This window comes from Desulfogranum marinum, assembly GCF_963675105.2.
Taxonomy (GTDB): Bacteria; Desulfobacterota; Desulfobulbia; order Desulfobulbales; family Desulfobulbaceae; genus Desulfogranum; species Desulfogranum marinum.
Genome location: NZ_CAXXRO010000002.1, coordinates 987,910 through 1,045,048, shown reverse-complemented (window position 1 = coordinate 1,045,048; position 57,139 = coordinate 987,910). Strand labels below are relative to the sequence as shown.

The window sequence follows — 57,139 nt, the reverse complement described above, 5'->3', positions numbered from 1 at the left end:
GAAACCATTGACGAAATAGTCGGTGCTGTCAAGGTTATGCGCGATAAGGCAACTTTTGTTGATACCGGCGTGGATACCAGCTCCGGCAATCTGTTGATGGATATTGTGGGAACCGGCGGAGACGGTTCAGGGAGTTTTAATGTTTCCACCACCACCAGCTTTGTGGTTGCTGCGGCAGGCATACCTGTTGCCAAGCATGGAAACAGAGCGGTGTCGTCAAGCTGTGGCAGTGCCGATGTGCTTGAGGCCCTTGGCGTCGATCTGTCCATGAGCCCGGAAGCGGTTGGCCGATGTGTGAGTTCTGTTGGCATCGGGTTTCTTTTTGCTCCCATGCTCCATCGCGCAATGAAGTATGCCATTAACCCTCGCCGGGAGATAGGTATCCGGACCATTTTTAATATTTTAGGACCACTTACCAATCCTGCCGGGGCAAATGTGCAGCTCACCGGTGTTTTTGCCAAAGAACTGACCTCGATACTTGCCGAAGTACTTGTTCGACTGGGGATGCAGCGTACCTTGGTAGTGTGGGGCGAAGGCAATATAGACGAATTGACCATCAGCGGGACTTCATATATTGCCGACGGGCATGGTGGGGGTGTTGCAACAATGGCTGTAACCCCTGAACAATTCGGTCTCAAAAGGGCCGAAATGGATGCCGTGCGAGGCGGCAGCACTGCAGAAGAATCTGCAGAGCAGGTTCGTTCTGTCCTCAAAGGCACTGCCGGGCCAAAGCTCGATATGGTTTTGCTCAACGCTGGAGCAGCGCTTATGGCTGCAGGCCAAGTGGACAATATGCAGCAGGGCGTTGACAGAGCTAGAGATATCATTTTGTCAGGCGCTGCCCTTGAAAAACTCGATCAACTGGTTGCCTTTCGCGACCATTAATACTATTCGTTAATCATGATACTTGACACAATTGTTGCTAGAAAAAAGGAAGAAGTAGCAGAGTTGTACCGAAAAGGAGTGATGTCACCTCCTGAAGATCTTGATCCACCACGTGGTTTTATCGATGCTCTTCAAAATGCCTCCGGTGTGGCAATTATTGCCGAGGCCAAAAAGGCCTCCCCTTCCAAGGGGGTTATCCAGCCTGATTTCGACCCCATGGCCATTGCTACCCACTATCAAGCCAATGGCGCGCACGCAATATCAGTATTAACCGACGTGGACTTTTTTCAGGGCGCACTGGCCTATATTCCTTTGGTGCGCAATGTGGTTGATCTGCCTGTGCTGCGTAAGGATTTTATCATAGATCCCATGCAGATTAGCGAGGCACGCATGGTCGGAGCCGATGCAATCCTTTTGATTGCAGCGATCCTGGAAACAGAACAGCTGCGCGAGTACCGGTTGATTGCGGAAGGTTTCAATATGGATGTACTGGTCGAAGTGCATGATGAAAAAGAACTGGAATCTGCGCTTGCTGCAGAGAGTAAATTGATCGGCATTAATAATCGCAACCTTAATGATTTTTCCGTAAATCTTGATACCACCTTTCGGCTGCTGGAGTTGATTCCGGATTCTATCCCGGTGGTCAGTGAATCCGGAATTACCACTGTTGAAGATATGCGGCGTTTAAAAGAACATGGCGTGACAGCAGCGCTCATCGGCGAGAGTCTTATGCGTAGTGGAACAGATGGGAGCCTGCTCAAGGAGCTTGCATCACTATGATACATCAGCAAAGATTCAGGATTAAAATATGTGGTACCACCAGGTATGACGATGCTGTTACCGCCGTGCAGGCAGGCGTTGATGCTTTGGGCTTTATCTTTTTTGAGTCCAGCCCGCGGCATATAGATCCGGAAGAGGCAAAATTAATCATAGAACAGCTTCCCCCTTTTGTTGATATAGTAGGGGTTTTTGTTGATAAAAAAAGAAAGGAAGTCGAGGAGATTATCGATTACTGCCGTCTTGATTACGTGCAACTCCATGGAACTGAGTCCCCAAAATATTGCGAACGGTTGACCAGGATAGCTGCCCCGTGTGAGGTGATCAAGGCTTTTCGAGTAGGCCCGCAATTAACGGCAGAAAGAATTGAACCCTATAAGCCCCATGTAAAAGGTTTTCTGCTGGATACCTATAACAAAAATGCTGTGGGGGGAACTGGCGAAGTTTTTGACTGGTCGATGATTGACAAGCTGTACCTGCAAAAGCCCTATCTCCTGGCAGGCGGTCTTGATGTTGATAATATTACCCAGGCCCTGGAGAGTGTCTGCCCTTACGGGATAGATGCTAATTCGGGCCTTGAAAAAGAGCCCGGCAGAAAAGATCATAATCTTGTCAGAGCCTTTGTGAGAAAGGTTCGAAATTATGAATACTCGCTTTTCGCCAACACGGTATAAGGTGTTTTCATTAACGGGCAAGCACTAACGCATCCGGAAATCCGTTTTGTTCCAAATGTTTTTCATACACCTTAACCTTTGCAAGTGAAGTTCCGGCAAAGACCATAACTCGGTAGAGTTGCATTCCCGCTGCCGGGTATTGCTGTATGGTCACATTGCGCCCTTTAAGGGCAAACTTCTTGGCCAGCTTTCTTGCGTTTTCCAGCTCTATAAAAGCGCCCACCTGTACGTAAAAATTACCCTGGTCGAACTTGTTGGCAACAAGAGGCTGCAGCTCTCTTTTGCTTTGCTCATCCTGATGCTGCGGCTGCGCTGGTTGTGGCTGCTCATCACTAAGAGCGACTATTCTTACCCTTGCCGTTCCGTTTTTTATCATCCCTAGTGACTCGGCACCTGTATAGGTAAGGTCGATAATTCTGTTTTTGACAAAAGGGCCTCTGTCGTTTACCCGAGCGACAATTTGCTTATTGTTTTCAAGGTTGGTTACCAGGAGCATGGTTCCCATGGGCAGGGTCTTGTGGGCGGCGGTCTCGGCATACATGTCGTAGGTCTCACCGTTGGCTGTCTTCCGGCCATGGAACTTCTTTCCATACCAGGAGGCTTTTCCCTGTTCACTATATCCTTCAGCAGAAGGAATGGGGTAATACCTGATGCCGTTTATGACGTAGGGTCGCTGGGTAGGCTTGCTATACGTTTTTTTGTTTTCCTGTTTATGCCCTTGCTTTTGCGGGGAATAGGTTGGTGTCTTAGAGCTGCAGCCAAAGGTGAGCACACCAAGAAAAAGACAGACTGCAAAAGAAAAGGTATATGAAAATTCGGTACGTTTCATTGTGTTTAGCTGTCAGGAGGTATGTCGGGAAGAAGATGCCGAAAGCGATCTTTGTAGTATAAACCAGCCTTGCCTGTGGTATGGGGTGTATAGGGCAACAATCCTTTGCCAGGTCCTTTTTCATTGTCAAAGACGAGCTCATCATCTTCTGTGACCATGGAAAGGCGAAGATCGAGTACAGGACGAAATACCCTGATTCTGCCGTCAATATCTATATCAATAATCATCTGTTCCCACCTGCGTTGGGTAAAGCCTTTGTACCATATTCCGGAACGTAGTTCGCCGGTAATACCATCACGCATGGCAAGGGGGTATTCCTCGTCATCACTGTAAAGATTATGCTCAAGCAGGGTTTCTACCTCTTCGCTGCCTTGGACTGTTAAACGTTCCCATATGTCATAGTCTTCTGATTCGGAACGGAACAGGTGGGTGGTCTGGTCATTAAAGCTCCACTGTGCATGGCAGACCTGGCAATCCACTTTGTCTGCGTATTGTGCATGGACAGGATTGCGGAGCGTTGGCACAGAGTGCTGTTTGTTAGAAGTTGTTCCCGTTAATATCAGGGCCTCACCTTGTTGCTCAAGATGGAGAGAGGGAGGCACCGGTAAGCCGGGCTGCCACCCGTGGCAGGTGGTGCAGCGAACGCGTTCCTGTCTGCCATGGCCGCTCATTGGGTGGCAATCTATGCAGACCAGTCCTTTCTGCTGGTGGATGTCAGGAGCCAGGTTAAGTTGCTCCACGCCATAAGGCCGTAAAAAAGGATTACGGGTGGCATAGGGTGTTCTGTATTCCCAGTTATAATCGTTTTCAAATTTTCCATAGTAATCACTGCCCACATAGTTCCCATAATGGCAACTCAAGCAATTGTGATCCGCAGGTTTGGTAAATGTGTGAGAAGTGAGTGTGGTGTTATTAAAAGAGAGGTGGCAGGCAGCGCAGCCCGTGCCGTGCGAAACATAAGGATACGGATCACCGGAAGAATATACATGGCAGCGAAGACAGCGTCTGCGAAGCATGTCATCACCGAGTTCCACCACGGTGGAAATATTCTCCGGAACAGGAACGGCGGTAAGCGTTGCAAGCTCGTCCTGTGCTCCTAGGTGAGTCCGGATTGTATTTATCTTGTTGCGCAGCGTAAAATGAATGCTTGCTTGAGCTTGCTGCACCTCTTGTGCATGGCAATTACCGCAGGTTTGCGCCATGGTAGAAGGATGAGCAGGGTGCGCGATCAGCCCTTGATGGGCCTGGCTTTCGTCTGCGACCGTATTGTCACCCTTATGGCACTGGGTACAGGGAAAAGAGTGGTTGCTATCAAGTGCAACCTCTGGATGGCAACTTTTGCACCCTGGCTGAAGTACAGGCTGTATACGATCAGTAGTAGAGGAAGACGCAGGCATTTCAGCTTGCTCTTCGGTGCGGCATCCAGCGACCACGAAAAAAATGATGAGGAGAATGGTAAAATAACTTTTCATAAACTTGACACCTTACCATAAAATTGCTACATCAATAAACCTCAAAATTCCTATGGTAATTTTCATATTCTACATGGGAGCCGATATAGCTCAGCTTGGTAGAGCGGCTGATTCGTAATCAGTAGGTCTCCGGTTCAAGTCCGGATATCGGCTCCATTATATCAAGGGTTTAGCTTCTCTGTTCAAGATTAGTTAAACCCTTTTTTGCCTACTTTAGGCAAAAAACCTCATTTCGGCGGCTTAAATTTCTCTACAATTACCTTGTAACGATTCCGCATTGCTTCCGATTTATGACCTGCTATTCGGTCGTCTTCTGCATCAGACAACCCCTTTCTCTTTAGGTCGTGCAGATCCCAGTATACATCTTGAAGACCTGCTGCAAACATTTTTTGTTTCAACCTGGTCATGGCTGATCTTAAAGCTGATTCAGTAAGTTTTTTACCGCTGGTTCCTGGTATTAAATGAATCGAGTCGATTGGTCTTGTGTTATGTAATTCTAACGCCTCTGCGTGTGCTGTTTCAAGAGCTTTTGACCAGAGAATCAGAGTTGTTTTTGAGCCTTTTCTTCTTTTGACTGTGTATCCTTCCTCGCTAATTGATGTTAGTTTGAGGTCGGCAATTTCAATAGATCTTCCAGCGAGAAGGTAGGCGTGTAGAAAGAATACAGGCAAGTAATCGGCTCCATGCTGTCTGGCAAACTCTATTTGCAGATAAAATTCATCGTCTGTGACATAACGTTCTCTTGTATTCTCGCGGTGTAGTTCAATCCCAATGCATGGGTTAAAGTCAACTCCAAGATCAGCTACGTATTGAATACCATAGGTTATCATTGCAGAGAGAATTCTGAACTGTCCATTAACGTATGATTTGCCAGAGATCCCGCGCTTCAGGCAATCTTCAAGCATTTTATCAAGCAGGTTTCTCAACAATGGTTTTGTGAGCTGCACAACCTGTATATCACCAACTTTTGCCTGTTGTCTGTTAATTCTAACCGGGAAGTCGAGAATTTTGAGTAATTTGTTCCTGTAGTCTTTTTGGCTTTTGCTTTTGAGTCGTGCAAAGCGTGAAGATTGTAAATAATGGTCAGCTAACCATCGAAGAGTACCTTTGCTCTGGTCAGCTTGAAATTCAAGAGACTCTTTTGCAGCAATGTAGGCACGAAGAAGTTTTTCTTCGGTGTCTGTTGGCACTCCTAATTTGATTGGTGGTTTCAGCCGACCTTGCTTGTCTGTTGCAATCAGATCCCTTTTGCCCTTAGGGATGTAGGGACGATAGACAACTCTGCCATTGACCATGAAAACGTATTTAGGTAACCAAGTATTGATAGTACGTTTTTTGGGCATGTTTAGAACTCAATTTCTTGATTTGCAGTAGTTACCTGTCGATGCAATTCAGTTGCTCCCATCGCGTGGTTTAGTGCCTCAATAGTGGTAAAGATCCTTCCACGTTTACCTTGCAAATACCTGATTCCCTGACGTGTTAAGCAAGCGGCAATTTCCGGTGTTCGAGAGTATCCGGTGATATCTGCCAAAGTTTCCTGGCTAATAATCATAATATTCTGTAATTGGTCGGATTAATGAATATTCATTTCAAAACTAGAAAGAAGGATGTCAGTACTAGGCAGCCTTAAGTAATGCTTCTTCAGCCGAACCCTCAGTAATAAGAGCCTCAGCTCTTCTAACCTTCATCCGTTTTATAAACTTAGATTCATTTTCAAAGAACTGATGGAGGTCTTCTTCAAGGAGATCCTGAGAGAGGGAAACTATCTTGTCGATGTTATCGGGTTCTTCTACAAAAAAGGCCATGATCGACATAAAAATACCGCGTGCTTGTTTTCGAAGGGCATCAATGTTTTTATGCTTGGTTGGTGTTTGACGATTGATTTCATGAACACCGGTCCATACAACAGCGCGAACTATCTTCCAGAACTCGGAGTAATCAGCGCGACTCTGATGTTTATTTTTTCGATCTACAACGGTACTCATGAACTTGGACCAGTCGGTAGTGCAGTATTTCCACAGGCCGCTTAAGGACAGCATAAGGTCTTTTACTGTCACGATTCTGAAGCCATCTTTCTTGGTAGCAAACTCTCTCATGACCGGACGCCGGATTTGGTATTCGACCCTGGTGACGGGGGCCTGGTCAAACTTGTTTTGACTCCATAGCTCAGCAAATACTTCCTGTTTATGATCTGAGCGTTTGAGTTCCAGGACCTTGTCATAAATCCGGAGCATGAAGTTGCCATGGCCGATGGTGACAGAATTGAGCTTTCGATAATAATTGCGTTGAAGGAAGTTTGTAGAACGGTGAATCCATTTATCTTCATCCTGGATGCCTAGGGTTCTGATATCAACCCCGATGAAGTCTGCAGCCAGATGAACTTCAGAGACTTTTTCCGTCACCACCGTTCCTTCATAATATTCAAGCCACTTGAGGACATCTTCATATATGGAGTAAAAATTAGTCTGTGAAGAAAGTGACCCTATTTCTAATCTGGCAGTAGGAATAACTCCATCGGCTTTCCGCTTGTTCAGCATCAAGGTTACGTCCCCCATGCTCAGCCGAAACTTGAACATTTTGGTGCCGGTTCGATGGAGGTTCCACTTCAACCCGTATTCCGCGAAACAAGCCGCTTGATCAAACTCGGAATCTTGGAGCTGCCGTTTCATGAATTCGAGGATTTCAAACAGTCGGCTGGAACTGAAATCGATCCAAAAAGAAACTTTCAAAAAGTCCAAGCCACGGTGAACCTTGGTCGGTAGGCTGGCTACTAGGGGGTCGCATGCTATTCGGGCTTGCGACCCTTCCAAACCCGCTTCCGTGGGGAGTTCGGTGGTAGCCTGTTGAATTTGCTTGTGTGTAGATTGTGGAGTCTGTATTGTGTGCATAACACTGTCCTTAGTGTTGTGATAAAGCCTCTCTGCTGCTGTCGCCAAACATACAAGCAGAGGGGCTTTTCTTTATTGATTTGATTGAAGCTGCTGTTTCAGTGCAACAGCTTTTGTCAAAGCGATGAAGGTAAAGCCGATTTCAACCGCCTGCTTCAATTCAGTAAGCGGAATCAGCTCTCCTGGACCTTTGGGGCAACATTTCAGCATGTTCTTGGGTAATTCTCCTATATGACCGCATGACCTGCAGTATCTGACCAAGATCGTTTTCATAATGAACCTTTCGTTGTAATACCTACCGCGCTATCGCTTGCTGCCTTGCAAAAGCCGAATGAGCATACACTTGCTGCGCTTGTGTATTGGCTCACTCAACTTTTCCAAGGGGGGAGGATAAACGGTAGGTGCGAGTTTTTTGTTTTTTTGCAAAATGTATTAACCGTACTCTCCGGTAATGCTGGCTCGGGGAGTTGAAAACAATCAAAACAAGATCTCCACTATTCGTTGATCTGCTTCAATATGCCATGCCTTGCAGGATTCCGTTGCAGTCAACCTCAACCAGAGGTAATACGCTCCGTAAGCGGTGTTAAAATGGAAGTTTTTTTTCAACTGATCTTTTTCTAAATTAGCTTCAGCAACGATTTCTTCAATTTTCTGGATTGTATGTTTTGTGATTTCTTGCCCAGTCATTTTTAACCTCCAATTTTAGAATACAAATGTATCAGCCTGACTTGCCGATCACATTGACCCGCAGTGAAACAACCAAGTGCCTCGTTTCCTGTTTTTCCACATGATAGGAGAACAGAGGACCGATCAAGGGCAGCTCACCCAGGAAAGGAATATGGTCGGTAGCGTTTCCACTCTCTTCTGACCGGAGGCCACCGAGGAAGATCGTATCCCCGTTACCGACCAAGACGGTTGAGGAGATTTCTTTTTTGTCCAGTATGATATCAATGGCATCCTGGCTGAGTTCTGAATCACTGGTGACATTGGAAACAATCTGATCAACTGTCAGATGGATAAAATCGCCATCAGGTTCAATGGAAGGGGTAACCCGGAAGGTAATACCTACATCTTCACGCTTGATGGAGGTACCAACGTCCTGACCGTTGTTCTTGTCTACGTTGGCCTCAGAGAGATACGGCACATTCTGCCCTACATGAATTCGTGCTTCCTGACCATTGAGAACCGTGAGCACCGGAGAGGAAAGAATCTGTCCATGGGCCTTACCTTTTTCTGCAGCAAAGGTGAGGCCAAGGATATCATCAAAGTAATCGATCAGGAGTCCGGTGTTTCTGGTGATCAGGCTATCGATAATAGTATCGTTGATCGCGCCAAAGAAAGAGGCGTTGTCATAGGAGAGCCTGATTCCGAGTTCTTTAAATTCACGGTCGGTCAGGTAAGCAATAACCGCCTCTACCTTGACCTGAAGGCCGGTGCCGTCAATCTTGGTGAGAGTAACAGAGGCCTGATCAACCAGTTGATCTTCTCCAGAAATAAGAATCCTGTTGGTTGCCACTTCACGTATCTCAAGCCCAGGGTAAAGCCCCTGGAGGATAACCACCGCCTGATCCGCTGCAATGGTATGGACAAAGCCGACCTGATCCACCCAACCTTCTTGTGGTTGGTCGATTGCCATAAGGGTAGCACGGGCAACATTCTGCTTATACGCATCACCATGCACCAGGATTGAGCGGTTCCAATAATCAGGGAAAGCCGCATCTTCAAATATAGAGAGATCGGTTAAGGCTTTCATCGCTGCACGCACAGAAATATGCTGAAGCCGAATGGTGGCAATATCGGTTGCCCTTGGCTGATCGATCCGTTCAAGCAAACTCGCAAAATCTTCAACCAGCCCAGGAGAACCAGAGAAAACCAAGGCTTGATTTTCTTCCTGAAAGGATATGGTCAGTCGGGTACCATAAAGAGCCGCTGCCGAATCAGTAATAGACTCAGCACTGACATTCTTGAGGTGATACACTCCGATAGCGTCACCTGAACCATCGGTAACCAGGGCATCCGGTTTGATGGTATAGAAATTCGTTTTGCCTTTGATCAGCTGGCAGGAATAACCAAGGGTGGAAACAACCTTGGCAAAGGTACTCATCAAGTCAGCCCTAGAGATATTCTTCTGTGACCAGGTGACCGGCTTAGGTGTTTCCAGGTCAGTGTAGACAAAACCGGCACCGGTCAGTTCAGAGACAAGGAAAATCACTTCAGAGAGGGTAGCATTTTCAAAATCAACACTCACCCCACTGGAGGTTGTTTGTTGAGCATGTACAGGGTGACAGGAATAGAGCAGAAAGAAACAGGCCAATAGAACGTTACTTGCTTTGATCATGGTTCTGTACCGTTTGGGTTCGATTGGTAAAAACAATCTGACCGTCTTTGTTGATCAGTTGTGCAATGTGCGGGGTATGTTCGGAAAAAGGTTGAGCAGCTGGAGCAACAGCTTTCTTCTTGTTTTCCTTCTTTTTGGATTCCTCATACTGGGTCATGGCCTTCCTGGAGCCAAAGAAATCACCTGTACCGATGCTTGACTTGGAAAAGACCATATACAGGGTGAGCAGCAGCACCACCGGGATAGCAAAGAACACAGGATGCTTGAGCACGTTGACATGCTTCATGATGTTCAATTCCTTGACGTCTTTGGAGACATAGGACTTGTAACAGGCAAAAACACGTGCATCATAGGTTCTGGTACTCTTTGCCAGGGGCGAACCGCTGGTATCTTCGCCGCCATAGCTGTAACAGAGGTATTTTTTTTGCACCGCACCGCCAAAGAAATTGACCTTGCGGAAAACATAGGTCCACTCCAGGAGCGCACGAACGGCGGAATCAATCCGTTCCATTTTCTGCGTGATCAGCACCACATCAAAACCGTGGTGACGGTGGGTAGAGGCCCAGGAGCCAAAGAACTTGTTTTTATCCGATGACCAATCACGGGAAGAAAAGACATTCTGCACTTCATCCAGTACCACTAGACAGGCCGGTTCAATGTGCATCCAGAAATCTTGCAGTTCGTCCGCTGCCAAAGGTTTCAACTGACGCTGCAGGGCAAAATCAGAAAGACCACACACGGTCTTGATCATTTCCTTACATTCAGGGTCCAGGATGCCGTCAATGTTGGTGTAGACAATCCGACCAGTCTTCAGATTATCGAGAATCTTTTTAACCGCTTCGTATGTCTTTCCAGAGCCGGGAGTACCGGCAAATCCAATAATCATGATTACACCCGAGTAAGGACAGAAGGGATAAGGTTGAGCACGAGCCGCAATGCATACGCACCGCCAAGCATGGTCAGGCACTGGGGCAAACCAACACCACTGATCAGCCATACCACCTGATCCGGTAGGCTTGACCATTGAGCAGCATAGTTGAAAGCAACGGCAGAGAGATCCAGAGTGGCGAAGAATGTTTCAACAACCGTGAAAAATCCATCAACGATCGAAAAGAAAACAAACTCCAGAGCAAGCAGCAGGCCATCCATTATCCAGCTAAAGCCGGTATAGATTGCCTCCCAAAAGCCAGAGAGCCACGTGTGAAGGGTGTCCAGGAATTTCATAGGTCTACCTTTTCATGACAACTGCGCGAATGGAGAGAAAACCGAAGATAATGACAAAGATGGAGCGCAGAACAAGCAGACCAGGGCCAAGCGTATCATTGAGGTCAACACTGTGGTCACCGTATTGACCGGCATCTATATGGATAACGGAGGAACCACCAGAAGGGAGAGAGCCAAAAAACTGGTCAGGGACGGAAAAAAGGCCGGTGGTTTTGATGGTGTCTACAAAGGTGCCAAAGCGATCAGATACGTCAAACTCTTCGTCCAGGCTATAGGCTTCATCAAAATCACTGGTAGTGATTTCATCGAAATCGTCACCCGGTGTGAGTTCCTCAATTTTCTCTCCAATCCCATCAAGGCGAGATTCAATACCAGAGTTATCAAGGTTTACTTCAGTGCCACTATTACCGGAGTTGGCAACAGTGCTATCAAGCTTTTTGACAGCAGAGGCTATGCCATCCAGGCCTTTTGCAAGAATCGACTGGTTGTCAGTCATGCGCTTTGCGTTTTCAGCTATATTGGCAAGGAACTCTTGCTCTTCATTGCCTTGCTGAATCCTGGTATCCAGATCGCCCTTGATAGCTTCCAGCCATTTGTTTCTATTCTCATCCAGGGCAGGATTGTTGGGATCATCTGCCGGGGCGTCAGGCTTTGGTTCTTTCTCGGGCTTTTTCTCTGGTGGGGTTTCTGCCTTCTCTGGCTCCGGTGTTGGCTCATCAGGCAGCTCTGTTGCGCAGGTCCAATCAATCTTGCCGGATATTTTCCCTTCTGTATCTCTGCACCATCCGTCAACGACACCACCACGAGTGGAACAATCTTCTGCAGCATCGTTCCAGTAATCACTACAATTACGGCAACGACCACCACATCCGCCAGGGCCGACACCTGTTACACCAGCAGCACCGCATTCTGCTTCCAGGTCTGCTTTTTCTTGGGTGCATTCCTCACACGTAACAGTGCATTTGTTGTAGTCAACGTCAGGGGTGCCGCCTTCCTCGCAGGTATCAAGCTTGGCCTGCATGGTATCAGGGTCACAGAGGCAGGAATATGAACAGGTCTCCAGGTTAATGGTATAGTTGGCAGAACCGCAGAGATCTGTGGCTGCGTCGATCTCATCAACACATGGTTCCTGGGGTACATAGTCTGGATGGTAGAGATAATATGCGTAGGTCTGATTGCTAATATAGTTGCGGATATACTTCCAATCACCACACCACCCGCCGACTAAACATATATTCTTCCCTGTTGTATACTGGAATGCTGTACTGCACTGATAGGCACTCACAGCATGACAGGCACTAAACGCATCACCTTGTTGCCCCTCACCATAAACACCTTTGACCTCACCACCTGTAAAACTCATACTTCCTTGAGGAGGAACCACAGCTATAGCGATAGAAATGCCAAGATCATCATTACAAAAGCAGAATGAACAAAAGAATATAAAGGGGAAAAAAAATAGTGTTCGACCGGCGAGAATTACTTTCATAAACGACCACCAAATAATTGGAGCATAGCCCCAACAACAAAGCAAACCACCACAAACCCAATCACCAGGGCAACCAGCCGAATCTTAGCAAAGGAAGGAATAGGCAAACTCATGAGACAGATTTCCCGGCATTGCGCAGGATATTCACAATCAAAAATCCGCACGCGATAATAAAGCCGATAGCAACAAAGGGGGCAGCTATGCCAAACACCTCAGTAGCTAATGCAGCAGCGTCAAAACCTTCTGGTAACGTGATCATGGCAATCAGAATGGCACAGAGTACGAGAAATCGTCTTTCTCAGTCGTATCAGATACCCTGTTTTCATCTTCCCACCGTTCCACGTCTGCACGTGTCGGCAGGTCGTAATTGTCCGAATATTCCCAATCAAAACTATCATTCATCAGAACCACCGTGTATGGGCAGAGATTACAAAGGCAATCGCGAATAAGGCACCAGCACCAAAAGACATAATATCGCTCAACTGCAGAGTGATGTTTTCCAGAATCAGCGTAAGTTCCTGCGGGGTCATGAGCCAAGCCTCCCTATGCCGCGGTTAATAGAAAAGGCATAGCTGACCACCAAGCCGATTATCCAGCCGAGAAGAACAAGGCCGGCACCTGCACCAAAAAGGGTAAAGTTTATTTCCATAATCAGGACCTCAACCGGTCAAACATTGCTTCCACTTCATACGAACTCATCTTTTTCCCTCTCACAGATCTAGCCTTGGTTTCTTCAAGCGCATCGTCTAAAGCATTCCATCGATCTTCATCAAGATAGATTCCTGAATCCAGGCCTATGCCGTTGTCGTTATAACGAAAGGACTCATCATCGCCTGATTCACGGCGAAGTCTGGCAAGATGACGCGAAGACCGCCATTGCCCAAAAGAATCAACCACTGCAGAGCTGTTGAGCAACGCTTCTTTGATCACGTCAAGGCCGAGCAGGATAAACCCCAAAACGAGTAATCCTAAAAATGCTGATTGAAGATCAGTCACAAGCCCGCCCGTGAGTTGACCGGCAGCGTCAAAGAGATACGAAAAAGGATCAATAGGTTCCATAAGTAGAAGGGGAGGTCTCCCTCCCCTGTACAATGTCCGTGTATTATGTACGGACTTTCATGGTTTTTTCGACGTAACGACGGCCAAGGAACAACAGTCCGACACCAATGAAACCAATCATCAGTGTGGAAACGTTGGTCGAAAGACCGGTGATGTCTACAGCAGTAAATAATGCATCCATGAATAACCTCCTTAGGGTTGTGATAGTGGGAGCTGTCGCCGTCTCCCGATTAATGGCAATTAATTACCAAAGGCTTTGGTCAGGATTGCCAGACCTAAAATGATGAGTACCAGCGAGAGGATGCCGCTCACGGCAACAAGTAAATCTGCTCGTACTCCATCAAAGAACGCTGAACTGATCATTGGGGTCCATTCCGGCATTTCATCGATTCCTCATTGTTTAAGATTGATGGTTATATTTCTGAAAAATGAAAAAATTCCAGAAACGAAAAGGGGACAACTTATCCGTGAAGAGCCACCACGGCACCGGCAGAAGCCGAAAGCCGTGGCAGCTCTTCACCGGTTCAGAGGGAACAACAAAGAGCATCAGGCGGAAGCAGCTACTTCCTTGAAGTAATAATTACGCTGCATGAACTCTTTTTGTTCGCCTGTATCCTTATCAAAGTAGCGAACGCGTTTGAGATAACCGGAGAACTCAGCGGTTAACTCAACAACCTGATCTTCACCGCCAAGCATCTTGCTGCTGCTGACGATGATTCCAGAGGGAGAGTCGTATTCGTCTTTGCCTGGAAGTGCTAGCTGGTGATAGTAGGTTTTGTCCTGATCCTTACCGGCAGTCTCAATCGCGATGATTTTTCCTTTGATACGCATCTGGTTGAATGTTAGTTTTTGAGTGGTCATGGTGGCCTCCTGTTGTTTTTGGTTGGTTATTGGTCTATGATCAAAGTTGATTAACTAAAGTGAATGTAATTTCATCATCTTGCGGTAGGTTATCGCCAAGAGCTTGAACAAGGCATTCGCTGAGAACCACCAGCCGATTTTGGGGGTTACCCTTTGAAACCTGCTTAAAGGTCGCGTGCTGGATATAGGCTTCGACAGACATGTTGTGCCTGGAAGCTGCACCTTGGATCAGGCGGAAGAAGGCTGGCCCGAAGGTTACTGGGACGGTTGATTGTGTGGTGGTTGTTTGGGGCATTTGATACTCGGCAGATGTTATTTTAGCTAAATTAAACTAGAAAAGGTTGGTGCTAATCTCTAAATAGCTTTTTTTCGCTATTAGGTTTAGCTACAATTAGCGATTATGTCAACTGGTAAAAAGCAAGAAAAAGCTATTTTGGGTGAAAGGCTAAAGATTTTTCGTGAAAAAGTGGGCCTTACACAGCGCGAATTAGCTTCAAGGATGGGCTACAATAGCTATTCTCCTGTTAAGGATATCGAGACTGGGCAGACATGGTTGAAAAAGCCAACGGCAAGGCTCGCAGAGTTGCTTTTCGGTGTTAGTGAAACCTGGTTGTTAACAGGTGATGGTAAAATGTTTGAATCGGCTAGCTTAAGCGAACTGGTTGATTGTGAGTTCACACTTGTCCCTAAATACAAAGCGAAACTTTCAGGTGGGCACGGATCGTTTGAAATATCAGATCAGATTGAAGCAAATCTTTCTTTTAGAACTGAGTTTATCAGGCGGAAAGGTAATCCCAAAGATATGGCATTATTTGAGATAATCGGAGATTCAATGGAGCCGTTTATCTATGACGGTGATGTTGTTTTGGTCGATATGTCAAAAAAAACGCTAGAAGATATCGTTGACGGCAAAGCCTACGCATTCAGGGAAGATCATACAGTAAAAGTCAAAAGACTCTCCAGGCAGGGCAACCGATTGATAGCAACCAGTGAAAATGTCATGAAATACCCGCCATATGAAATAATTATAGAAGAATTTTTTCTTATCGGAAAAGTTGTATGGCTAGGACATGAGGTAACGTGAGGAACATGCTGTGACACTATTATTTTAAAAAGCGCAATCTCATGCCCACCACATAGTAGGGCTCACAAAGACAAAGGGCAAAATACCTAAGTAAAATTAGGTGTTTTGCCCTTTTCTTTTAAGTGGAGAGACGTATAATGATTCAACCACTTTGTCTTAAAATTATATTTTGAAGAGGTATAGCTGAATAAGTAAATTATTCAATTGGGTCTCGGATTTATAATGGTCATATATGCTTGTTTTGGATCATGTAGATCGGTGCCAAAAAGTGAAAAATGGTGGTTAAAGGTAAAATAGGCCCAGATAAAAAAGAGTGTTTAATTAGACGAGAAACCAAAAGTTTCACAATTAGGGCTGACGACTATTTAACGTTATCTATAGGAACCATATGAAAATCAAACTTTTGTTTTCGCATTACTTCGATATTGAAGAGAAAGTTTTAGATGAATATGGCGCTTTGAATATCTGCCTAGACTCAGACCTTCCATTGTTTATAGACCCGTTCCTTTTGTTTGCATCAGATAATTTAGAATACCAAAAGTTACATAAACAAATTGTCGGTCACCTTATATCCCTCAAAAAAATCGCAATTGAAAAACAAGATCTTTCTGATCTAAATCTATTTCGTTTCCCTGAAATTCGTCAAAATTGGTTAGGTCTGTGTAAGTATGGTAATCAAGGCAAAGGCTTAGGGCCCAAGTTTGCTAAAAACATTATTAGTGCTTTTAATGGCTTTTTTATCAATTTTGGTGACGAAGAAGTAACATCTGAATCCCATATAGAGAAATTAACATTAATTGACTCTGGGGTAGGTAAAGACTTCATCAGCGACTTTTCAGCGAACCTAATCCTTGAATATTTACTCGAATACACAGAACGGTTTGCTAAGCTACACCTTGAAGAGCACCAAAGAAAGATTTTCAGTGTCAGGTGTGTATTCGATGAAGCACTTCAGATTTGGAAACCAAAGAAGTTTGAGTTGCCATACTTATACTTAGAAGAAAATGGCGACTTTATCCTTCTAACTCCAATGGACATCCTCACTAAAGATAGTTCATTCATTAACCACAGTGATCTAGTAGGTGATTTCAAGAACATAACCAATTCTATTGGCAACTCATCACTAAGGCAAGCAATCAATTCCTACTTTTACAGGGCACTTCCTCCAAATCCAAGGAAGAAAGAATTTGAAATGGCTGTTTCTCAAACCATTAGAGAATTTCCAGAAATCCTTGATTACTACATTCTTCAAAAAGAAGGAAATAAAAATCAATCAAAACAACTATCTAAAAAGAAGATAGAGCAGGTCAGAAACGAGTTAATATCTACATTAATTGAGTTCTGTGAAACAGTATTGGAAAGAAGTGACTTTTACAATATCAAGCCTAATAGCTATAGCGAAGCACTAAAAAGAGCAAACTACCTTAAAGATGTCATTGAAAATAATGATGGGTATCGAATTTTCTATAAAAATGGAAAGCCTATTGCATCGGAGGACACCATACAACGTATATTTAGATTGACATGGTATGCTTCTCCATATGATGTCAACTCAGAAGTAAATAACGGCAGAGGGCCTGCAGATTATAAAATATCATTTGGCAGTGGAGATTCTACCATTGTTGAATTTAAGCTCGCAAGATCATCATCGTTAAAAAATAACCTAAGAAATCAAACAGAAATTTACAAAAAAGCATCAAAGTCCATTTCTGATATTAAAGTCATTCTATGTTACACGATGCCAGAGATTAAAAAAGTTGAAAAAATACTTAAAGCAATGAAGCAAGAAAAGGCTGAAAATATTGTTGTAATTGATGCTATACCAAAAATATCAGCATCAAAAATAAAATAAAAATAACAAGTATATAAGCAAGGTGTCGCGCGCAAAGCGCTCTGGCTATATCTACATTCTATATTAGAAATATACTCAATGCTTAAACATGCTTCAATAATAATAAGTTTAACTTTGGCTGGACTTTATGTAATTGGTTTATCTTTTCACCAAGGGTTTTTATCTGAGTTATCTATTGAGGAGTCGTTATTTCAACTATCGCCAGATAGAACTTTTTTTACAGGTTTTGTTTCTGTTGTAACTATACTTAGTCCTAGCATAGTTTATTTATTCTTTTCTGCTTTTTTGATTGTAATGATGGCTGAAGTAGCATCATTAATGCCAAGATATGTAAACACAGAAGAGATATATAAATATTTGCGGAAAATTGGGTTTGAAAAATCTAATTTACTCAAAAAAGGTAGCTTTTTAGATTTTTCTTCAAAAGCGTTTGTTCTGTCTGGCTTTATGTTGATTTTCTACTTAATGATTCTGGTCGCTATATTATCTAGTGTTAAGTCAGGGAAAGAATATGCAAAGTCATATGTAAATAAAATAGAAAAAAATGAGATACCAGTAAAAACACTGTCTTTAAAGAACAGTAATGAAAAGTTGGAAGTGTATTCATTGATATGTAGTAGTACTCATTGCGCTTATTACTCAAAAGGCAAAACTTTGGTGGTTAGTAATAGAGAAGTGCTATATAGCAAAACAAAGTGAAATGTCAAAATCAGGCGTCTATCGAAGACAGGCTACGATAAGCGGTGAAGGTTTGGCAGGAAGCGCGGTGGCAGATTTAATTTATTTTTAACGTAAATCCTGCAAAGGGTACCTCGAAAAACTGCCTTGCAGTGAGCTTAAAATTTAGCGGCCCTAACTTGGAAATAGGAAGCTCAAGATTATTTACTTCAGCAAGCAGAATAATATATTTTATGACAACAGAACATGGAAACGGGATACGTCCCCTGTCATTATTCTTGAACATAACCCAGACTCACCAGAGCCAGAGCTCGTCTATCGCCGAGATCCCGCATCTAGCTAAATCCCTCGCCAAGGATACAGCATCCGCAAAAAAAACATAATAGGTAAAAAGAATGAAGGAAGATGAGGAAAAGTTGCTAGAGCAAATCAGCCAAGTTGAATCACAGTTAAGGCGGGCCCGTTCAGAATCGCATGCCTGGAAGAACGGTAAGCTTAAAAACACTTCCCAAGCGGAACTTTCTGTAATGATGGTCAATTCAAAAGTGAAGCAACTATCAGAATTGCAAGCAAAGCTAGAAAAGCTTAGAGGTTGATAAGCGGGTTCATCTAAGAGGAGAAAGCAAAGTATGCCAGACTTGATAGTCAATAATGTTATTGTTCACGAGTTGGTAAAAGAGCAGCATCAAGCGATACAGCAGAGTAATTATCGCGATGCCGTGTTAGATACCGGTAATGAAGTGGTTGAAAAGCTGATTGCTGATATAATTGGGATGTATGGCACGCGCGGCAACAGTGCAAATTTCGGAACTTTCCGAGAAGATGAGGGGCGTGGGGAGTTTCCAGACAAATTCTTGGAATACGCAGCTATTCAGTCCCCGAATGACCAGCAGTTTATCCATATATCAAAGAAGGCGATGGTGTCTTTGTATCAGAAGGCTGAAGGCAAAACAGCCTCATCTGGTGGGTATATCTTATTCGTTGATTACAGCAACCGTGGAAACAGGTTCTTTCTGGTTTCAATGATAAAACAGAAAGATGGGATTAGGTTTAATGAAGAGCTTGAACCGGTTTCTTTAATTGAGCTGGATCTGCGCAGATTACACCAGGCAGCCAGGGTTAATTTTTCAAGGTTAACGGCGTGGTCAGCTGCTGGTGTGGATGATAGACAAGAGTTGACTTACTTGAGTTTCATCAGTCCTCAATCCAACAAAGATGTTGCTGGTTACTTCATTGAATCACTTGGTTGTACACCTGGGACATCATCTTCAAAGGCAACCTCTAACGTTGTAAAAGAGTGTTATAATTACTTTAGAAATTCAGACGTACTAAAACCAAAAGCCAGGGAGTTTAAGGAGAAGGTTATTCATTATTTATCAGGCAAGCAAGCTGCAGGAGAAGCTGCTAAAATTAGCGAAATAGAAAATTTATCTAGAGCTTATTTTCCTGCGGAAGAAGATGGGCAGTCTGATGGATATGCATACGAATTGGCTGAAAAATTGAATAGTGAAGAGGCTAGTATACCTAGGGAATTCTCTGTTAGTAAAAAATCACTAGATAAGTTTAAGCAAATTGTAGCAAAATCAGACAATTGGGAAATTAAATTTGAAATGAGTGCGCTAGGTGAAAATGAAAGTGCTGAAATTTATTACAATAGAGAAAGCAGAAAACTGGTTATCAACGAATTAACCAATTCTATTGTTAGCGATATAGAAAAAGAGCTCTCGTCTCGTAGTTAATAATGTCACTAGAAACACTTGTGAACGCATACAGGTCTGTTGGCAGGCCAAATATATTAAACGGTACATTTGAATTTAACTGTGCTTTGACAAGTGAGCTGAGCCTTCTTGTAAAGGATTTATTCAGAGAAAGCAAAGAGTTAATAGATCATTTAAGTATAGATGGTGAGGAACCGACTTGCATAGAAGATATTCGTCAAAATCGTGAAATTGATTGCGTTATCAGGACGCCAACTAATACTGCAGAAAGATTTTTTAAATCAATTCGAGAGTTGATTGAATTTAGAACACTTTTAAAAGGAGATCTACCCCGTTCATTTTATATAGTAGACGAAGATTACTTCAGTAGTGATTCTGTCAAAAATGTAAAAATTGAGAATATAAAAATATTGTGCAGGCTGATTAAACACTTGTCTAATCTTGCAGTTTATCACGACTATAAAGCATCATCTGAAAAGTATAAGTTAGTATTCTTTAACCCTGATAACGGTTCAGGTATAAAGTCAATCGAAATTACACCTGATATAACCACAGAACTTGTTGAACTTAATACTATTAATTTAGATGTAATAGAGTCGCTATGCTCTGAATCGTTTGAAAATGCACATGCTGAAACTAGGAAAGACGTATTTAGAGTTACAGTAGCAGAGTTTATCTCAAAAAAATCAAGTAATGATTCTATATTTGCATATATTGTAAAAAATTGGAATGACTTGTTATTAGAATATAAAAACAATCTCTCAGTGTACATGAGTGGGTTTGCTTTTCACAAAGCAAAAAGAGAGGTCGCATCAGCTGAATTTGAAATATCTGGTCAGTATTCAAAAGTAATTTCTGATATCACTGGGAAATTACTGAGCCTCCCTCTTTCAGTGATTGGTATTATAAGAATGCTAAATACCCAATCCTCTAAAGAAAGAGGGCTCATATTGGCAGGGTTGTTTTTAATCGGTTTGATTTTGTACTTAATAATTCGCAACCAAGAAGGGCAGTTGGGGCGAATAAGACATGCTAAAAACATTGTGTTAGGAGCATTTGAAGGGAAGGAAGAAATATATCCGGACGACCTTAAAAGCTCCATCCAGGAAATGAAATCCAGTCTGGTTATCGAAGAAACAAAACTAGTGGGCAGGCTTGGAGTATTCAAGATGTGTGCATGGTTGCCGTTTATTTTTGGGTTTATTGCTGTGGTAATCCTTGACTATCAGAAGTACGCAATGGTGTTTGTAAGATGCTGGCAATTTCTTTTAAATTTACTTGGCATATATGTCTCACCCTAGCAATGAAAGCGAGGGGGCAGGTCTTTGCTTGACTCTTCTTGGTCATGGCAACTGGGGCAGGCCACGATAGACCGTGAAGGTTTGGTGGCAAGCGTGGTGGCGGTTTTAATTCAGTTCCATGTGCTTTTAACGTAAATCCTGCAAAGGGTAGCTCGCAAAACCTGCGCTATAGCGGGCTAAATACTCAGCGCTCCTGCCTTCGGAGTAGGCATGCCAAATTGATTTAGGTTCTTCCTCCCCTGATAATTCTTAGTAACAGAGGACAGGCCACTATTACAGCTTTTCCCCAGCAAGATAATGCACCTGGTAAACATGAGGTAAAGAAATGGCAAAAAGATTTAAGGCGATGGCATATTGATTGACAAGATTCATTATTGGTTAAAAGATGAGAAAAATTTATGAAAAAATATATAGAATTTGAATTAGAAGAGGGGCCTTTTATTGTTGAGGCTGAGGTGGCTGAAGAAGAGATACAACGCATTAGTCGTAGAGGTAATTCGGTTGAACTGATAAAGGCAGAGACCTCATTTGTTGATGCGATAGGCAGGATTAAACCGGCAGCTGAATATATGTTTAAATCTCTTAGGGATATGAATACCCCTGATGAAATCGGAATGGAGTTCGGACTTAAATTTTCAGCAAAAACTGGGGTTGTGTTCGCTTCGGCTGATGGTGAAGCTACCTTCAAAGTGTCCCTAAAATGGACAAATACCTCAGAATAACACTTTCACTACGATAATCAGAGACTGTATGTGTCCTGCGCCCCTTGAATCTTCTCTTGTACGTATATTGTCGGACGAAAAAGCTCCGCGTCAACCACTTGGAGCAGGTTTTTTAGCAACATATCATCATATAATTACGTGTGCACATGTAATCTGCGATGCATTAGGTTTGGATAGGTATACAGAAATATGTCCAGATTCAGCAGTTATAGTTGACTTCCCCTTACTGGAAAACCAACCATTGTTTCGAACAAAAGTCCTGCGTTGGTATTCAGTTCAAGAGAAATCTGCCGTAGGGGAATTGGAGGATATTGCAGTATTGGAGCTATGTGCTGGTATCGTTCTTCCCGCTGAAATTCGACCAGCTCCTATCGTAATAGCATCAGAAGAATCGTTTAGTAGTCACTTGGTAAAGATGTGCGGTTTTCCGTTAGGTGTCGATCATGGAACATATTTTAACGGCACCTTACAGGGGCTTACAGGGAAAGGATGGGTAGAAATCCATCCTACAGGAAAAAATATTATTGACCAAGGGTTTAGTGGTACCGCTGCCTGGCTTATATCCGAGAATGCTGTCTATGGCATGGCCGTCAGCAGGTTGAATAGAAGCGAATCTGATCTCGTATCATACGTGATTCCCGCAGCCACCTTGGTCAAAGCGCTCCCCGAGCTACAAAACCTTAGTCGTCCGATCAATCCATATAGAGGGTTAAATGCTTTTCGAGAAGAAGATGCTCCTTTTTATTTTGGTAGAGGCGGTTTAATCAAACAACTTGAAGATAGTGCTAACAGGAACTCTTTTACAGCGGTTATTGGCGCAAGTGGAAGCGGTAAGTCATCTTTAGTTTTTGCAGGATTGATACCGGCCATTAACAAGACAAATCAATGGATAGTTGCGGACTGCCGTCCCAAAAAAGAACCGTTTCATGAGTTGGCAGCATGTTTGATTCCTTTTTTGTATGAAGACGCCATTACTCGTTTGGAAAAGTTGAAAGAGTTAAAGGGTAAACTTATTGATAAATCGATTCAACTATCAGGTGTAATTAGCAGTATTAGAGAAATGAAATCTCAACGCCCGTTTCTTTTGATCGTTGATCAATTTGAAGAAATACACACATTGAACGATAAGCAGAATGCCAGGCTATTTTTAGATGTTTTGTTCGAAGCAATACGAGAGGAGGAAGAGGGGATGGTCAGCGTGGTCGTAACCATGCGTGCTGATTTTTTAGAGAAAGCAATTGGCTACGAAATCTTTGGTAAAACTTTGAACCAATATCCTCCATTTATACTTCCACCAATCAGCAAAGTAGGTTTGATTGAATCAATTACCTGTCCAGCCGCATTGCTTGGTGTTTCATTTGAAAAGGGACTAAGTGAACGTATCGTGCAAGATGTAGGGTTTGAACATGGAAGCCTGCCACTTGTCCAGTTTTGTTTGACCAGATTGTGGGAAAGACAAAAAAACCGAGAGCTCACACACAACGCATATGAGGAAATTGCTGGAGTCAGAAGGGCTCTAGCCGATTATGCAGAAGGTGTTTACGAAGAATTTAATGAAGATGATAGGATAAAAATTAAGCATATTTTTGTAAAACTTGTTCGCCCTGGAAGAGGCACTGAGGATACGCGACAAATTGTGGCCCTTAAGCTGGTAAAACTTGAATACCGTGAGCTGGTAAACCAACTTGCCGACAAACGTTTAATCGTAACTGGATATGACTTAGAAAACCAGGAAGATACTGTAGAGATTGTTCATGAAGCCTTGATCCGTAGCTGGGTTACCCTGCGAAGATGGATTGATGAGGAAAGAGAGTTTCTGGTTTGGCAGGAAAAATTCCAGGTGTTTTTTAACCAATGGCGGATAAATTCCAATGCTGATAGTGCGTTATTGCATGGGTTATCTTTGGAAGAAGCGTTAAAGTGGTTATCTAGTCATGAAGATTATTTTGGGGATGAAGAGCAATTATTTATTCATGAAAGTAAATATCTCAGAGACCATGAATTAAAAAAGGAAGAAGAGCGTAGGCTAGAGAAAACACGTGTGGCTACTCAGGTGGCTAGTGCCCTCCGTAATCCAATGACAGCCATAGGAGGTACAGCCCGTTTACTTTCCCGTAAAACTATTGATCCTGAGTGGTCGATGTTTTTGAATATAATGGTGGCTGAGGCCGAAAAAATTGAGAACGCGCTAGAGGATCTTTTTCTTTTTGTTGAAAATGATAAGTTACGAAAGGAGAAAATTTCTTTGAAAATTTTTTTCCATAATGCTGTCCAACTTCATAGGTTGAGCATGCAAGAGTTGGGAGTGGTGCATGAGCTCATCTTGCCTGCCAGTGATATAGTCTGCGATTGGGATACTATGCTTATGCAGCATGCTGTCTCACATCTACTACGAAATTCGCTCGAAGCAATGAATAATGGAGGGAAGATAACAACTGAGGTCGTAGTCGATTCTAAGAATTTGCTTATTTTCTTTTGGGACAACGGTATCGGTATTAAAGTTTCAGACCCGAAAAAAATATTAAGCCCATTTTATTCCACCAAGCCTTTGGGAATAGGCTTGGGGTTGTCTTTGGCAAAACAAATTGTCGAGGCGCATAATGGTAAATTGGCAATCAATAAACGCCCCAGAGGTGGGACCGAGGTCTTGATGACTTTACCATTAGAAATAAAATAGGATATAAAAGAGAATCTAACGGGGGCAGACCACGATAGATGTAAAGTTAGAGTGCCAGGTGCAAATACCGTTACTCCTAAAATATATTAGTTACGATTTTATCTGACACCTCAGTTGAAAAAATGAGGGTTACCAGTTTTGATGAAGGTGCGAACCAAGAACATCAAAACAATAGGAGATAACCCTCATGCTTCAAAGTAACGAACGTATCGTAAAACACAAGATCGGATTGCTCAATCTCGCAGAAGAACTTACCAATGTTTCAAAAGCCTGCAAGATCATGGGCCTCTCACGAGATACCTTTTACCGATACAAAGCCGCTGTCGATGAAGGAGGAGTTGATGCTCTCATCGATAAAAGCAGACGTAAACCCAATGTCAAAAACAGAGTTGATGAGCTCACTGAAGAAGCAGTGGCCGCATATGCAACAGAGCAACCAGCTCATGGCCAGGTAAGAGCAAGCAATGAATTCCAAAAAGGGGCATTTTCATCTCGCCAAGCGGTGTTAGGTGTGTCTGGCTCCGACATCAGTTAGCCAAGTTTAAAGACCGGCTCAGGGCTCTTGAAGAAAAAATGGCTAAAGAGAACCTGATTCTAACTGAGGCACAGGTTCAGGCCCTTGAGAAAAAGAAAGACGATGATCTGGTCTCTGGAGAAATTGAAACAGATCATCCTGGCTATCTTGGCTCCCAGGACACCTTCTACGTGGGAACATTAAAAGGTGTAGGCAGGATTTATCAGCAGACATTTGTTGACACGTATTCCAAGGTTGCATGTGCAAAGCTGTATACAATGAAAACGCCAATCACAGCGGCAGATCTGCTCAATGACAGGGTACTCCCACTCTTTGAAGAGGAACGACTGCCAATGCTCAGAATTTTAACTGATCGAGGCACAGAGTATTGCGGAAAGGCTGAAACCCATGATTTTCAGTTATATTTGGCGTTAAACAACATTGAACATACGAAAACCAAAGCCAGGTCTCCACAAACAAACGGGATCTGTGAACGGTTCCACAGAACCATTCTTCAAGAGTTCTATCAGGTCACATTTCGAAAAAAAATATATATAAATATTGAAGAACTACAGCATGATCTGGATGACTGGCTTCTCTTCTACAATTATGAAAGAACCCATCAGGGAAAAATGTGTTGTGGAAGAACGCCTATGGAAACTCTGGAAGATGGAAGAAAAGTGTGGAAGGAGAAAAAATTGAACTGAATTTGACCTGACAAAAACCTCGTCAAAATTGGTTATTTGTCAGATCAAGTCTTGACTAATACACCTAAAAGGTCGTTTGCCACATGTTTGCCACCTTCCCCTCAAACGTTGATATACTGGATGGGGGCAAGGGTTCAACTCCTGCAGCCTTCTGTTAGTTCTGATTACTATATTCCTTTTAGTAGCCTTATCCTTCCTCTCTAGCCGCAATCGCCTGAGTTGCTGAATTTCCCTATAATACGCTGGTTTAATCCTGTCGGTTGCAATCTCTGAAGTACCACAAAGTTCTTTTTCTGAGTTAAAACAAGTACGTATACTCACTTTTTTTAAAAGAAAAAGTAATTTCGCCTATTTTTTTTCTACCTTGGCCGTATAATCTAAAATGTTATGAAAATAAAAATTTGTGGAGTTTTAAAAGAGAGTTAATCAATAGGGCGAAGCATGACTGAACAAGAAGAAAAACAAATTTCCACCTCAGCATTAGCCAAAAAACATAAGGTTCCAGGTAAGGATATGTTTTTAAGGCTGCAAACCAAAGGGTTGATTGAGAGAAAAGGCGATTATTGGTCGCTTACCAATGAAGGGGTAAAGCGTGGTGGAAGGTTTGTAGAACATAAGAAATACGGAAAGTACATCACTTGGCCAGAAGGTATAAATATTGATGTGAGTAATGGAAATTTAATTACATCCACTGTGATAGGTAAAGAATTCGGCTTATCTGCCAACAAAATAAATTTTATCCTGTCTGAAATTGGGTGGATTTACAAAGGTATCAAAGGATGGTTGACAACCCCTCAGGGAGTTCAGCAGGGAGGGGAACAAGATGAAAATAAAAAGTCCGGTGTGCCCTATGTAAGATGGCCATCTTCAATAATTGAATCGAAGGTATTGCTTAATTCAATTAACCAGATGAAGGGTGCTGTTGAATCAATAGAGCCGAAAGAGGAAGATGTTGAGCAGGAAAGCCAGGGGTTTAGGGAAAAATTCGTAGCCAAGCTAAGGTCAGCAGATGGCCATTATGTAAGATCGAAAGCTGAAATGTTGATAGATAACTGGCTCTATATGGCAGAAATTGTACACGCCTATGAACGAAAATTGCCTATAGAAGAAGATGTATATTCAGATTTTTACCTGCCCACCGGCAAGGTGTATATTGAATATTGGGGAATCGAAAATGACAGACGATATTCGGAAAGAAAGGCTATTAAACAAGAAATATACAAAAAATATAGATTCAATCTCATTGAGTTAACAGACAAGGAAGTTCAAAATTTAGATGATATCCTTCCTCGATTGCTGCTCAAGTATAAAATTCAGTCATTTTAGCTGGTTGTATTAAAATGAGAAATAATGATTCAATAAACATATGTCTTTGTGGAAGTAATGAGACCTCCTCATATCAATAGTGCCATGTAGACTGACAATGAATACAGATACTGCTCAAATTAAAAGATTCCACTCATGGGAGTTGCATTCAGATAAAGAAGCAATAAAAAAAACGGATAAATCTGTATTCTTGCACCATGGTACAGCTATACCTCAAGAGCTGTATGATTTCTTCAATATAACGCATATGGTGGAAGGCGCTAGGCGGACAGTGTCACTTGTTCATTCTTCCGGAACATACTCTGCAGATTTTACGTTTACAAACAATCGTGTACGGCTCTTTTGGAAGCATGATTTCACTGATTTGATTCATGCTTCTTTTTCAGGTGTTTATTCTGAATATTTAGAAGGGGGGGAAAGTAATAGCTCGCCAGGAATTAAGTTTGAAAATTCGCCTGGAGACATTTCTTCATACCTCATTGAATTCATAGGTCAAGAAGAGGAAAACACAGAGAAGAGGCAGAGAAATCCTAAATGGGTTCGTGATGAGTTGATTCTAGCTCTTGATCTATATTTTAGAGAACCGGCTACGCATGGAAATGCTTCTCATCCTGCTGTCGTAGAATTGAGCAATATTCTGAACACCCTTCCTCTACACAAAGGCAGGAAGCTTAACGAAAAATACCGGAATCCGAATGGCGTCGGAATGAAGTTGGCAAACTTTCGTACTTTTGACCCTGATTACGATAAAGGGTTGAGCAGTAGTAGCCGTCTTGACCGTGAAGTATGGGATTGTTTTTCAGATGATAGGGAACGGCTGTACACTATAGCAGAAGCCATAAAAGCTAATTGCAGCCAAATACCCAGTGCAGATGAGCTTGAAGATGACGATGTCGAGGCTGAAGAAGGACGTATTCTCTCGCGGATGCACCAGAAGCGAGAACGTAACAAGCAGCTGATCAAAAAGAAAAAACAGCAGGTTCTAAACAAGCTCGGGAAATTGGAATGCGAAGTATGTGGTTTTAATTTTGAACTGATATATGGAGAGCATGGCAAGGGATTTATAGAGTGCCATCACAAGAAACCCGTATCAGAAATCAAGATAAGAGAAACTACAAAATTATCCGATCTTGCTATTGTTTGCGCTAATTGCCACCGGATGATCCACAAGTCTAGACCATGGTTGTCATTGGATGAGGTAAAATCAATGTTAGCGCCATTCGGTACAGACCAGGAAAAGCAGTGAATGTTTGGTGAATAGCCTGGAGACGATTTTAATTCAGTTCATTGTACTTTTACGTATTTCCCGCAAAGGATATCTCACAAAACCTTCGCTACCAATGGCATAATAAAATTAACTGCAGGGGGGAATGATTCGACTCCCGTCTTAAGAGTAGGAGTAATTATTGTGATGAATGGAGGATTAATGTTTGGCAGTACAATGCTGTCCGCTATGTTTTTTGGTTTCGCAATAATAGCGGGGATAATGACAATGCTTATGCCTTTTTTCGTATATAGAATTATGAAAGACATGAAGGCAATACGATATTATATCGAAAAGCAATCGTACGCGAGAGACAGGGAAAGAAGAAAGCAAAGTGAAGAGAGAAGAAAAGACCGCAGCTATAAACAAAAAGAAAGGGTAATGACACAGAAAATAAGCACAGGGAATGCTGGGGAAACAACAAAGGAAAATATGAAAAAATATCTCTTTAATGATACAGAAATAAAATGAAAAGTATACTGAATGCTGCGTTAGTTATATCGATAGCCACATCGAATAATAATAGGGGACGTAGGGGACGTAATATTTAGGGGACAGACCACGATTACAGCTTTCCCACAACAAAATTGTGCACCGGATAAAAAGAACAGGGGGTCAGGTCTTTGCTTGACTCTTCTCGGTAGCTCTATCGGGGGCAAAACACGATAAATGTAAAGCTAGAATGCCAGAAGCAAATACCGCTACCTCTAATAGGTCGTTTGCCGCATGTTTGCCACCTTCCTCGCAAGCGTTGAAATACTGGAAGGGGGCAAGGGGTCAACTCCCGCAGCCGTCGTTCTTTTATTTGTAATGATATCGTCACTGATTAGAAGGGGATTTTTTCGAAATAATAATGAATTGGTTGAAAGATAGCGCCCTTGCGCTTGCATTGATATCTACTGCGTTATATTGCGCCTCTACATCGTACTTTGTTGGAGTGTGTAAAGGGTTTAATCTAAATAGTGAACTTTTGGAAAAAAGTTTTCATTTTGCTGTTTATTCAGGTTTTGTGACCCTATCGAATAAAATTGTTGAAAAATTCCGAGTACTAATTGATATTTTTTTTGATGCATATGTACCTATCATAGGTTGCATTATTATAATCGCTTTTTTGTTTCAGTATTATATTTCTCTATCTTTTTCAAATAAAAGAAAAGTTGTAAGAATAAAAAAAATATTATCGTTAATACTAAGTAATGCTTTTAGGATAAAAAAGTATCCCTCAGCTCTAGCTGTTGGTGTGGTGATTTCTTATATCACTGTAATAGCATTGTTTCAAGGGGTTGGGTACAATGCAGCGATTGATACGTTGAGTGATGTAAAAAAAGGGAAAATCGAAAGAAAGTATGTAAGCAATATCACTTTGGATGGAAAAGAGAGGGAAGTATATGTAATCACATGCGGTTTAAGAAATTGTGCCGCTATTGATATAATAACTTTAGAAACTTGTCATTTTGCACAGGGTAAAAATATTTATTCTCAAGTTTATTAATTATTTCTTTTTTTCTCTCTTTTTGACAATAGCAATATTGTAACATATGCAATAAAAGTCGACCAAAGACCAATTAAGCCTATAAGTGTATCGTTAAGTCCCATTTTCTCTTTTCTCCTACCTAGGCATGTTGGGCGTGAGCGTTGTAAGTTGTCCCTTGAAAAAATTAGGCAAAGACCCTCGCTTTATCCCATCAGTTCTTTGTTGCTGAAGTAAATTTTAGGGATAAAAATTCTATTAACTATTTAATATTAATAGAAAGTATTGTTGATTCGTAATCAGTAGGTCTCCGGTTCAAGTCCGGATATCGGCTCCATTATTTTAAGCACTTAGCCTTTTTTGGTTAGGTGCTTTTCTTTTTGGTGACACCCTCAGCGGAGTGCATTCCTTTACTTAAAGGATGGTTCTTCAATTTGCACTCCCCAGTTTTGGTGAAAAGACTGCATGCACAAGGCTCTGTTATTAAACTGAAGTTCTCAGGAGTCTGTCGGTTTCATAACGTCCTATAATTATAAAATAACCGCGCAGATGATCAAAGTTTATTTTTTGTAAAACCGTTAAGACCGTTTTTGTTGACGGAACGGTCCTGGCTTCATATTTGGCGACATATAGTATGAGCAAACGACGATCAAAATCTATCCGCTCCCACCGTAACCCTGCCGGGTCGCTGGGGCATATAGCTGTCTGGGATAAAACCAAAACGTAGGGAAAGACTATTTTATTACGGCTCACAAACATTCTTTAAGTAACAGTACAGTTTCATCTTCTTTCAGAAAAAGTATTCTGCCCTTTGGAACATTCTGACGCTCAATGGATTTAACAGGGTTTTCTAATGGGAGTTCCCATTCTTTACGGACCTTGGTGAATAAGTGAGAAAGGAGCGCTAGTTCCAGTCGAACAGCGTATGCGGATACATTTTCTAAACGTCTAATCTCGATATTTTGAAACAACAGACGCGGTGATTTCAGGTAACAATGTATTCCTGCCAAAATTTTCTTTTAGAATTTTTGCAATTCTTCTTTCTCGCTCTTGTGTGGTCAGAGCTTTTTGAGGGGGTAATTGTCTTGAGGTATTTATCCAGTGCATCATTAAAAGTTATTTGAGCATGGCGAGGATCTTTAAATCTATTATTTTTTATCTCAGTTTCGACTTCACCAGCCCATGTTCGTGCTTCACCCTTTGTGTCGAAGGATCTGGTAATGGATTTTTCCCCTTTAAGGTGAATAGTCACGGAGTATGATATTTTTTTCTTTCTTTTTCCTGCGACAATCCTGGCCGTTTTTTTCTCAATTTTATCCCGCAAAATAGAGTAAAAAAGAGCAGAAAAAAGCAAAGTAAAATTAAAGAGAGGCGTGAGGAGAGGTGTGATGTGAAAAAGAAAAGGGTTAAAAAGCTGCTTAATTTTAGCTTTTTAACCCTTTTTGTGTTTGGTGCCCGGAGCGAGAATCGAACTCGCACAGTCATACGACCGAGGGATTTTAAGTCCCTTGCGTCTACCAGTTCCGCCATCCGGGCTTGGTGCGCTATTGTATACACAGCCGGGCAAAATTTGTCAAACCACAAATGCGACAAAGGAGCAGCTGTTTCGGGAGTTTATCATAAAGAAAAAATGAAGATTGTGTGCTATGCTAAATTAATTATCAGAGATTAAAAGTATTTTTTCCATTGGCTGGCAGATGCGTAAAGCTCTTATCATAAGTAGTTTATTTTTATTGCTCCTTGTTGTTGGTACCATCGGCTATATGCTGTTTGAAAATACCAGCTTTTGGGGCGGTATGTATTTGACCATTATTACCGTTTTCACCGTTGGCTACGGTGACATTGTCCCGATTCATCCTACCGGTAAAGTTTTTACGGTTTTTCTTGTTATCACTAGCGTCAGTTTTGTGATGTATACGTTCAGCAAGATTACCGAAACTATGATTGAGGGCGAAATTCGAGGCTTGTTCAGGAGAAGGAAAATGAAGCAGCATGTTGCACGTCTTCAAGATCACTATCTGGTGTGTGGTTTTGGCAGGATTGGCAAAGAAATTTGTAAGATTTTACAGGAAAACAAACGGCAATTTGTCGTTATCGATAATGATCCAGAGGTTGTCCAGGAGATAGAAGAACTTAATTATCTTGCTTACGAGGGAGAGGCCGCTGACGATGATGTTCTGCTCACTGCTGGTATAAAAAAAGCAAAGGGACTGATCTCTGTGGTTTCCACTGATGCCGATAATCTGTACATTACACTGACGGCAAGAGGGCTCAATCCGGAGTTGTACATTTTAACCCGGTCCAGTGGTGCTGGTGGCGTGCAGACAAAACTAATGCGGGCAGGAGCTTCAAAGGTTATATCGCCTTATGCAATAGGGGCGCGGAGGATGGCCCATCTGGTTGTGCGGCCCACGGTCACTGATTTTATAGATTTGACTATGCGGGCTGGAGAATTGGACCTGCTCATGGAAGAACTCAGGGTGAGCTCGAGCTCACCCCTGATTGGTAAAAACCTGATAGAATCTGAAATTAGAAAAAAATATGATGTGATTGTGGTTGCCATCAAACGGGAAGATGGCACAATGCTTTTTAACCCAAAACCATCGACCTGTATCTACGCAGAGGATATTCTGATTGTTCTAGGCTCTTATGAAGACATCACAGGGTTAGGTAAGGAGCTTTGACAATTGCGCACATTTCTCGAACAGCCTGATCCAACCCTACTATGACCGCTCTGCTGATGACCGAATGACCGATGCTGAGCTCTTCGATGGTCGGTAAGGCCGCTATGGGGCCTGCATTTCTGTAATCCAGGCCATGGCCGGCATTAACCCGTAAGCCTGATTCAAAGGCTAGTTCTGCAGCGTGTTCGATCAGGCGAAATTCCTGTGTCTGCTCTTTTTCGCTTTGCGCATCACAGTAACGGCCGGTATGTAATTCCACAAAGGTCGCACCTATTTCTGCTGATGCTTCTACCTGTTCTGCATCTGGATCAATGAACAGTGAGACTGGTATCCCTGCCTTGTTCATTTTTGCGATGGTCTTTTTTACCTTTTTGAGATTGCCGACAACGTCAAGCCCACCCTCTGTGGTCAACTCCTGCCGTTTTTCCGGCACCAGGGTGACCATGTCTGGTTTTATTTCGAGGGCGATGTCAATTATTTCATTGGCTATTGCCATCTCAAGATTGAGTTTGGTTTTAACGGTTTGGCGCAGCAGACGAATGTCTCTGTCCTGCATGTGACGCCTGTCTTCCCGCAAATGGGCAACAATGCCTTCCGCACCAGCGAGTTCACATATACCGGCAGCGAGAACCGGATCTGGTTCGTTAATTCCACGGGCCTGTCGTACTGTTGCAACATGGTCAACATTGATGGCAAGATGCGGCATAGTAATTCTCCTGAATGTTTTAAGTTGCTGAAAAAGAATTTTTTCTTTATCCCACATTTCAATGGCTTCTTTTTCTGATCGTTCATGGTCATAGCCGATGAGGTGCAGCACCCCATGGATGATAAGCTCTGTGAGTCGGTGATGGAGTGTCACCCTTTGTTCTGTAGCCTCCCGTAGAGCCGTATCGACTGAAATAAGTACATCTCCGAGTTCATTTTCCGGTACAGTAAAGCAGTTGTCAGAGGAATCTACAGGGAAAGAAAGGACATTGGTGGGACCGGATTTGTTGCGATATTGTATATTATAATCAGCTATTTCCGGATCACTCATAAACACGATGCTGAGCTGTACATCGTGTAACTCCAACAAAGAGAGGAGGCCGGCAGTGTTGTGTTCAAGCAGAATATGGTTAAGCTTGAGCGTGTCGACGGCAGGTGAGTAAGCAATGTTCATAGAGGAAAAGGGCGGTAGCTATGGTGAGCACGCTATTGTTGGGGTGTTGATTGTTTTTCATAGGCATGGATGATTTCCTGAACCAATGGATGACGGACCACATCGGATTTTGAGAAGTGGCTGAACCCGATCCCCTGGATACCGTTTAAAATCCGTTTAGCCTCAACAAGGCCTGAGTGTTGATTGCCGGGCAGGTCGATCTGGGTGACGTCACCTGTAATAACGGCTTGTGAGTCAAATCCTATCCTGGTCAGAAACATTTTCATCTGTTCTCTGGTTGTATTTTGGGCCTCGTCCAGGATAATGAAAGCGTTGTTCAGGGTGCGACCACGCATAAAAGCCAGGGGGGCAATTTCGATGATGCCTCGTTCAATCAGCTCCTGAGCCTTGGTTTGGCCAAGCATATCGTTTATTGCATCTGTCAAAGGGCGAAGGTATGGATCCACTTTCTGAGCCAGGTCACCTGGGAGAAAACCGAGTTTTTCTCCAGCTTCTACTGCAGGTCGGGTGAGGATGATGGTGTCAACCTGTTCACTGGTCAAGGCTGAAACAGCCATGGCAACTGCCAGATAGGTCTTGCCTGTGCCTGCAGGACCAATGCCGAAGACAATATCATTGTTGCGTATTTTTTCTATATAGCGCTTCTGGTTTACAGATTTTGGAGAGATGACCCGCTTGCGAGAGGTGATGTACACTTTGTCTAAAAAAATCTCTTCCAAGGCTGTTGTGGGCGAAGATTCGAGGATCTTTACCCCAAACGCAATATCCTGGGTAAAGACGGGATAGCCTTTCCGGATAAGAGCGTATAACTGTTTCAAGGTTGATTCGGCTATTTCAACGGCATGGTTTTTCCCTTCAAGTTGTACGTGACTCCCGCGAACGTGGATGCTGACCCCGGTTGCCTGTTCAATGGTGTTCAGATTTTTGTTGAATTCACCAAACAGGATTTGTGCTGTCGTATTGTCTATGAAATCAAGATCTTTCGTGACTGTTGAGTTAATGTCTGTTCCATTTTTGACTTTATTTCGCACTGCTTTTCTCCAGTGCCTGGTCAACCATTGCCTGAAGATCTTGTAAAGATCGGCTCTTAACGCGGACACCATTTATAAAGAGGGTGGGAGTACCTGTTATCTCAGCTTTTTGGGCCTCGAAAAGGTCTCTTGCTAGCTGCTGCCTGGTTGCTGTAGCCTCTTTGTCTTTGTTAAATTGCTCCATGTTCAGGCCAATCTTTTGAGCTGAAGCTTCTATGGTTTGTGCACTTATTTTTTTGGTCTTGAAAAGTTCATCGTGCATTTCCCAGAATTTGCCTTGTTTTTGCGCCGCTATAGATGCCAGGGCTGCTGTTTCAGCCTGGGGATGCATACGAAGAGGTAAGTGCTTAAATGCAACTTTTACCGTGTTCGGATTGGCCTTGAGCAGCTTGTCGAGAATCGGTTTTACTTTGCTGCAGTAAGGGCATTCAAAATCGGAAAATTCGACCAGGGTGACAGGCGCATCAGGATTGCCCAGGATGGGGGCTGTGCTGACATCGATATCTTGAGTAAAGCTTATATTCAGTGCCGTAAAACTTTTCTCTTCCTTGTTGAGCAGGTACAGGATTTCTCCCCGCGGGGCAATGTCAATATCTATAACATCTGCGGATACCGGTAAAGCACCAAGTTCTTTGCCGTTGGTATCGAAGATGTGGACTTTGGCATCTGCTCCAAGAACAAAAGTTTTTTTATTATCAAGAGACTGGACAAATGCAACCGGGGCAGCATCCATTTTCCAGCTTTTTTGAGTCGACCAGTTAAGGTTGCCCGAGCTCTTCATGACATTTGTTTCAGCAGCGTGAAGAGTAGCCGGGAGGGTCAGCAAAGCACAAAAAGCAAGTCTTTTCAGCATTGAAATTGTTCCTTATAAAATGAGAAAAGGCCTTAACAGGCCTGAAATTTAAAAATATTGATAAATATATCTGCCTACTATAATGAACGTTGTCTCAATTAGCAAGTTGCATGGGTATTTGAATTGTATGCAATCAAGGATACGGGTTGACGTAGCTGATTGACTTAGAATATCTTGTCTTGTCGTTCATGCTGAGGCCACGAGGCCTATGAATATTTTTTGATGATTATTTACAGGAGATATGTCTTTGAATTTTTTTTCTACTCTTTTATTTGGGCTTGCTGTTCTTGCTTTCCTCTCAGGGTGCGCAACTACAACCGCTCCCACAGAAAGCTCTACCAAAACGTTTGATAAAACAACCAACGCGACCCTTGACGCCACATCGAGTACCAGCCCTGGTTCCTCTGGAAGCGGCAGTGCCGGCGTAGAGGCCTTTACCCAGGAAAATTTTATAGCGCTCAAAGGCGAGATGGCTGCCGGCGAGGGCGAACATCTTGCTGCCTTGGGCGGCTTGCTGCATGTGCCTGCATATGAAGAGGAGCATTTTTTCCTGGTTACCAAAAATACCTATAGCCAGCTTTACCCATCCTCCTCCACAACGCCCCAGCAAATGCTTGTCACTCTAAATGGTGCACTGATTGCAGCAAACATACCACATCAATAAGGATTTTTTGAATTTGCTTTTCCGGCAAAAGGGTGATTGATAAGAATGAGAGGCAAAGTGTATAGAACGTTGCCTCTCATTCTTTGGACGTTTTTATTGTTTTTCGTCTCTGCAGCGGAAAGTGTATCCAGCGTGCATTCGTCGTCCTTGGCTATGCTCCGTCAACGCGCAGCGCAGATGCAACTGTGGCAATCTCCAGCATGGTTGCGACTGTTGCATTATGAGCACGATAGTCAATTTGGTAAAGCAGAAAGCCGTATAGACAGTGGTTCTTTTTTTCTCAGCCCGGCGGGCCAATACGATCCGATTGCAGAAGGGGAGGCCACCCTTGTCGAGCTGTTTGGTGGCAATGCAATTAACGGTGGTGTAGACAAGCGTTGTCAATACCCGGCACGCTACCATTTTCTCAAAACAAAGCTCGCGGTAGACCTCTCTGTTTTTCCTAGACCAGATCCGAAGTGTGAGCAACTCAACTTGTGGTTGGCCGGGATAAAACCGGCTGGTGTTACTCTTGTTTTCCCTGTTTCCTACCTCAATAATCCAGCCTCCATGTTCGGTCATACGCTTTTGCGTATAGATTCCAGTGAGTTTTCTCCGGCGCACCCTTTGTTGACGGCCAGTGTAGGCTTTGCTGCCGTTACCGAACAAGAACACGGCCTGGGTTATGCTATAAAGGGGATATTTGGGGGCTATACAGGTGCTTTTACCGCAGAACCTTATTACATCCAGGCAAATCGATACGGGCAAATAGAAAGTCGGGATATCTGGGAGTATCCACTCAATCTGAGTGTACAGGAAACACAATTTCTCCTGCTCCATGTATGGGAGCTCCGGAATGCAGGTTTTTCCTATTATTTTTTTGACGAAAACTGTTCCTTTCAGTTGCTGGCACTAATGGAGGCTGTCCGGCCTAGTTTGGATTTAGCAGATTCATCGTACCGTTTTTGGAATGTTCCGGTTGATACGGTAAGGGATATTGTGCAAAGCGTTGGTATGCTCGGTAAGGCAACCTACCGCCCCAGTTTAAAGACACGGCTCGAGTCGCGTGCCTCTGCAATGGGGCCGTCACTCGTTGCCTTGGCCAAAGAAGTGGCTTTCGGCAGAGTTGCCGTTGCTGATTTAAGCGTTTACGGACTGAGTCCAGTAGATACAGCTCAGTTGCTTGAATTTGCCCACCTTTATTATCAATACGCAGTGGCAGTCGGCGTGATGGAAGAGGAGAAAACCGATGATGGTCGCCTGCATCTTATCGGCACTATGCGTAGCTCCAACACCGTGCCTGTGCCGTCCTCTATCATAGAGGTACCTGGTATACGTCCTGACCAGGGGCATGCTGTCAGTCGGTTCAATGTCGATATTGGAAGCTATGGGCAGCAACCTTATCTGCAAATGGGTATCCGCCCTGTTTTTCATGATGTCTTTGATCCACAGGGTGGATTTGAAAAGGGTGTACAGATAGAGGCGCTCTATCCGCAGTTTCGCTATTATCCCGAGCTGGAAAGGGTTCAGCTTGAATCCTTTGATGTGCTTGATATCCTCTCCGTTACCCCAGCAACAGCAGTAGCAGCCCCCCTTGCCTGGAAAACCAGGCTAGGATTGCAAAGGTTGGAAGAGGCTGACAGCCGACGAAAATTGACAGGCAACGTTGAAGTCGGCTTTGGTTTTAGTCGGGAATTGGGCAAAGAGACTCTTTTGTACGGTTTGGCTGGAGGCAGAGTGCTGGTTGCCGACCGATTTGATCATTTTCTGGACGCTGGACCAGCCATATTTGCCGGCATAGTAACAAATGTGGATGAAAACCAGACTGTAGGGCTTACTGGGCAGGTGTCGTACATGGTTATGGACAGGCAAATGACGTTATATGACTTTTCAGCAGTACAGAGCTTTTACTGGTCTAATAATGTTGGCCTACAAGTACGGGCGGGAATAAAAAATGAAGGCTCTCAACCAGAGTTCTATGCCTCTCTTTCATGGCACAAGTTTTTTCGTTTTTAGAGTCACTTTTTTTGTTGCATTTTATGCTTTCAAGTTTTTCCGCAATAGTAAATAATTACCTGCTGACCTGAACCTCTTGAAAATGTGAGGTTTTTTTTGCCGGCACTAAAAACACAATATATAGTGCGCTTTCTGCTTGATGAGTCCTATATGTTGTGATAATGTTGCCAACGAACAAGTCAGGAGCCTTAACGTTTTTCTCCCTGTTTGTTCGATATTACTTTCGAGTCAGGGCCTTACCCATCAATATACCAAGGGACAAGCAACATACGCATCATACCTGTTCGAAGGTTGTTTATTAGAAACTATTCAGCAAAGAACTGAAAACTGTCAATCTACCACGCACTTTAACTGTTCAGCAGTGCTCCAAATGTTCACAAGCTGACCGATTAGCTATACATCGGTATGCTGGGCGGGCAGATCGTGGAGAGTTGGAGTGCTGCTGAACAGTTATGTTTATTATTTATATTCGTATTGCCAGACTGTAGCTTTTTCAGCACAAATTTCCTGATTAAAATTTCTTTAGTAGTCGTACTAATTGAGTTGCACTTGACGGTTTGCATGAAGCGGGGCTCGTAGCGCCATTTGTGTTTGTAGGTAAGCGAATTTTTTATTTCTGTATTGCTTTATCAAAAGCAAGAAAAGAACCTTTTTGAGAGAGGGGAATATATGTCCAAAGATATGCCTAGACACCATTTGACTGAAACTGCTGAAACTGTATTAAATCGTCGTTATTATTTAAAGGATGAGCAGGGGCGTCCCATTGAAAACTGGGAAACGCTTTGCCGACGTGTTGCTAATGCAGTCGCTGTGGTGGATCAGGATCTGGACGATTATGAGCGTATCCGCGATGAATTTTTTAAGATGATTTACGACCTCGACTTTCTGCCGAACTCTCCTTGCCTGATGAATGCCGGGACAGATCTGGGGCAGCTCTCGGCCTGTTTTGTGCTCCCGGTGGAAGATTCCATGGATGGTATCTTTACCTCCATTCGTAACGGAGCACTTGTTCATAAAACAGGCGGTGGTACTGGATATTCTTTTTCCAGGCTTCGCCCTAAGAATTCAGCAGTTCGCTCAACCCAGGGCGTAGCCTCCGGGCCTTTGAGTTTTGCAGCGGTCTTTGATGCCGCCACCGAAACCATCAAACAAGGGGGGAAACGGCGTGGGGCGAACATGGGCGTATTGCGGGTCGATCACCCTGATATTCTCGATTTTATTTCAGCCAAAGAAGACCAAGAGAAGTACACCAACTTTAATTTCAGCGTGGCTATTACCGATCAATTCATGCGCGCAGTAAAAGAAGATCAGGAGTACAGTCTTGTAGACCCTTCCAACGGCAATGTGGTTAGAAGTTTACGTGCCCTGGATGTGTTTAATAAGATTATAGATCTTGCCTGGCATAATGGTGAGCCGGGGGTTCTCTTTATTGATGCTGCCAATCGTGATAATGCCACTCCCCAGTTAGGAGATTTTGAGGCAACCAACCCATGTGGAGAACAGTGGCTGCTTCCCTATGAATCCTGCAACCTTGGTTCTATCAATCTTGGTCAGTTTGTTGTTGACGGCAAAGTTAACTATAAACGTTTGGGGAAAACAGTACATCTGGCGGTTCGATTTCTTGATAATGTTATTGACTGTAATCGTTTTCCCATTCCCGAGATTGCAGAAATGACCCAAAAGACACGCAAAGTGGGATTAGGCATCATGGGGCTGCATGACATGCTGATTCAGTTGAAGCTCCCCTATGGAACCGAAGAAGGGCGTACCTGTTCAGCTGATGTAATGTCGTTTATCCGTAAAGAGGCAGAACTGGCATCCATCAGGCTTGCAGAAATCAAAGGCCCTTTTCCTGCCTATGATGCGGAGGAAAATACGTATCCTCCCCGCAGGAATGCTGCTTTAACTTCTATTCAGCCAACCGGGACGGTGTCCATGATTGCCGATTGTGCATCAGGCTGTGAACCCTATTTTTCTATTGTTATGGAAAAAAATGTTATGGATGGCGACCGGTTGCTCATGGTGAATAAGCATTTTGAAACCGTGGCAAAGAGGGAAGGTTTTTACTCTACTGAATTACTTGAGAATGTTGCCAGGGATGGTTCTGTCATAGATAATGAAGATATCCCGGAGCAATGGCAGGAAATTTTTCGGACAGCACAGGATATTTCGCCGGAAAAACATATCCGCATGCAGGGCATACTTCAGCAAAACGGGGTGGATTCTTCCATCAGTAAGACGATTAATCTGCCTTCGTCTGCCACCTTGGAAGATGTACGGACTTCCTACCTGCTTGGCTATGAATTAGCGTGTAAAGGGCTGACGGTCTACAGGGATGGTTCCCGTGATCACCAGGTACTGAATACAACTGTATCAAAGGATGAAAAAAGTGCCTTAGTCTCTTCAAAAGGCGTTGTACGAAAAACAACCCTGCCCGATATGCTCAGTGCCAAACGTTACCGCTTAAAGGATGTCAATGAAAACACCATCTATTTAATTGTTTGCTTTGATGACAATGAAAACCCGATGGAAGTTTTTGCAAAGTTCCCCTTTGATAACCGGGTTGACCTTAAGGATAAGTCGACCATGTGGACCACGACCTGTCGCCTGGTTTCCCTGGCTCTCCGCTATCAGATTCCGATGGAAGAGATTATCAAGCAGCTTGATCGCTCCAGCGGACATATGCTTGATTTGCCGGCGCAGCTAGGTAAACTGTTGAAATCCTTCATGGCTGGAACCCATCACGGATTTGCTTCTGTCTGTCCTGAATGCAAAGGGAAGTTAGTGTTTGAGGAGGGATGTGAGATTTGTCATGATTGCGGGTACTCAAAGTGTTCGTAACGGGTTAAAGGCAATATGGAAGTAATTTTTCTACGCAGGAGGTAACAGGCAATGAGCTTCATCAATTTTGTCTGTTGCCTGCGAGGTCGTAATCTGTTAAGTGCTTATAAGGATTAGTAAATATACAGAAAGGCAAGAGTAGCGTATGTTATTTGGCTGTGTGCTGAGAGTACCTTTTATAAAAGCAAGGACTAGAGAAAATGGGAAAGATCGGTAGAAATCAACCCTGTCCATGCGGGTCAGGGAAAAAATACAAGCATTGCTGCCTTACTGCACGGCAGATGGAACGGCAAGCTGTCAAAGAAGATCAGATCAAAGTCACCCTGATGAATGCCATTGCAAAAGTACAGGGGGCAGCAAAGAAGAAAAAAGAAGAGTTCTTTGAACTCGGTGTGTTTATTTTCTTTAGCAGTGCAAAAGGTGATGCCTGGTTGCTGGAAGTAACCGACTCTGATGCTGTGCAGGTTGCGCGGGATGGAGAAGCGCTTGAAGCGCCCATAGAAGAGAATAGTGAGACTATCGAGATCAACTGGAGCCACACCTATGCCCTGCGTGAGAAAAAGCTCTTTTTAACTTCCTATGCAGACCAAGAGGAAATGCAACTGTCCGGCGCACCGACCCAGCAGATCAATGCAGCCATGAAAAGGGTGAAGAAGCGGTATTCGCAAGAATTACTGGATCAGGTGCATATTTAACCCGTAAACAAGGAGCCTATAGTATGAAAGGCGTCGGGAAATATGGGTTTCGAGCTATCCCCATGGCAGTGGTCATGGGGATAATTTTTTACCTTTCTCATCAACCAGGCGGCACTTTTCAGCTCCCTCTTCTGATTAACGGTCTGGATAAGGTACTCCATGCCTGCATTTATGCCGCGTTGAGCGTATGTTGCTGTTTTGTTTTTCCTTTGCGTGTGTGGCGGCAGAAACCTACACTGGTATCGGCGGGTGTCGTTCTTTTTTGCCTGATGTTTGGTATAACCGATGAAATACATCAAAGCTTTATTGCTGGGAGAGACTCTTCCGGAGCCGATGTTGTAGCGGATGTAACTGGAGCAATTGTTGCGGCTGCTCTGTATCTTTTTGGGAATTCTGTGGTGGGTAAAAGTCGCTGCACAAGAGTATGCAGGAGTGAATGAGGCAAGTGGAAAGGTATGAATGCATCAGGAAAAATACCTGGTGCATTCATACGAGTTTGGATTGTTTCCTAAATCCCGCACGTCGAATGTTAGAAAAAATAAATTCTACTTTAAAAAACAACATATTGAGCAGACAATTGATTTGAAGTTCTATTCACTGTTTGAGTGAACCTATTTTTTTTCACCTTCAACGCCCTTCGGGATCGGCAATTTCACCAAATCTGCTACGTTACCGAAGGCTTGAAGTATTTTTATACGTCTGCGCCTCCGGTGCCTCACATCTTCGGCAGGTAGCGTAGACTCCGAAATTTCCAATTGCAGGATTTAGGTGTTTTATTTTGCCAGCAGTTTTGCCATATCCTTGGCAAAATAGGTCAAAATGATATCAGCGCCGGCACGGCGGATGGATAATAGTGTCTCAGCCATTACCCGTTCTTCGTCAATCCAGCCTTTTTCAGCCGCAGCCTTGATCATGGCGTATTCGCCTGACACATGATAGGCGGCAATCGGCAGGTCGAATTCATCTCGTAATTGTCGAATGATGTCCAGATAGGCAACAGCCGGTTTCACCATGAGGACATCTGCTCCTTCTTCAACGTCAAGAGTTGCCTCTCGCAGTGCCTCTCTGCTGTTTGCCGGGTCCATCTGGTAACTACGTCTATCTCCAAATTGTGGCGAACAATCAGCCGCATCCCTGAATGGGCCATAAAAAGCGGATGCATATTTGACCGCATAGGACATGATTGGAGTCATATGGTACGAGTTCTCGTCCAGGGCGCTACGAATTTCACTAATCCTGCCATCCATCATATCCGATGGCGCAACCATGTCAGCCCCTGCTTCGGCATGGGAAAGAGCGGTTTTTGCCAGCAGCTCGAGCGTGGCATCATTATCCACCTCGTTATTTTGGAGGCAGCCACAGTGTCCGTGGTCTGTGTACTCGCATAAACATACATCTGTTATAACATTAAGCTCCGGGACCTTATTTTTGAGCTCTTTAATCGCTTTCTGGATAATGCCGTTTCTGGCATAGGCCCCAGAGCCAATTGCATCTTTTTTTTCCGGTAAACCAAACAGGATCACTGAGCGTATGCCTAGGGTCAGGCACTCTTTTGCCTCTTGTTGCAGTTGGTCAATGGAGAATCTGAAAACACCAGGCATGGAAGAAACCTCCTCTCTTTGCCCTTTACCAGGCAGGACAAAGAGAGGGAAAACGAGCTGATCCGGGGATAAATGGGTTTCACGGATCATGGAGCGAATTGTTTCATTTTGACGCATTCTACGGGGGCGATATTCTGGAAAAACCATGGTTGTACCTATATATGTGTAATATAAAAGATTAGGGGGGAAACTACTTACGCAGAGTGTTCACCTATTTTTGCGGCATCGATGCCGAGAGTTTTTAATTTTTTATGCAGATGGCTCCTTTCCATCCCAACCTGTTCCGCTGTTTTGGAAATATTCCCATCGTTTTCTGTAAGTTTAGCTTTGAGGTATTCGATTTCAAATGCTTTCCGTGCATCCTTGTAGGGGAGGTGCTGGATATTTTGTAAAGGAAATGTATTTGCCTCGGTTGGAGCGACCTCTTTACCGAGAAAAAGGGCGACGTCACTGTCGGCAATGATGTCTTTTGGACTCATGATCACCAGTCGTTCTATCATGTTTCTTAGCTCCCTGACATTACCTGGCCAGTTATGCTGCATGAGAGTGGTGAGTGCCTCGTTGGATAATTGTTTATCCCCAAACCCTTTTTTACGAAAATTTTGGAGAAAATCCGCAACCAGCAGGGGGATGTCTTCGCGCCTATCCATCAGAGCGGGGACATTGATGGGCACCACGTTGAGGCGATAGAAAAGGTCTTCCCTGAAATTACCTTTATGCATCTCCTCTTCCAGGTTTTTGTTGGTGGCAGCCAAGACCCTTACATCCACATTGATGGTTCTCGCACCGCCGACCCGTTCAAATTTTTGTTCCTGCAGTATCCTTAATACCTTTGCCTGACTTTTGAGACTCATGTCGCCAATTTCATCAAGGAAAAGGGTTGAGCCGTTGGCCTGGTCAAATTTACCTTTTTTAGGCTCGGTAGCACCGGTGAAAGCACCCTTGACATGGCCAAACAGTTCAGATTCGATTAATTCTTCAGGGATAGCGGCGCAGTTAACCTCCACCATGGGGTGAGCATTGCGATTGGATTTACGGTGGATGGTCTGTGCCACCAGTTCTTTGCCGGTTCCATGCCCACCACGGATGAGAACCCAGGCATCGGTCGGTGCAACTCGCTCAATTTGCTCTCGAAGCGAGTTAATAACATGACTCTCCCCGGTTATGTCGGGCCTGGTCGGCCCGCTTTCCCTGAGGAGTTTGTTTTCACGTTCAAGCCGGGCAACATGGAGTCCTTTGTTGATAGAATGGATGACTTTGTCATAGGAAAGTGGCTTTTCGATGAAGTCAAATGCGCCAATTCGTGTTGCCTGAACAGCCGTTTCGATTGTGCCGTGGCCGGATATCATGATAACCGGCAGATCGTATTGCTCCTTGATCAGTTTCAGGGCTTCAAGTCCATCCATGCCAGGCATCCAGATGTCGAGGAGTACCAAATGGATTTCTTCTTCTGCAAGTACTTGAAGACCTTCTTCTGCAGAGCCGGCGGAATGCGGAATGAATCCTTCATCGCCAAGAATTCCCGACAGGGATTCACGGATGGGTTGTTCGTCGTCTATGATCAGTATGTGGATTGACATCAGCGGTCTAAAGGGATCCGTTCAGGCAAAATTTATTAGTAAGTTGAGGCAACTAACAGTATCAGGTGTCCAAGGGTAATTCAACCGTAAATACCGTCCCGTTGGGCTTGTTATCGTGGACAATGATTGACCCGTTATGTTCGGTAATGATGGTATGGGCTATGGCCAGGCCAAGACCGGTTCCTGATTTCCTGGTGGAAAAGTAGGGCTCAAACAGACGGAGTTTCACCTCTTCGGTGATGCCTGGTCCGTTATCGGAAACTATGAGACGAACAGCCTGTGGCTGCTGTTTGTGAAAGACAAGTTTGAGCGATATGGTGCCGCTGTTTTCAAGGACGTTGGCGGCGTTATCGAGCAGGTTGATGACTACTCGTTTGATCTGCACCGGATCAAAAAAGAACTCTGGTAACTGGTCGTCTGTTTCCAAGGTAAAGTGAATGTGTTTGTGCGCTTCTTTGTAGAGGATATAGACTTCTTCTACCATTTTTTTTATGTCAGAGCGTTGTTTATGTATTTGGGGCATTCTGGCAAAATCTGAAAATTCACTGACAAGGCGTTTTATCTCTTCCACCTGGTTGATAATGGTGGCAGTGCATTGGTCAAAAATATTTCTATCTTTGGGGATGCTGTCCATGTAACGTTTTCGAAGCCGTTGCGCTGAAAGCTGGATAGGCGTTAATGGGTTTTTAATTTCATGGGCAATTCGTCTGGCAACTTCCTGCCATGCGGCAAGCCGCTGCGCTTTCTCCAGTTTAGTGAGATTATCAAACACTATAACAAATCCGATGGGATTTGACTGTTCGTCGACCATTCTGGTTATGTTGACCTGAAGAGATAAGGTTTCGCCTCTGCGGACAGTAACCCGTAGGTGGCGCTCAATGGAATGTTTGCCTGTGGAAAGGAGTTCCTTGAGAAAACTTTCCACTATCATAACATGGGTCTTCGGCAGGAAATCGTGGAAGTTTTTCCCGATCAGTTGGACGGGCTGGATGTGGAGTAATTCTTCTGCAAAACGATTGATGGTGGTAATTTGGCTGTTTTCATCAAGCGCAATTACGCCTGCTGCAACATTTTCCAGGATAGTTTCCAGGTACCGTCGCTGTTGTTCTGAGATAATGTTGCTTTCCTGCACTGCTTGATGAGCCACGGCAAGCTTTTCGTTGGATGCCTTGATATCGGTAGTCATCGAGTTGAACGAATCAACCAGCAACCCCATCTCATCGTCGGATTCTTTTTCAATAATAAAGTTGAGATCTCCGTCAGCCACACGTCTGGTTGCAAGCGCAAGCTTGTTGATAGGGCCGGTCAAACTTTTGGCTATATAAAATCCGAACCAGATTGCTCCAAACAGAATAAGCAGGGTGATTATCAGCATCATGATAATCAGGCTGAGTTTGATAGGCGCCTTGAGGATAACCAGCTGTCGGTAGTCGGTGATGCCCTCTGAAACGATTTGCATCCGTTCCAGTTTGGTGGTGGGAATCAAAAGTGAGGTAACAAGAAAAACTGGTTGTCGATAATGCTGCGGCAAGTGTACGGGGACGATAGCCAGGATCAGTTCACCAACGCCGGTGTTGGTCGTGATTATCTCGGTGGCATTGTTATTGGCGGCTTGACGCATGGCTTCGGAGGGGACAGCCGGCAACACAATGGGCTGTAAACGTGGCCCACGACGCGCTAGCAGTTGGTTCCCATTGTCGTCAATCAGGACGATACTGTCAGGTGCGCCCGGCGGAGCAATGGCCAAAGTTCTTTGAAAAAGCTGCTCAAGAGCAACCATATCCCCAATGTCCACCGTGTTGTTTTCAAGCATTTTGCCCAGTTGGGTGCCAATCCCGCTAGCTCTATTTTCCGTGTCGTGAAAAATTGATTGGGCAAGTTTAAGAGAGGCCTGCAGGGAGGCCTCCACATTGGAGTTGAACCAATAATCCATGGAGGTCGAAACAAAGCGTAGAGCGATAAAAAACAAAAGTATGGTTGGCACCAGCGAGAGTGCTATAAACGAAACAACCAGCCTGGTTTTAAGTTTTGATCCAAGAATGTTGTGTTTACGTTCAAAAACCAGTTCTACCAGGTTACGTAACACCAGATAGACCATTAACAATAACAATAATCCGTTTATGTTGATGAGGGCAAATATAAGAACCGTACTGGAAAAGGGGAGGTGGAAGTCGCCTTTAAGAAGACCCCTTTGCAGATAGCCGAGAACCGGTATCAGCAGGATACAGAAAATTATAACATAGCGGATAAGCCGTTGTTTCTTTTTTTTCTGTTCAGGTGTGAGCATTTACCCTCCGGTAAAGAGCAGTCAATAGCGAAATTCTATGGTTCGCCAGTCTGTTTCGAAATCCCACAGTGAAGTAAACGGCAAAACGTAATGTATGCCAAGAGGCAGGCTGTTTTTTTCCAATGTTGCTTTCAGGCGCAGGGCATACTGGGCTTCAGGTTGAAGTTGCTCCAGGGGAATGACCCGGAGACCGTTGAGTTCCGCCATCAATTCTTTGGCCTCTTTCAGTGAACGGGTTCTTTTCACCTTTCCATTTTTGTCGGAGTGGTAAATCTCGTATTCCTCTTTAAGACTGTTATAGGTCATGGTGTGGGTAATGGTTGTATCAATCAGGGAGGAATCCAACCAGTTGCTGCGTAATTTATTGAGCTCAACATAAAAGGTGAAGGTGATCGGAATGCCGTTTTGTACGCCGGTGATCATTTCAGGGGTGAAGGCGTTGAGCACCGTAGCGAAAAGGAGCAGGTCGGTATTGGAGGTGGTAACGATAATATCTTTCAGCTCTGGTGAAATATCGTCCTGAGCTGAGATTTGTCCTGCACCGATAACTGTCAGGCAAAAAAAGAGCAGTGTGAGTTGGAAAACAAAGCGTGTCATATATATGTGGTTATGGGTTGCACGTAACTGGTACAATAAGAGGGATCATTTTATAAGCGCCCTACTTTACTTCATTGGTCTGGTTTTGTCCATCTATTGACACTGGCTTACCGATGAGTCTCAACGGGATTTGCGTAGCTGAAAAAGAGAATAATGAACAGGGAGGTGTTGAAGATTTCTTGTATATTTTAACGAAAAAAAGTATGACTGCCTCACCTGTTTCTTTGTGTCGAATGACGATCCATTGTGACGGGGTTCATACAAGGCTGTCCGGCAATCGTTTTTATCTTTTTCTTGTTGTCAACGATAATTTTTATCGAGCTGTCAATCCAGAGAAATTCGGGCTAAGCCTATTCCCTGAAAAGAAATATCCGTAGCCGATTTAAGCGAAGAAAAATGTCACCGAGACCCAAAAAAAAACGTCACTGCCAAGGGCCGTTTTGCACAAAATCATTCAAACCTGCCGGAACACCTCTTCGTGATTTAGCAAAAGTATACATGTATCATGACGAGCTGGAGGCGTTACGGCTTTGTGATTATGAAGGCCTGTTTCAGGAACAAGCTGGTGAGCAAATGGGTGTTTCAAGAGGAACGGTGCAGCGGACGCTGACTTCAGCGAGAAAAAAAGTTGCCCAAGCCCTTTCCACAGGTTCTGCGATTATTTTTGCCGCTGATGGTGAAGAGCAGGCGGAGGAAGATCTGTAGTAAAGACTGTATTCAACGGTCTGCCTTTCCGGCTACGTGTAATATTGTACGCCATATTGGCTTCCACACCCTCAGTTGCAACACAATAAGCATACAAATGATCCCATGAATGGGTATACTCATCAGAGGTGAATGATTTCATGAAAAAAAAAGTACTGGTCACCGGAGGCTGTGGCTTTATCGGTGCGAATTTTATTCGGTTACTCCTGACAAACCAGCCCGAGTGGCAGGTGATAAATCTTGATAAACTGACCTATGCCGGAAACCTCGAAAATCTAGAGGATGTCGCAGACAATCCACGTTATAGTTTTATATGTGACGATATATGTAATCAAGAACAGATGGACGTACTCTTCAGAGAGCACGCCATCGATACTGTGGTCCATTTTGCTGCAGAATCTCATGTGGACAGATCAATAACCAATCCGGATGCTTTCATTCAGACAAATGTTTTTGGCACTTTCTCCCTGCTGGAAGCTGCGCGCAAAGCCTGGCTGATCAGTGAGAAAAAAACTGTTTCCCAGCGACGCTTCCTTCATGTCAGTACCGACGAGGTCTACGGTTCACTTGGCGAAACCGGTTATTTTACAGAAGAGACAGCCTACGATCCTCGCTCTCCATACTCTGCTTCCAAGGCTTCCTCAGACCATCTTGTACGTTCTTATTACCATACCTATGGGCTGCCGATACTGATAACCAACTGTTCCAATAATTATGGGCCATATCAATTTCCGGAAAAGTTGATTCCCCTGATCCTTAATAACGCTTTAAAAGGGGAGAGCTTGCCTGTTTATGGAGATGGCGCCAATATTCGTGATTGGCTCTATGTGGTCGACCATTGCGAGGCCATAGTCCGAGTGGTGGAAGATGGGACCGTCGGTCAGTCCTACAATATCGGCGGACATAATGAGAAAAAAAATATCGAGGTAGTGGAACTGTTGTGTACTATCTTAGACCAAAAAGTGGGACTGCTGCCATCGGGCAGGCCGCGAACTGAATTAATCACTTTTGTCAAGGATCGCCTGGGGCACGATCGTCGCTATGCTATAGATGCCAATAAAATTGCCGACCAACTTGGCTGGACGCCTCGTTACACCTTTGAGCAAGGCATCGAGAAAACTGTGGACTGGTATTTGGCCAACAAGAAATGGATGGATGCTGTTATCGACGGTTCATATCAGCAGTATTATGAAAAGATGTATGCCGACAGGTAACAGAGCATTGGCTGGAAAATTGAACAAGATGGAGCTTCTCAGCCGTAAAGGGAGGGTTCCTTTAAAAATACGATAAGCAAAAATATGAAGATAACAGCATCAACCACCATACCGGATGTACTTATTATAGAACCGCAGGTTTTTGGCGACGAACGTGGATTTTTTTACGAAAGTTTTAACCAGAAACGGTGGCAGGAGCAGACAGGGCTCACCAGACCCTTTGTGCAGGAAAATCATTCGCGTTCAACCTACGGAGTACTCCGTGGCCTGCATTACCAGATCAAGCAGGCCCAAGGGAAATTAGTTCGGGTGATTGCCGGAGAAGTGTTTGATGTCGCTGTTGATCTCCGACGCAGTTCGCCAACATTCGGTCAATGGACAGGTATCCACCTGAATGCAGAGAATAAAAAACAGTTCTGGGTTCCAGAGGGTTTTGGGCATGGATTTGTCGTACTTTCAGAAGTAGCTGAATTTCTTTATCTCACCACCGACTACTATGCCCCGCAGCACGAACGGGCCATTATCTGGAACGATACTCAGTTGGGTATTGAGTGGCCACTCGCAACAGAGCCGCTTTTGTCTGAAAAGGATAAGCTCGCGGTGACATTTGCCGATGCCGAAGTGTACAGTTAATCCGGATTTCTCAACGTCCAGGCGGCGAAAGTTTCATTTTTTGCGTGGTAAAGAGATAAGGTAAGCGAAGACTCCGGGTAAGCGAAGACTCCGGGTAAGCGAAGACTCCTTGGCTGCTGCTGAATAGTTAACCTTTTACCATTCAAAACGTAAGACTCCGTCCAATGGTTTGACCCGGACTAGACGAACTTTGACCGTGTCCCCGACTTCTACTGGAAAGTAGGGGTTGGGTGGCAGGTCAATGTCGCAGAGGCAATCGGTGAGAAGCAGGTTGACTCGCTTGGGTCCTTGGCCAACAATCAGCGCACTCATCGATTGGCCCTGTTTGGGTTCCAAGTACCTGAGTATCCAATAACGTTGGCGCTGCTGGCGTACGGCATTTGCTCTACTGAGTTTTTGCTGAATAGTGCCGGAAAAAGTTTTGCACTCGTCTGCTGAAAATAAAATTCCCTTGCCGTGAATCATATTACTGATCTGGTGCTGCATAGCAAGGTCCAGAAATCTTCGTATAGGGGAAGTTATGGTGGTGTAACTGTTGAGGCCAAGGCCGCTATGGGGCTTTGGATGGGCTGTCAGTTCACCTCTTGATAAAAAACGTCGTTGGAGTGCTATATCAGTCAAACTGTTACTGGCCCCTGAAATCAGACGTTTTCTAGGAGGGGGCTGTGAACGAAAAAGCCCGGGAGCACCTCTTCCGGCAAGGTAATCGGATGCAACCCCATTGGCGAGTATCATCAACTCGGAGACCAGGCTTCGCGAAGGCGTGTCCACCGGGGCAAGGTAAATTTGGATATTATTACGATCCCTGATGTCAATATTTGCATCAGGAAAAGGGAGCAGCAACGCACCTCTGTCGACCCTGCTTTGCCGTAGTTTTTTCCACACTGCATTGAGTCCGGCCAGGTCTTGATCTTTTGCTATCAGGTTGTCAGCTTCCCGATAGCTGAGTTGCCTTTGCACCTTGATGACTGAGGGAACAATGGAGGTATGGGTAATAAAGCCTGTATCGTCAAGGGTAACTAGAAAACTGATGGCAGGCCGTATCTTTCCTTTGATAAGGCTGCACACATCCAGAGAAAGGGATTTGGGCAGCATGGGCACATGCCCTTCGGGAAAATAGAGCGTTGTTGCTCTTTCCTGGGCCTCAGCAAACAAGGGGGAACGTGGAGAAACATAGTAACTGACGTCAGTAATATGAATCCCTACCCTTACTTTGCCGTTTTCCAACTGCTCAAAATGGAGAGCATCGTCAAAGTCGCGGGTAAACGCTCCATCAATGGTGAGTAGCGGGAGATCCCGAAAATCTTTTCGTTTGGAGTCGCTCAGTAATTCCTGTGTCGAGGCTTCTTTTATCTGTTCAGCGCTGGTCAGGCAGGCCGTTGGGAATTCCTGAGGATGTTCCGACTTCAGCAGAGCCAGGTTTTCGTCTGCATCCCAATACCCTGCTTTTACCAGAATATTGTAGCCCGTATGGGGAGCTGTCAGGTCTGCTTTTTTGAGCAGGTTGCGCATCAGCGCGCTTTCCTCTCCATCATTGCCGAACAGTTCATACTGTGACAGCCAGTAAAGACATTTATCGCGATCCGGCCATTCATGATTGGAAACAGTTTCTCCCTCCAGAATTTTTTGGAGAAATCTGGCCCCTGATTCAAGGAGTTTTTCTTTTTCTTGCTGCTTTTCGTATTCGTCTTGAAGGTGTTGAACCTGTTCCTGAGTGTGAATCGTAACCTGATCGTTTTTGTATTTAAAATAAAACCGATCGGCAAAAACAGCGCGGACAAAACCTGCTAACTGGTCGTCGTCAAACTCTTTGCCATAAATGAGCTCAGCCAGAAAAGTAACCGAATATTTTCGTTGTTCTTCTTCGTTGACGATTTCCCAAAGTTCTTCCAGGTTTATATCTTCAGCTAAAAGGGCGCGTTTTTCGGCGGCGGTTTTGAGCAGGTCTATCTGCTCTTCCCGGGAAGCCTGGACGGAATAGTGTTGCTTGGAAAGGGTGACAATACGAGACTGAGGAAGGCTGATTTCGCGACCATTTTGATTAATTAGGTGGACGCGTTTTTCTGATATTCTGGTGATGAGGGCGCAAATGAATTTACCGCCATCGATATAGTCAACAATATTACCGGGAGTGATCATTATCTAACACATTGCGAAGTTCAAAAGTCATGGTAAGTTACAGTGGATAGCAGGAATATGTATCTTTGTCATTATTTTCTTTAGATATATTTCATATTCCTGCAAGCAAAAAGAGAGTGTTGGAACATGGGATTATGCTTAATGTGTAAACACGGTATTATTATGTCTCAAGCACTGGTATCTGCATCTGTGAAAGTTTAAGTACACAGAAAGTAATGATAGATAATAAACACTTTCTCAAGCAAGCCATCAAGTCAATTGAATATAGATTAAAGGGTAGCACGTGAATCAAGAATCATACCGCTCAGGGGTCGTAGCCATAATCGGTCCTCCCAACGCAGGAAAATCAACTTTACTTAATCATTTGTTGGGGCAAAAAATTGCCATTGTGTCCAATAAGCCGCAAACAACCAGAAATCGGATTCTTGGAATAGTCACTGGTGACAATTACCAGATGATTGTATTGGACACCCCAGGTCTGCACAAGGCAAAGGATTTAATGAATAAGGAGATGATGAAGGTTGCTCTGGAAAGCCTTGGTGAAGCTGACCTTGTTCTGTTCATCGATGACAGTGCGGGATTATCTGAAAAGTTATTGAAGAAAAGAGAAGAAGAATATCAGCAATATTTCAGCAACATCAAAGTGCCGACTCTTCTAGCGCTCAATAAAATAGATTTGATAAAGCCGGAGCAACTTTTACCACTGACAAAATGGTACAGTGATCGACATGACTTTGATGCCGTGATCCCTATTTCGGCGCTCAAGGGGGCGGGCACAGATACCCTGGTCGAAGAAATGGTGAGCCGGTTGCCTGAGGGGCCAAAGTACTATCCGGATGACATTCCAACCGATGCTTCTGAACGATTTATTGTGGCCGAAATAATACGGGAGAAAATTTTCAGGCTTACCCGGGAGGAAGTCCCTTATTCAACTGCAGTGGTGATTGATTCCTTTGATGAAAGCAATCCATCGTCTGTGGTTATTCATGCGACAATCGTTGTTGAAAGAAGCACCCAAAAAGGTATTGTCATCGGACATCGCGGGCAGATGCTTGCCACTATCCGTAAACAGGCAACTGCGGATATTGTACACCTGCTAGGCTGTAAAGCGAGGCTGCAGCTATGGGTAAAAATCAGAAAAAACTGGACCGACAATGAGCATATACTCAGAGAATTCGGACTGAGTTAATATGCCTTGGGCGAGGTACCTGCCAAATTTCGGTTTTCTGTTATTTATCGGGGCAGTTCTTATTTTTCAGCAACTATTTCAAGGCTTTTCAGGATAATAAGGGCAGTTCGCAGTTGACTGTCCTTTTCTAATTTTTCGGTAATTTCCTGTTGTTTTTGTTTATTGTCATTTTTTGTATCTACCGTTTCCGTCTCGGCTTGGGACTTTTTTTGGGTGGTGTTGATGAAATGGCCGGGCAGGTCTTTTTCCCTGACCTGTGGTGCCGAGAGGTCTTCGTTTTTTTTGTCTGGTTCAGTGCTTAAAGGAGCCTCAATGTCAGGGTGAATACCCGTTGCCTGGATTGAGGTGCCGCTGGGGGTGTAGTATCTGGCAGTGGTGAGGCGTATACCCGCTCCACCTGGCATTGGGAGCACTGTCTGTACTGACCCCTTGCCAAAAGTTGTTGTCCCTAGAATGATGGCTCGTTTGTTGTCTTGTAAGGCTCCGGCAACGATTTCAGAACCGCTCGCTGAGCCACCATTAACCAGAACAACCATGGGAAAATCGTTTTTCGGTCCGCCGTTGTGGGCTTCAAAGACCATCTGTTCTCTACCGTTACGTCCCTTGGTTGAAACAATAATACCATCATCAAGAAAGATGTCTGCTATCTTGACCGCCTGATCAAGCAGCCCGCCAGGATTGTTTCGTAAGTCAAGAACAAGCCCCTTGATTGGGTGTTCCTTTGCACCAGCAAGAAGTGCTTTGCGAAAATCCCGCGTGGTGGTGGCTTGAAAACTGGTAATACGGGTATAGAGAATCCCAGGTTCAAGCATCAGGGATTTAACTGAATAAAGGGGGATAATGTCTCTCAAGAGAGTTATTTCCCGCATCTCTTTCCATTTTTCTCGGTAAATGGTCAGGGTTACTTCGGTATTGAGTTCCCCTCGTAATGATTTAACCGCATCCATCAATGACATATTTTTGGTCAGTATACCGTTGATACGAATAATCTGGTCGCCGGCCTGGAGCCCTTTTTTTTCAGCAGGCGTCCCCTCGATGGGGGCAACTACGGTGAGGATGTTGTCTCGGACAGTAATTTCAATACCAATACCATGAAAGCTGCCCTGGGTTTCTTCCTGCAGTTCACTGAAATCTTCGGGTGACATATAGGAAGAATGCGGATCCAGGGAATTAAGCATGCCATTGATGGCACCGTTAATTATTTTTTCGGTATCAACTTCGTCAACATAATGCTGTTGGAGTAAGACCAGTACATTGGAAAATATCTCCAGGTGCTTATAGGTGTCGCGGTTGAGCTGACTGTCGTCAGCCTGCGTTGTGCCGGCACCGAAGAGTAGCAATGAGAAGAGCAGCGAAAGGCATAGCCTTTTTTGGGTGAGAATCATGTCCGGCAAGAGTGTGGTAAGCTTCATGGCGTTATGTGCTACTGGCCTGTAGTGGTGTTGGAAAAATATTGAGAGAACATAAACTAACGGGAATGTACCTGAGACGCAATCCATATGTACGGAAATTTGCCCGCAGCTTGTTTTTGCGTGGAAAACAGCCGTTATTGAGGAAAAGTGTCAGGTTGTAACCAGCGTAAAGGGTCCTCAGGTATCGATCCATGGCGGATTTCAAAATACATTCCCCTGCCGAAAAGAGTCGCAATATCACCGGTGGTGCCAATCATCTGTTTGCTTTTTATTTTAGCACCTTTTTGACTCAGGATAGAATCTAGCCTTGCCGTAACCGTATAGTACTGCCGACCATGGTCAATGATGATTGTTTTACCAAACCCTTTCATATAACCCGCATATATAACTTTGCCGTCATATACAGCATGCACCTTGGCACCGTCAACAGTCTTAATGGTTATGCCGTTACTCAGCGGACTTGTGCCTGTACCATCTGGTTGAAAGACTGATTGCAGTGTTCCTTTGACCGGGGCCGGCAGTTTGCCTTTACTGTTGAGAAAGCCCTTGTTCAACTTTTCCTGATTTTTTTTCAACTGTATTATGGTGGATGTTAAATCGCCCTCAGCTTTTTGCATTTCCTTGAGTGCTTGGGCATAGAGACTTTTTTGGTTTTTGGTCTGTTTTAAAAGGGCGTTTTTTTCAGCTGCAATATAATCAAGCGCTTTCTTTTCTTCTTCTGCCTGGTGTAAAAAATCCATCTTGACGGATTTTTCCAGCTCATGGACTTGTTTTGCAACCTGGATCTGGTTTTTCTTTTCTCTGTAGGCCTCAAAAACTTCACGATCATACATGAGAAGGTTGTGAAAGGCGTCGTCAAAAAGGAGCAGGTCCGGCAGGTTTTTTTGAGAAAAAGTTACCTTGAGAAAATTTGTTTTTCCCATGAAATAAAAGGATCGTAACCGGTTCGTCAAGTGGGCTTGCAGAGCACTCTTTTCCTCGTCAATAGCTATGATTTCCTGCTGCCTCGCTTCAATAAGCTCATCCTGCTCGGCAACCTGCTGTTCAATGGACGCTATCTTTTCCAGCTGTTGTTCTAACCGAACATCGATGTCTTCAAGCTCTTCAAGGATGGTTTTTTCCTGTTTATTGCTCTGGACCACCTTCCCCTGGTGCCGTTCTATTTCCTTGCGTAGCTTACCAATGCTGATTTTGTGCCTCTGGATCGGTTTTTGACTGATATTTTGAGCGAGCAACTGGCTGGGGATCATGCAAAGCCAGAGAAAGATGAGGACGGATGAGAAAAAGTGCATTGATCGTTAATCAGAGGCGAAGAGTTTTGCGGGCAGAAGAGAAACTGCCAAAGCTACAGAGCAAAGTTGAAGCAACAATCAAAACTGCGACTATGGGGAGCGGAAGAAAAGAAAAAGGGAAAAGTTGAAAAAGGCTGGAGCCGGAAAATTGGAGGATAATCCAGTTATAGAGTGCGTATAAGGCCCCAATGCCAAGGCACGCACCAATAAGTCCCTGAAACGCACCTTCAAAAAGAAAAGGCATGCGAATATAATTGTCGGTAGCTCCTACAAGGCGGAGAAGTTCGAGCTCTCTTTGCCTGGAAAGCAGGGTTAACCGAATGGTGTGGGCCACCATGAAAGTAGTGGTCATGATAAGCAGAAAGCCGGATAGTATAACAATGATGCGCATCAATTGAATAAAAGAGTAAAATCTTTCAATCCAGTCTTTACCATACTGCACCTTCAGTACACCAGGTAAGGTATAGAGGTAATCAGAAAACCTTTTTATCCGCGAAAGGCTGTCCAGTGTTTTAATCGGATAGACTTCAATTGATGGCGGCAGAAAATCCTGTTGTATATCAAGTAGAATGTCTTTGTCATCACCTAGTTGCTTCTCAAAACGGAGAAAAGCCTCCTGACGGCTGACAAAAACAATCTGCTCGACTTGGTCGAATTTTTTAATTTTTCGCCTGTACTCTTCCTGCAGGGGAGGAGAGGGCTCTTCATCAAGATAAACGATAAGCCGCAGGTCATCGCCTAGTTCTTGACCAATATGG

55 protein-coding genes, 3 tRNA genes and 1 pseudogene (2 of these 59 running past the window's edge) are annotated in these 57,139 nt (G+C 44.0%); 28 read left to right on the top strand and 31 right to left on the bottom strand.

All coding sequences use genetic code 11. The features are described 5' to 3' along the window. The 3 genes in view from trpD to ACHZCY_RS05420 are tightly spaced (at most 15 nt apart) and all read left to right on the top strand, a layout consistent with a single transcriptional unit that may run on beyond the window. Positions 1–885 carry the 3' portion of an anthranilate phosphoribosyltransferase gene (gene trpD, locus ACHZCY_RS05430; RefSeq protein ID WP_319548109.1) on the top strand. 144 nt of this gene lie to the left of the window's left edge, so only the last 885 of its 1,029 coding nucleotides appear in the window; its start codon lies off the left edge, out of view; its stop codon occupies positions 883–885. Between the two features lie 15 nt (positions 886–900). Continuing rightward, a complete protein-coding gene (gene trpC / locus ACHZCY_RS05425) occupies positions 901–1,665 on the top strand; it encodes an indole-3-glycerol phosphate synthase TrpC (protein WP_319548108.1) in 765 nt (254 codons plus the stop codon). Then, the gene (locus ACHZCY_RS05420; protein ID WP_205224004.1) at positions 1,662–2,336 is read left to right on the top strand and encodes a phosphoribosylanthranilate isomerase; all 675 of its coding nucleotides are present in this window, start codon (positions 1,662–1,664) and stop codon (positions 2,334–2,336) included. Before trpC ends, ACHZCY_RS05420 begins: the two co-directional genes overlap by 4 nt. Before the next feature lie 10 nt (positions 2,337–2,346). Here the strand turns inward: ACHZCY_RS05420 and ACHZCY_RS05415 are convergent, their stop codons facing one another. Together ACHZCY_RS05415 and ACHZCY_RS05410 are read right to left on the bottom strand one after the other, a co-directional pair. Further along, entirely contained in the window at positions 2,347–3,165 is an 819-nt protein-coding gene (locus ACHZCY_RS05415) for a septal ring lytic transglycosylase RlpA family protein (RefSeq protein WP_319548107.1), read from the bottom strand. Between the two features lie 5 nt (positions 3,166–3,170). Further along, the gene (locus ACHZCY_RS05410; protein ID WP_319548106.1) at positions 3,171–4,637 is read right to left on the bottom strand and encodes a hypothetical protein; all 1,467 of its coding nucleotides are present in this window, start codon (positions 4,635–4,637) and stop codon (positions 3,171–3,173) included. 79 nt (positions 4,638–4,716) lie between these two features. On the opposite strand from ACHZCY_RS05410, the gene ACHZCY_RS05405 reads away from it, so the two are divergent. Beyond that, positions 4,717–4,793, top strand: a tRNA-Thr gene (locus tag ACHZCY_RS05405). Between the two features lie 71 nt (positions 4,794–4,864). Here the strand turns inward: ACHZCY_RS05405 and ACHZCY_RS05400 are convergent. The 17 genes from ACHZCY_RS05400 to ACHZCY_RS05320 all read right to left on the bottom strand — a co-directional run bounded on the left by ACHZCY_RS05400 (position 4,865) and on the right by ACHZCY_RS05320 (position 14,791). Next, positions 4,865–5,980, bottom strand: coding sequence for a site-specific integrase (locus ACHZCY_RS05400; RefSeq protein WP_319548105.1), 1,116 nt, complete (start codon positions 5,978–5,980; stop codon positions 4,865–4,867). Between the two features lie 2 nt (positions 5,981–5,982). Beyond that, positions 5,983–6,189 (bottom strand): DUF4224 domain-containing protein, encoded by a 207-nt coding sequence (locus tag ACHZCY_RS05395; protein ID WP_394713358.1) that lies wholly within the window; start codon positions 6,187–6,189, stop codon positions 5,983–5,985. Positions 6,190–6,253: 64 nt separating this feature from the next. Then, complete coding sequence (locus ACHZCY_RS05390) at positions 6,254–7,525, bottom strand: hypothetical protein (protein WP_319548104.1); 1,272 nt, start codon at positions 7,523–7,525, stop codon at positions 6,254–6,256. Between the two features lie 72 nt (positions 7,526–7,597). Then, the gene (locus tag ACHZCY_RS05385; RefSeq protein WP_319548103.1) at positions 7,598–7,798 is read right to left on the bottom strand and encodes a hypothetical protein; all 201 of its coding nucleotides are present in this window, start codon (positions 7,796–7,798) and stop codon (positions 7,598–7,600) included. Positions 7,799–8,002: 204 nt separating this feature from the next. Continuing rightward, positions 8,003–8,212, bottom strand: coding sequence for a hypothetical protein (locus tag ACHZCY_RS05380; protein WP_319548102.1), 210 nt, complete (start codon positions 8,210–8,212; stop codon positions 8,003–8,005). Between the two features lie 31 nt (positions 8,213–8,243). Continuing rightward, entirely contained in the window at positions 8,244–9,863 is a 1,620-nt protein-coding gene (locus ACHZCY_RS05375; RefSeq protein ID WP_319548101.1) for a secretin N-terminal domain-containing protein, read from the bottom strand. Beyond that, positions 9,847–10,749, bottom strand: a complete 903-nt coding sequence (locus ACHZCY_RS05370) for a zonular occludens toxin domain-containing protein (protein WP_319548100.1) — start codon at positions 10,747–10,749, stop codon at positions 9,847–9,849. The genes ACHZCY_RS05375 and ACHZCY_RS05370 overlap by 17 nt, the downstream gene beginning before the upstream one ends. A 2-nt stretch (positions 10,750–10,751) precedes the next feature. Next, on the bottom strand, positions 10,752–11,087 hold the full coding sequence (locus tag ACHZCY_RS05365; protein WP_319548099.1) for a DUF2523 family protein: 336 nt from the start codon (positions 11,085–11,087) through the stop codon (positions 10,752–10,754). 4 nt (positions 11,088–11,091) lie between these two features. Continuing rightward, positions 11,092–12,576: a hypothetical protein gene (locus ACHZCY_RS05360; RefSeq protein ID WP_319548098.1), complete on the bottom strand. Its 1,485-nt coding sequence runs from the start codon at positions 12,574–12,576 to the stop codon at positions 11,092–11,094. A 109-nt stretch (positions 12,577–12,685) separates the two neighbouring features. Further along, positions 12,686–12,835: a hypothetical protein gene (locus ACHZCY_RS05355; RefSeq protein ID WP_319548097.1), complete on the bottom strand. Its 150-nt coding sequence runs from the start codon at positions 12,833–12,835 to the stop codon at positions 12,686–12,688. 142 nt (positions 12,836–12,977) lie between these two features. Further along, positions 12,978–13,106: a hypothetical protein gene (locus ACHZCY_RS05350; RefSeq protein WP_319548096.1), complete on the bottom strand. Its 129-nt coding sequence runs from the start codon at positions 13,104–13,106 to the stop codon at positions 12,978–12,980. Further along, positions 13,103–13,225 (bottom strand): hypothetical protein, encoded by a 123-nt coding sequence (locus ACHZCY_RS05345; protein ID WP_319548095.1) that lies wholly within the window; start codon positions 13,223–13,225, stop codon positions 13,103–13,105. Before ACHZCY_RS05345 ends, ACHZCY_RS05350 begins: the two co-directional genes overlap by 4 nt. A 2-nt stretch (positions 13,226–13,227) precedes the next feature. After that, complete coding sequence (locus ACHZCY_RS05340; RefSeq protein WP_319548094.1) at positions 13,228–13,635, bottom strand: hypothetical protein; 408 nt, start codon at positions 13,633–13,635, stop codon at positions 13,228–13,230. A gap of 43 nt (positions 13,636–13,678) precedes the next feature. Then, on the bottom strand, positions 13,679–13,816 hold the full coding sequence (locus ACHZCY_RS05335; protein WP_319548093.1) for a hypothetical protein: 138 nt from the start codon (positions 13,814–13,816) through the stop codon (positions 13,679–13,681). A 59-nt stretch (positions 13,817–13,875) separates the two neighbouring features. Continuing rightward, positions 13,876–14,016: a hypothetical protein gene (locus ACHZCY_RS05330; protein WP_319548092.1), complete on the bottom strand. Its 141-nt coding sequence runs from the start codon at positions 14,014–14,016 to the stop codon at positions 13,876–13,878. Positions 14,017–14,181: 165 nt separating this feature from the next. Continuing rightward, positions 14,182–14,496, bottom strand: coding sequence for a hypothetical protein (locus tag ACHZCY_RS05325; RefSeq protein ID WP_319548091.1), 315 nt, complete (start codon positions 14,494–14,496; stop codon positions 14,182–14,184). Positions 14,497–14,536: 40 nt separating this feature from the next. Beyond that, on the bottom strand, positions 14,537–14,791 hold the full coding sequence (locus tag ACHZCY_RS05320) for a hypothetical protein (RefSeq protein WP_319548090.1): 255 nt from the start codon (positions 14,789–14,791) through the stop codon (positions 14,537–14,539). Between the two features lie 105 nt (positions 14,792–14,896). Between ACHZCY_RS05320 and ACHZCY_RS05315 the strand changes: the two genes are divergently transcribed. From ACHZCY_RS05315 to ACHZCY_RS05250, 14 genes and pseudogenes are all read left to right on the top strand, one after another. Next, positions 14,897–15,580, top strand: a complete 684-nt coding sequence (locus ACHZCY_RS05315) for an XRE family transcriptional regulator (RefSeq protein WP_319548089.1) — start codon at positions 14,897–14,899, stop codon at positions 15,578–15,580. A 388-nt stretch (positions 15,581–15,968) separates the two neighbouring features. Then, positions 15,969–17,432, top strand: a complete 1,464-nt coding sequence (locus ACHZCY_RS05310; RefSeq protein WP_319548088.1) for a hypothetical protein — start codon at positions 15,969–15,971, stop codon at positions 17,430–17,432. Between the two features lie 78 nt (positions 17,433–17,510). Continuing rightward, positions 17,511–18,131, top strand: a complete 621-nt coding sequence (locus ACHZCY_RS05305) for a hypothetical protein (RefSeq protein ID WP_319548087.1) — start codon at positions 17,511–17,513, stop codon at positions 18,129–18,131. Positions 18,132–18,505: 374 nt separating this feature from the next. After that, positions 18,506–18,706 carry a hypothetical protein gene (locus ACHZCY_RS05300; protein ID WP_319548086.1) on the top strand — a complete coding sequence of 67 codons (201 nt, stop codon included), beginning with the start codon at positions 18,506–18,508 and terminating at the stop codon, positions 18,704–18,706. A 33-nt stretch (positions 18,707–18,739) separates the two neighbouring features. Next, entirely contained in the window at positions 18,740–19,849 is a 1,110-nt protein-coding gene (locus ACHZCY_RS05295; protein ID WP_319548085.1) for a nucleoid-associated protein, read from the top strand. A gap of 2 nt (positions 19,850–19,851) precedes the next feature. Then, positions 19,852–21,129, top strand: coding sequence for a hypothetical protein (locus ACHZCY_RS05290; protein ID WP_319548084.1), 1,278 nt, complete (start codon positions 19,852–19,854; stop codon positions 21,127–21,129). A gap of 398 nt (positions 21,130–21,527) precedes the next feature. Beyond that, positions 21,528–21,851, top strand: coding sequence for a CU044_2847 family protein (locus ACHZCY_RS05285; RefSeq protein WP_319548083.1), 324 nt, complete (start codon positions 21,528–21,530; stop codon positions 21,849–21,851). A 28-nt stretch (positions 21,852–21,879) separates the two neighbouring features. Next, positions 21,880–24,528, top strand: a complete 2,649-nt coding sequence (locus tag ACHZCY_RS05280) for an nSTAND1 domain-containing NTPase (RefSeq protein WP_319548082.1) — start codon at positions 21,880–21,882, stop codon at positions 24,526–24,528. Positions 24,529–24,715: 187 nt separating this feature from the next. Further along, positions 24,716–25,749: pseudogene (locus ACHZCY_RS05275) on the top strand (IS481 family transposase). Between the two features lie 441 nt (positions 25,750–26,190). Then, a complete protein-coding gene (locus ACHZCY_RS05270; RefSeq protein ID WP_319548081.1) occupies positions 26,191–27,075 on the top strand; it encodes a hypothetical protein in 885 nt (294 codons plus the stop codon). Positions 27,076–27,172: 97 nt separating this feature from the next. Further along, the gene (locus ACHZCY_RS05265; RefSeq protein ID WP_319548080.1) at positions 27,173–28,321 is read left to right on the top strand and encodes an HNH endonuclease; all 1,149 of its coding nucleotides are present in this window, start codon (positions 27,173–27,175) and stop codon (positions 28,319–28,321) included. A gap of 165 nt (positions 28,322–28,486) precedes the next feature. Further along, positions 28,487–28,810 (top strand): hypothetical protein, encoded by a 324-nt coding sequence (locus ACHZCY_RS05260; RefSeq protein WP_319548079.1) that lies wholly within the window; start codon positions 28,487–28,489, stop codon positions 28,808–28,810. 382 nt (positions 28,811–29,192) lie between these two features. After that, a complete protein-coding gene (locus ACHZCY_RS05255; RefSeq protein WP_319548078.1) occupies positions 29,193–29,831 on the top strand; it encodes a hypothetical protein in 639 nt (212 codons plus the stop codon). 206 nt (positions 29,832–30,037) lie between these two features. Next, a tRNA-Leu gene (locus ACHZCY_RS05250) sits at positions 30,038–30,147 on the top strand. Positions 30,148–31,259: 1,112 nt separating this feature from the next. On the opposite strand, the gene ACHZCY_RS05245 is transcribed toward ACHZCY_RS05250, so the two are convergent. Beyond that, positions 31,260–31,346, bottom strand: a tRNA-Leu gene (locus tag ACHZCY_RS05245). Positions 31,347–31,507: 161 nt separating this feature from the next. Here ACHZCY_RS05245 and ACHZCY_RS05240 point away from each other — a divergent pair. Beyond that, entirely contained in the window at positions 31,508–32,494 is a 987-nt protein-coding gene (locus ACHZCY_RS05240) for a potassium channel family protein (protein WP_205222265.1), read from the top strand. On the opposite strand, the gene ACHZCY_RS05235 is transcribed toward ACHZCY_RS05240, so the two are convergent. From ACHZCY_RS05235 to ACHZCY_RS05225, 3 genes are read right to left on the bottom strand one after another with little or no spacing between them, the layout of a single operon-like run. Further along, on the bottom strand, positions 32,469–33,653 hold the full coding sequence (locus ACHZCY_RS05235; RefSeq protein WP_319548077.1) for a pyridoxine 5'-phosphate synthase: 1,185 nt from the start codon (positions 33,651–33,653) through the stop codon (positions 32,469–32,471). The two genes, ACHZCY_RS05240 and ACHZCY_RS05235, sit on opposite strands and share 26 nt — an antisense overlap. Positions 33,654–33,685: 32 nt before the next feature. Then, positions 33,686–34,684 (bottom strand): PhoH family protein, encoded by a 999-nt coding sequence (locus tag ACHZCY_RS05230; protein WP_324292230.1) that lies wholly within the window; start codon positions 34,682–34,684, stop codon positions 33,686–33,688. After that, positions 34,674–35,537 carry a thioredoxin domain-containing protein gene (locus tag ACHZCY_RS05225; protein WP_205222268.1) on the bottom strand — a complete coding sequence of 288 codons (864 nt, stop codon included), beginning with the start codon at positions 35,535–35,537 and terminating at the stop codon, positions 34,674–34,676. The genes ACHZCY_RS05230 and ACHZCY_RS05225 overlap by 11 nt, the downstream gene beginning before the upstream one ends. A gap of 241 nt (positions 35,538–35,778) precedes the next feature. On the opposite strand from ACHZCY_RS05225, the gene ACHZCY_RS05220 reads away from it, so the two are divergent. The 5 genes from ACHZCY_RS05220 to ACHZCY_RS05200 all read left to right on the top strand — a co-directional run bounded on the left by ACHZCY_RS05220 (position 35,779) and on the right by ACHZCY_RS05200 (position 42,172). Next, a complete protein-coding gene (locus ACHZCY_RS05220; protein WP_205222269.1) occupies positions 35,779–36,201 on the top strand; it encodes a DUF3015 family protein in 423 nt (140 codons plus the stop codon). A 57-nt stretch (positions 36,202–36,258) separates the two neighbouring features. Next, positions 36,259–38,196: an Lnb N-terminal periplasmic domain-containing protein gene (locus ACHZCY_RS05215; RefSeq protein ID WP_319548076.1), complete on the top strand. Its 1,938-nt coding sequence runs from the start codon at positions 36,259–36,261 to the stop codon at positions 38,194–38,196. Between the two features lie 669 nt (positions 38,197–38,865). Then, a complete protein-coding gene (locus ACHZCY_RS05210) occupies positions 38,866–41,037 on the top strand; it encodes an adenosylcobalamin-dependent ribonucleoside-diphosphate reductase (RefSeq protein WP_319548075.1) in 2,172 nt (723 codons plus the stop codon). A 200-nt stretch (positions 41,038–41,237) separates the two neighbouring features. Next, positions 41,238–41,732: a YecA family protein gene (locus ACHZCY_RS05205; RefSeq protein WP_205222273.1), complete on the top strand. Its 495-nt coding sequence runs from the start codon at positions 41,238–41,240 to the stop codon at positions 41,730–41,732. A 23-nt stretch (positions 41,733–41,755) separates the two neighbouring features. Next, positions 41,756–42,172 (top strand): VanZ family protein, encoded by a 417-nt coding sequence (locus tag ACHZCY_RS05200; protein ID WP_319548074.1) that lies wholly within the window; start codon positions 41,756–41,758, stop codon positions 42,170–42,172. Positions 42,173–42,505: 333 nt separating this feature from the next. Here the strand turns inward: ACHZCY_RS05200 and hemB are convergent, their stop codons facing one another. The 4 genes from hemB to ACHZCY_RS05180 form a co-directional block, all read right to left on the bottom strand. After that, positions 42,506–43,480 carry a porphobilinogen synthase gene (hemB, locus tag ACHZCY_RS05195; protein ID WP_319548073.1) on the bottom strand — a complete coding sequence of 325 codons (975 nt, stop codon included), beginning with the start codon at positions 43,478–43,480 and terminating at the stop codon, positions 42,506–42,508. Between the two features lie 47 nt (positions 43,481–43,527). After that, entirely contained in the window at positions 43,528–44,913 is a 1,386-nt protein-coding gene (locus tag ACHZCY_RS05190) for a sigma-54-dependent transcriptional regulator (RefSeq protein ID WP_319548072.1), read from the bottom strand. 61 nt (positions 44,914–44,974) lie between these two features. Further along, a complete protein-coding gene (locus tag ACHZCY_RS05185) occupies positions 44,975–47,200 on the bottom strand; it encodes a sensor histidine kinase (protein ID WP_205222277.1) in 2,226 nt (741 codons plus the stop codon). Between the two features lie 21 nt (positions 47,201–47,221). Continuing rightward, the gene (locus ACHZCY_RS05180; RefSeq protein WP_205222278.1) at positions 47,222–47,797 is read right to left on the bottom strand and encodes a DUF4390 domain-containing protein; all 576 of its coding nucleotides are present in this window, start codon (positions 47,795–47,797) and stop codon (positions 47,222–47,224) included. A gap of 396 nt (positions 47,798–48,193) precedes the next feature. Here ACHZCY_RS05180 and ACHZCY_RS05175 point away from each other — a divergent pair, with 396 nt between their 5' ends. The 3 genes from ACHZCY_RS05175 (at position 48,194) to rfbC (ending at position 50,349) form a co-directional block, all read left to right on the top strand. After that, positions 48,194–48,502: a DUF134 domain-containing protein gene (locus tag ACHZCY_RS05175; RefSeq protein ID WP_205222279.1), complete on the top strand. Its 309-nt coding sequence runs from the start codon at positions 48,194–48,196 to the stop codon at positions 48,500–48,502. A 140-nt stretch (positions 48,503–48,642) separates the two neighbouring features. Next, on the top strand, positions 48,643–49,716 hold the full coding sequence (gene rfbB, locus ACHZCY_RS05170) for a dTDP-glucose 4,6-dehydratase (RefSeq protein ID WP_319548071.1): 1,074 nt from the start codon (positions 48,643–48,645) through the stop codon (positions 49,714–49,716). Positions 49,717–49,800: 84 nt separating this feature from the next. Next, a complete protein-coding gene (rfbC, locus tag ACHZCY_RS05165; protein ID WP_205222281.1) occupies positions 49,801–50,349 on the top strand; it encodes a dTDP-4-dehydrorhamnose 3,5-epimerase in 549 nt (182 codons plus the stop codon). 135 nt (positions 50,350–50,484) lie between these two features. On the opposite strand, the gene ACHZCY_RS05160 is transcribed toward rfbC, so the two are convergent. Beyond that, entirely contained in the window at positions 50,485–52,488 is a 2,004-nt protein-coding gene (locus ACHZCY_RS05160) for a ribonuclease catalytic domain-containing protein (protein ID WP_319548070.1), read from the bottom strand. A 283-nt stretch (positions 52,489–52,771) separates the two neighbouring features. On the opposite strand from ACHZCY_RS05160, the gene era reads away from it, so the two are divergent. Next, positions 52,772–53,677: a GTPase Era gene (gene era / locus ACHZCY_RS05155; protein WP_319548069.1), complete on the top strand. Its 906-nt coding sequence runs from the start codon at positions 52,772–52,774 to the stop codon at positions 53,675–53,677. A gap of 59 nt (positions 53,678–53,736) precedes the next feature. Here era and ACHZCY_RS05150 read toward each other — a convergent pair whose 3' ends face one another. The 3 genes from ACHZCY_RS05150 to ACHZCY_RS05140 form a co-directional block, all read right to left on the bottom strand. Further along, entirely contained in the window at positions 53,737–55,089 is a 1,353-nt protein-coding gene (locus ACHZCY_RS05150; RefSeq protein WP_232371003.1) for a S41 family peptidase, read from the bottom strand. Positions 55,090–55,223: 134 nt separating this feature from the next. Continuing rightward, a complete protein-coding gene (locus tag ACHZCY_RS05145) occupies positions 55,224–56,339 on the bottom strand; it encodes a murein hydrolase activator EnvC family protein (protein ID WP_319548068.1) in 1,116 nt (371 codons plus the stop codon). A 52-nt stretch (positions 56,340–56,391) separates the two neighbouring features. Further along, positions 56,392–57,139 carry the 3' portion of a cell division protein FtsX gene (locus ACHZCY_RS05140; protein ID WP_205222285.1) on the bottom strand. It continues 140 nt past the right edge of the window, so 748 of the gene's 888 nt are visible here — the last part of the coding sequence; its start codon lies beyond the right edge, outside the window; it ends in the stop codon at positions 56,392–56,394.

Excerpts from the sequence above, each read along its gene's own strand:
- ACHZCY_RS05185 (WP_205222277.1), bottom strand. The coding sequence starts at position 47,200 with ATGCTCACACCTGAACAGAAAAAAAAGAAACAACGGCTTATCCGCTAT.
- ACHZCY_RS05340 (WP_319548094.1), bottom strand. The coding sequence starts at position 13,635 with ATGGAACCTATTGATCCTTTTTCGTATCTCTTTGACGCTGCCGGTCAA.
- ACHZCY_RS05285 (WP_319548083.1), top strand. The coding sequence starts at position 21,528 with ATGAAAAAATATATAGAATTTGAATTAGAAGAGGGGCCTTTTATTGTT.
- ACHZCY_RS05410 (WP_319548106.1), bottom strand. The coding sequence starts at position 4,637 with ATGAAAAGTTATTTTACCATTCTCCTCATCATTTTTTTCGTGGTCGCT.
- ACHZCY_RS05260 (WP_319548079.1), top strand. The coding sequence starts at position 28,487 with ATGAATGGAGGATTAATGTTTGGCAGTACAATGCTGTCCGCTATGTTT.
- ACHZCY_RS05385 (WP_319548103.1), bottom strand. The coding sequence starts at position 7,798 with ATGAAAACGATCTTGGTCAGATACTGCAGGTCATGCGGTCATATAGGA.
- ACHZCY_RS05305 (WP_319548087.1), top strand. The coding sequence starts at position 17,511 with ATGCTTAAACATGCTTCAATAATAATAAGTTTAACTTTGGCTGGACTT.
- ACHZCY_RS05400 (WP_319548105.1), bottom strand. The coding sequence starts at position 5,980 with ATGCCCAAAAAACGTACTATCAATACTTGGTTACCTAAATACGTTTTC.
- ACHZCY_RS05225 (WP_205222268.1), bottom strand. The coding sequence starts at position 35,537 with ATGCTGAAAAGACTTGCTTTTTGTGCTTTGCTGACCCTCCCGGCTACT.
- ACHZCY_RS05190 (WP_319548072.1), bottom strand. The coding sequence starts at position 44,913 with ATGTCAATCCACATACTGATCATAGACGACGAACAACCCATCCGTGAA.
- ACHZCY_RS05350 (WP_319548096.1), bottom strand. The coding sequence starts at position 13,106 with ATGACCCCGCAGGAACTTACGCTGATTCTGGAAAACATCACTCTGCAG.
- ACHZCY_RS05270 (WP_319548081.1), top strand. The coding sequence starts at position 26,191 with ATGACTGAACAAGAAGAAAAACAAATTTCCACCTCAGCATTAGCCAAA.
- ACHZCY_RS05150 (WP_232371003.1), bottom strand. The coding sequence starts at position 55,089 with ATGAAGCTTACCACACTCTTGCCGGACATGATTCTCACCCAAAAAAGG.
- ACHZCY_RS05220 (WP_205222269.1), top strand. The coding sequence starts at position 35,779 with ATGTCTTTGAATTTTTTTTCTACTCTTTTATTTGGGCTTGCTGTTCTT.
- ACHZCY_RS05415 (WP_319548107.1), bottom strand. The coding sequence starts at position 3,165 with ATGAAACGTACCGAATTTTCATATACCTTTTCTTTTGCAGTCTGTCTT.
- ACHZCY_RS05175 (WP_205222279.1), top strand. The coding sequence starts at position 48,194 with ATGTCACCGAGACCCAAAAAAAAACGTCACTGCCAAGGGCCGTTTTGC.
- trpC (WP_319548108.1), top strand. The coding sequence starts at position 901 with ATGATACTTGACACAATTGTTGCTAGAAAAAAGGAAGAAGTAGCAGAG.
- ACHZCY_RS05290 (WP_319548084.1), top strand. The coding sequence starts at position 19,852 with ATGTCACTAGAAACACTTGTGAACGCATACAGGTCTGTTGGCAGGCCA.
- ACHZCY_RS05205 (WP_205222273.1), top strand. The coding sequence starts at position 41,238 with ATGGGAAAGATCGGTAGAAATCAACCCTGTCCATGCGGGTCAGGGAAA.
- ACHZCY_RS05240 (WP_205222265.1), top strand. The coding sequence starts at position 31,508 with ATGCGTAAAGCTCTTATCATAAGTAGTTTATTTTTATTGCTCCTTGTT.
- ACHZCY_RS05235 (WP_319548077.1), bottom strand. The coding sequence starts at position 33,653 with ATGAACATTGCTTACTCACCTGCCGTCGACACGCTCAAGCTTAACCAT.
- ACHZCY_RS05180 (WP_205222278.1), bottom strand. The coding sequence starts at position 47,797 with ATGACACGCTTTGTTTTCCAACTCACACTGCTCTTTTTTTGCCTGACA.
- ACHZCY_RS05360 (WP_319548098.1), bottom strand. The coding sequence starts at position 12,576 with ATGAAAGTAATTCTCGCCGGTCGAACACTATTTTTTTTCCCCTTTATA.
- ACHZCY_RS05210 (WP_319548075.1), top strand. The coding sequence starts at position 38,866 with ATGTCCAAAGATATGCCTAGACACCATTTGACTGAAACTGCTGAAACT.
- ACHZCY_RS05380 (WP_319548102.1), bottom strand. The coding sequence starts at position 8,212 with ATGACTGGGCAAGAAATCACAAAACATACAATCCAGAAAATTGAAGAA.
- ACHZCY_RS05375 (WP_319548101.1), bottom strand. The coding sequence starts at position 9,863 with ATGATCAAAGCAAGTAACGTTCTATTGGCCTGTTTCTTTCTGCTCTAT.
- ACHZCY_RS05295 (WP_319548085.1), top strand. The coding sequence starts at position 18,740 with ATGCCAGACTTGATAGTCAATAATGTTATTGTTCACGAGTTGGTAAAA.
- ACHZCY_RS05300 (WP_319548086.1), top strand. The coding sequence starts at position 18,506 with ATGAAGGAAGATGAGGAAAAGTTGCTAGAGCAAATCAGCCAAGTTGAA.
- ACHZCY_RS05390 (WP_319548104.1), bottom strand. The coding sequence starts at position 7,525 with ATGCACACAATACAGACTCCACAATCTACACACAAGCAAATTCAACAG.
- ACHZCY_RS05315 (WP_319548089.1), top strand. The coding sequence starts at position 14,897 with ATGTCAACTGGTAAAAAGCAAGAAAAAGCTATTTTGGGTGAAAGGCTA.
- hemB (WP_319548073.1), bottom strand. The coding sequence starts at position 43,480 with ATGGTTTTTCCAGAATATCGCCCCCGTAGAATGCGTCAAAATGAAACA.
- ACHZCY_RS05310 (WP_319548088.1), top strand. The coding sequence starts at position 15,969 with ATGAAAATCAAACTTTTGTTTTCGCATTACTTCGATATTGAAGAGAAA.
- ACHZCY_RS05345 (WP_319548095.1), bottom strand. The coding sequence starts at position 13,225 with ATGGAAATAAACTTTACCCTTTTTGGTGCAGGTGCCGGCCTTGTTCTT.
- ACHZCY_RS05160 (WP_319548070.1), bottom strand. The coding sequence starts at position 52,488 with ATGATCACTCCCGGTAATATTGTTGACTATATCGATGGCGGTAAATTC.
- rfbC (WP_205222281.1), top strand. The coding sequence starts at position 49,801 with ATGAAGATAACAGCATCAACCACCATACCGGATGTACTTATTATAGAA.
- ACHZCY_RS05325 (WP_319548091.1), bottom strand. The coding sequence starts at position 14,496 with ATGACCACTCAAAAACTAACATTCAACCAGATGCGTATCAAAGGAAAA.
- ACHZCY_RS05265 (WP_319548080.1), top strand. The coding sequence starts at position 27,173 with ATGAATACAGATACTGCTCAAATTAAAAGATTCCACTCATGGGAGTTG.
- ACHZCY_RS05420 (WP_205224004.1), top strand. The coding sequence starts at position 1,662 with ATGATACATCAGCAAAGATTCAGGATTAAAATATGTGGTACCACCAGG.
- ACHZCY_RS05280 (WP_319548082.1), top strand. The coding sequence starts at position 21,880 with ATGTGTCCTGCGCCCCTTGAATCTTCTCTTGTACGTATATTGTCGGAC.
- ACHZCY_RS05355 (WP_319548097.1), bottom strand. The coding sequence starts at position 12,835 with ATGATCACGTTACCAGAAGGTTTTGACGCTGCTGCATTAGCTACTGAG.
- ACHZCY_RS05395 (WP_394713358.1), bottom strand. The coding sequence starts at position 6,189 with ATGATTATTAGCCAGGAAACTTTGGCAGATATCACCGGATACTCTCGA.
- rfbB (WP_319548071.1), top strand. The coding sequence starts at position 48,643 with ATGAAAAAAAAAGTACTGGTCACCGGAGGCTGTGGCTTTATCGGTGCG.
- ACHZCY_RS05335 (WP_319548093.1), bottom strand. The coding sequence starts at position 13,816 with ATGGATGCATTATTTACTGCTGTAGACATCACCGGTCTTTCGACCAAC.
- ACHZCY_RS05145 (WP_319548068.1), bottom strand. The coding sequence starts at position 56,339 with ATGATCCCCAGCCAGTTGCTCGCTCAAAATATCAGTCAAAAACCGATC.
- ACHZCY_RS05370 (WP_319548100.1), bottom strand. The coding sequence starts at position 10,749 with ATGATTATTGGATTTGCCGGTACTCCCGGCTCTGGAAAGACATACGAA.
- ACHZCY_RS05200 (WP_319548074.1), top strand. The coding sequence starts at position 41,756 with ATGAAAGGCGTCGGGAAATATGGGTTTCGAGCTATCCCCATGGCAGTG.
- ACHZCY_RS05365 (WP_319548099.1), bottom strand. The coding sequence starts at position 11,087 with ATGAAATTCCTGGACACCCTTCACACGTGGCTCTCTGGCTTTTGGGAG.
- ACHZCY_RS05330 (WP_319548092.1), bottom strand. The coding sequence starts at position 14,016 with ATGCCGGAATGGACCCCAATGATCAGTTCAGCGTTCTTTGATGGAGTA.
- ACHZCY_RS05320 (WP_319548090.1), bottom strand. The coding sequence starts at position 14,791 with ATGCCCCAAACAACCACCACACAATCAACCGTCCCAGTAACCTTCGGG.
- ACHZCY_RS05255 (WP_319548078.1), top strand. The coding sequence starts at position 29,193 with ATGAATTGGTTGAAAGATAGCGCCCTTGCGCTTGCATTGATATCTACT.